The 57,671-nt window shown below is 71.4% G+C and carries 50 protein-coding genes and 1 tRNA gene (2 of these 51 running past the window's edge); 28 read left to right on the top strand and 23 right to left on the bottom strand.

What is annotated here, in order from left to right; all coding sequences use genetic code 11:
* Positions 1-563: the end of an ABC transporter permease gene (locus ACWD3I_RS02015; RefSeq protein ID WP_365394338.1), read on the top strand. Its footprint begins 859 nt before the window's first position; the window shows 563 of its 1,422 coding nt (coding positions 860-1,422); the start codon falls outside the window, past its left edge; the stop codon is at positions 561-563.
* Positions 564-650: 87 nt separating this feature from the next.
* Here the strand turns inward: ACWD3I_RS02015 and ACWD3I_RS02010 are convergent, their stop codons facing one another.
* A complete protein-coding gene (locus tag ACWD3I_RS02010) occupies positions 651-1,187 on the bottom strand; it encodes an HNH endonuclease (RefSeq protein ID WP_266892303.1) in 537 nt (178 codons plus the stop codon).
* Between the two features lie 291 nt (positions 1,188-1,478).
* Here ACWD3I_RS02010 and ACWD3I_RS02005 point away from each other — a divergent pair, with 291 nt between their 5' ends.
* Positions 1,479-2,573, top strand: coding sequence for a mechanosensitive ion channel family protein (locus ACWD3I_RS02005; protein ID WP_365394337.1), 1,095 nt, complete (start codon positions 1,479-1,481; stop codon positions 2,571-2,573).
* A 99-nt stretch (positions 2,574-2,672) separates the two neighbouring features.
* Here ACWD3I_RS02005 and ACWD3I_RS02000 read toward each other — a convergent pair whose 3' ends face one another.
* From ACWD3I_RS02000 to ACWD3I_RS01990, 3 genes are read right to left on the bottom strand one after another with little or no spacing between them, the layout of a single operon-like run.
* Positions 2,673-3,017 (bottom strand): hypothetical protein, encoded by a 345-nt coding sequence (locus ACWD3I_RS02000; protein ID WP_365394336.1) that lies wholly within the window; start codon positions 3,015-3,017, stop codon positions 2,673-2,675.
* Positions 3,004-3,585, bottom strand: coding sequence for a hypothetical protein (locus tag ACWD3I_RS01995; protein ID WP_365394335.1), 582 nt, complete (start codon positions 3,583-3,585; stop codon positions 3,004-3,006). Before ACWD3I_RS01995 ends, ACWD3I_RS02000 begins: the two co-directional genes overlap by 14 nt.
* Positions 3,582-4,175, bottom strand: a complete 594-nt coding sequence (locus ACWD3I_RS01990) for a hypothetical protein (protein ID WP_365394334.1) — start codon at positions 4,173-4,175, stop codon at positions 3,582-3,584. Before ACWD3I_RS01990 ends, ACWD3I_RS01995 begins: the two co-directional genes overlap by 4 nt.
* A 239-nt stretch (positions 4,176-4,414) precedes the next feature.
* Between ACWD3I_RS01990 and ACWD3I_RS01985 the strand changes: the two genes are divergently transcribed.
* The 14 genes from ACWD3I_RS01985 to ACWD3I_RS01920 all read left to right on the top strand — a co-directional run bounded on the left by ACWD3I_RS01985 (position 4,415) and on the right by ACWD3I_RS01920 (position 23,363).
* Entirely contained in the window at positions 4,415-5,248 is an 834-nt protein-coding gene (locus ACWD3I_RS01985) for a hypothetical protein (RefSeq protein WP_365394333.1), read from the top strand.
* A gap of 185 nt (positions 5,249-5,433) precedes the next feature.
* A complete protein-coding gene (locus ACWD3I_RS01980) occupies positions 5,434-6,627 on the top strand; it encodes an ROK family transcriptional regulator (protein WP_365394332.1) in 1,194 nt (397 codons plus the stop codon).
* A 71-nt stretch (positions 6,628-6,698) separates the two neighbouring features.
* Positions 6,699-8,033, top strand: coding sequence for an ABC transporter substrate-binding protein (locus ACWD3I_RS01975; RefSeq protein ID WP_365394331.1), 1,335 nt, complete (start codon positions 6,699-6,701; stop codon positions 8,031-8,033).
* 2 nt (positions 8,034-8,035) lie between these two features.
* Positions 8,036-8,977 carry a carbohydrate ABC transporter permease gene (locus ACWD3I_RS01970; protein ID WP_365394330.1) on the top strand — a complete coding sequence of 314 codons (942 nt, stop codon included), beginning with the start codon at positions 8,036-8,038 and terminating at the stop codon, positions 8,975-8,977.
* Between the two features lie 3 nt (positions 8,978-8,980).
* Positions 8,981-9,874 (top strand): carbohydrate ABC transporter permease, encoded by an 894-nt coding sequence (locus ACWD3I_RS01965; protein ID WP_365394329.1) that lies wholly within the window; start codon positions 8,981-8,983, stop codon positions 9,872-9,874.
* Positions 9,875-9,879: 5 nt separating this feature from the next.
* Positions 9,880-11,145, top strand: coding sequence for a 6-phospho-beta-glucosidase (locus tag ACWD3I_RS01960; RefSeq protein WP_365394328.1), 1,266 nt, complete (start codon positions 9,880-9,882; stop codon positions 11,143-11,145).
* On the top strand, positions 11,136-12,107 hold the full coding sequence (locus tag ACWD3I_RS01955) for an N-acetylglucosamine kinase (RefSeq protein ID WP_365394327.1): 972 nt from the start codon (positions 11,136-11,138) through the stop codon (positions 12,105-12,107). Before ACWD3I_RS01960 ends, ACWD3I_RS01955 begins: the two co-directional genes overlap by 10 nt.
* Positions 12,108-12,363: 256 nt before the next feature.
* Entirely contained in the window at positions 12,364-13,773 is a 1,410-nt protein-coding gene (locus ACWD3I_RS01950; protein WP_365394399.1) for a hypothetical protein, read from the top strand.
* Between the two features lie 65 nt (positions 13,774-13,838).
* Positions 13,839-14,894, top strand: a complete 1,056-nt coding sequence (locus ACWD3I_RS01945; protein ID WP_451084022.1) for a glutamate ABC transporter substrate-binding protein — start codon at positions 13,839-13,841, stop codon at positions 14,892-14,894.
* Positions 14,895-14,956: 62 nt separating this feature from the next.
* Positions 14,957-16,291 carry a hypothetical protein gene (locus ACWD3I_RS01940; RefSeq protein WP_365394326.1) on the top strand — a complete coding sequence of 445 codons (1,335 nt, stop codon included), beginning with the start codon at positions 14,957-14,959 and terminating at the stop codon, positions 16,289-16,291.
* Positions 16,288-18,816 carry a serine/threonine-protein kinase gene (locus tag ACWD3I_RS01935; protein ID WP_365394325.1) on the top strand — a complete coding sequence of 843 codons (2,529 nt, stop codon included), beginning with the start codon at positions 16,288-16,290 and terminating at the stop codon, positions 18,814-18,816. The genes ACWD3I_RS01940 and ACWD3I_RS01935 overlap by 4 nt, the downstream gene beginning before the upstream one ends.
* Positions 18,817-20,169 carry a PP2C family serine/threonine-protein phosphatase gene (locus ACWD3I_RS01930; protein ID WP_365394324.1) on the top strand — a complete coding sequence of 451 codons (1,353 nt, stop codon included), beginning with the start codon at positions 18,817-18,819 and terminating at the stop codon, positions 20,167-20,169.
* Between the two features lie 100 nt (positions 20,170-20,269).
* A complete protein-coding gene (locus tag ACWD3I_RS01925) occupies positions 20,270-21,616 on the top strand; it encodes a vWA domain-containing protein (RefSeq protein WP_365394323.1) in 1,347 nt (448 codons plus the stop codon).
* Between the two features lie 58 nt (positions 21,617-21,674).
* Complete coding sequence (locus ACWD3I_RS01920; RefSeq protein ID WP_365394322.1) at positions 21,675-23,363, top strand: FHA domain-containing protein; 1,689 nt, start codon at positions 21,675-21,677, stop codon at positions 23,361-23,363.
* Between the two features lie 182 nt (positions 23,364-23,545).
* On the opposite strand, the gene ACWD3I_RS01915 is transcribed toward ACWD3I_RS01920, so the two are convergent.
* A complete protein-coding gene (locus ACWD3I_RS01915; RefSeq protein ID WP_365394321.1) occupies positions 23,546-24,532 on the bottom strand; it encodes a methyltransferase domain-containing protein in 987 nt (328 codons plus the stop codon).
* A gap of 138 nt (positions 24,533-24,670) precedes the next feature.
* On the opposite strand from ACWD3I_RS01915, the gene ACWD3I_RS01910 reads away from it, so the two are divergent.
* The 4 genes from ACWD3I_RS01910 to ACWD3I_RS01895 all read left to right on the top strand — a co-directional run bounded on the left by ACWD3I_RS01910 (position 24,671) and on the right by ACWD3I_RS01895 (position 32,261).
* Complete coding sequence (locus ACWD3I_RS01910; RefSeq protein WP_365394320.1) at positions 24,671-25,075, top strand: globin; 405 nt, start codon at positions 24,671-24,673, stop codon at positions 25,073-25,075.
* A gap of 146 nt (positions 25,076-25,221) precedes the next feature.
* On the top strand, positions 25,222-28,449 hold the full coding sequence (locus tag ACWD3I_RS01905) for an ABC transporter permease (RefSeq protein WP_365394319.1): 3,228 nt from the start codon (positions 25,222-25,224) through the stop codon (positions 28,447-28,449).
* Between the two features lies 1 nt (position 28,450).
* Positions 28,451-31,147: an FtsX-like permease family protein gene (locus tag ACWD3I_RS01900; protein ID WP_365394318.1), complete on the top strand. Its 2,697-nt coding sequence runs from the start codon at positions 28,451-28,453 to the stop codon at positions 31,145-31,147.
* A 151-nt stretch (positions 31,148-31,298) separates the two neighbouring features.
* A complete protein-coding gene (locus ACWD3I_RS01895; RefSeq protein ID WP_365394317.1) occupies positions 31,299-32,261 on the top strand; it encodes an ABC transporter ATP-binding protein in 963 nt (320 codons plus the stop codon).
* A 58-nt stretch (positions 32,262-32,319) separates the two neighbouring features.
* Here the strand turns inward: ACWD3I_RS01895 and ACWD3I_RS01890 are convergent, their stop codons facing one another.
* From ACWD3I_RS01890 to ACWD3I_RS01860, 7 genes are all read right to left on the bottom strand, one after another.
* Positions 32,320-32,988, bottom strand: a complete 669-nt coding sequence (locus tag ACWD3I_RS01890; RefSeq protein ID WP_365394316.1) for a hypothetical protein — start codon at positions 32,986-32,988, stop codon at positions 32,320-32,322.
* Positions 32,985-33,398, bottom strand: a complete 414-nt coding sequence (locus ACWD3I_RS01885; protein ID WP_365394315.1) for an acyl-CoA thioesterase — start codon at positions 33,396-33,398, stop codon at positions 32,985-32,987. Before ACWD3I_RS01885 ends, ACWD3I_RS01890 begins: the two co-directional genes overlap by 4 nt.
* Positions 33,399-33,404: 6 nt before the next feature.
* A complete protein-coding gene (gene ettA, locus ACWD3I_RS01880) occupies positions 33,405-35,069 on the bottom strand; it encodes an energy-dependent translational throttle protein EttA (RefSeq protein WP_365394314.1) in 1,665 nt (554 codons plus the stop codon).
* A gap of 178 nt (positions 35,070-35,247) precedes the next feature.
* Positions 35,248-36,639 (bottom strand): Cys-Gln thioester bond-forming surface protein, encoded by a 1,392-nt coding sequence (locus ACWD3I_RS01875; protein WP_365394313.1) that lies wholly within the window; start codon positions 36,637-36,639, stop codon positions 35,248-35,250.
* Between the two features lie 262 nt (positions 36,640-36,901).
* Positions 36,902-37,360 carry a single-stranded DNA-binding protein gene (locus ACWD3I_RS01870; RefSeq protein ID WP_365394312.1) on the bottom strand — a complete coding sequence of 153 codons (459 nt, stop codon included), beginning with the start codon at positions 37,358-37,360 and terminating at the stop codon, positions 36,902-36,904.
* Positions 37,361-37,564: 204 nt separating this feature from the next.
* Positions 37,565-39,448, bottom strand: coding sequence for a YfjP family GTPase (locus ACWD3I_RS01865; protein WP_365394311.1), 1,884 nt, complete (start codon positions 39,446-39,448; stop codon positions 37,565-37,567).
* 3 nt (positions 39,449-39,451) lie between these two features.
* Positions 39,452-41,059 (bottom strand): dynamin family protein, encoded by a 1,608-nt coding sequence (locus ACWD3I_RS01860; protein WP_365394310.1) that lies wholly within the window; start codon positions 41,057-41,059, stop codon positions 39,452-39,454.
* Positions 41,060-41,380: 321 nt separating this feature from the next.
* Between ACWD3I_RS01860 and ACWD3I_RS01855 the strand changes: the two genes are divergently transcribed.
* Positions 41,381-41,453 (top strand) — tRNA-Arg (locus ACWD3I_RS01855).
* A 241-nt stretch (positions 41,454-41,694) separates the two neighbouring features.
* Here ACWD3I_RS01855 and ACWD3I_RS01850 read toward each other — a convergent pair.
* Together ACWD3I_RS01850 and ACWD3I_RS01845 are read right to left on the bottom strand one after the other, a co-directional pair.
* Positions 41,695-42,093 (bottom strand): hypothetical protein, encoded by a 399-nt coding sequence (locus ACWD3I_RS01850; protein ID WP_365394309.1) that lies wholly within the window; start codon positions 42,091-42,093, stop codon positions 41,695-41,697.
* Positions 42,094-42,156: 63 nt separating this feature from the next.
* Positions 42,157-43,059, bottom strand: coding sequence for a hypothetical protein (locus tag ACWD3I_RS01845; protein WP_365394308.1), 903 nt, complete (start codon positions 43,057-43,059; stop codon positions 42,157-42,159).
* 372 nt (positions 43,060-43,431) lie between these two features.
* On the opposite strand from ACWD3I_RS01845, the gene ACWD3I_RS01840 reads away from it, so the two are divergent.
* On the top strand, positions 43,432-44,391 hold the full coding sequence (locus tag ACWD3I_RS01840; RefSeq protein ID WP_365394307.1) for a D-2-hydroxyacid dehydrogenase family protein: 960 nt from the start codon (positions 43,432-43,434) through the stop codon (positions 44,389-44,391).
* A gap of 4 nt (positions 44,392-44,395) precedes the next feature.
* Here ACWD3I_RS01840 and ACWD3I_RS01835 read toward each other — a convergent pair whose 3' ends face one another.
* Positions 44,396-44,926 carry a DUF2087 domain-containing protein gene (locus ACWD3I_RS01835; protein ID WP_365394306.1) on the bottom strand — a complete coding sequence of 177 codons (531 nt, stop codon included), beginning with the start codon at positions 44,924-44,926 and terminating at the stop codon, positions 44,396-44,398.
* Positions 44,927-45,119: 193 nt separating this feature from the next.
* Here ACWD3I_RS01835 and ACWD3I_RS01830 point away from each other — a divergent pair, with 193 nt between their 5' ends.
* Complete coding sequence (locus ACWD3I_RS01830) at positions 45,120-45,401, top strand: chaplin (protein ID WP_365394305.1); 282 nt, start codon at positions 45,120-45,122, stop codon at positions 45,399-45,401.
* 79 nt (positions 45,402-45,480) lie between these two features.
* On the opposite strand, the gene ACWD3I_RS01825 is transcribed toward ACWD3I_RS01830, so the two are convergent.
* From ACWD3I_RS01825 to ACWD3I_RS01790, 8 genes are all read right to left on the bottom strand, one after another.
* Positions 45,481-46,347, bottom strand: a complete 867-nt coding sequence (locus ACWD3I_RS01825) for a tyrosinase family protein (RefSeq protein WP_365394304.1) — start codon at positions 46,345-46,347, stop codon at positions 45,481-45,483.
* Complete coding sequence (locus tag ACWD3I_RS01820; RefSeq protein WP_365394303.1) at positions 46,331-46,792, bottom strand: tyrosinase family oxidase copper chaperone; 462 nt, start codon at positions 46,790-46,792, stop codon at positions 46,331-46,333. Before ACWD3I_RS01820 ends, ACWD3I_RS01825 begins: the two co-directional genes overlap by 17 nt.
* Positions 46,793-46,896: 104 nt before the next feature.
* Complete coding sequence (locus ACWD3I_RS01815) at positions 46,897-47,412, bottom strand: hypothetical protein (protein WP_365394302.1); 516 nt, start codon at positions 47,410-47,412, stop codon at positions 46,897-46,899.
* Between the two features lie 117 nt (positions 47,413-47,529).
* Positions 47,530-48,114 (bottom strand): vitamin K epoxide reductase family protein, encoded by a 585-nt coding sequence (locus ACWD3I_RS01810; RefSeq protein ID WP_365394301.1) that lies wholly within the window; start codon positions 48,112-48,114, stop codon positions 47,530-47,532.
* On the bottom strand, positions 48,114-48,611 hold the full coding sequence (locus tag ACWD3I_RS01805) for a DUF5949 family protein (RefSeq protein ID WP_266892215.1): 498 nt from the start codon (positions 48,609-48,611) through the stop codon (positions 48,114-48,116). The genes ACWD3I_RS01810 and ACWD3I_RS01805 overlap by 1 nt, the downstream gene beginning before the upstream one ends.
* A 161-nt stretch (positions 48,612-48,772) precedes the next feature.
* Complete coding sequence (locus ACWD3I_RS01800; protein WP_046263029.1) at positions 48,773-49,060, bottom strand: hypothetical protein; 288 nt, start codon at positions 49,058-49,060, stop codon at positions 48,773-48,775.
* A gap of 251 nt (positions 49,061-49,311) precedes the next feature.
* Positions 49,312-50,073, bottom strand: coding sequence for a hypothetical protein (locus ACWD3I_RS01795; protein ID WP_365394300.1), 762 nt, complete (start codon positions 50,071-50,073; stop codon positions 49,312-49,314).
* A gap of 241 nt (positions 50,074-50,314) precedes the next feature.
* Complete coding sequence (locus ACWD3I_RS01790; RefSeq protein ID WP_046263027.1) at positions 50,315-50,554, bottom strand: chaplin; 240 nt, start codon at positions 50,552-50,554, stop codon at positions 50,315-50,317.
* Positions 50,555-50,849: 295 nt separating this feature from the next.
* Between ACWD3I_RS01790 and ACWD3I_RS01785 the strand changes: the two genes are divergently transcribed.
* From ACWD3I_RS01785 to murJ, 5 genes are all read left to right on the top strand, one after another.
* Complete coding sequence (locus tag ACWD3I_RS01785; protein ID WP_365394299.1) at positions 50,850-51,938, top strand: DUF3344 domain-containing protein; 1,089 nt, start codon at positions 50,850-50,852, stop codon at positions 51,936-51,938.
* 51 nt (positions 51,939-51,989) lie between these two features.
* Positions 51,990-53,159 carry a glycosyltransferase gene (locus ACWD3I_RS01780; protein ID WP_365394298.1) on the top strand — a complete coding sequence of 390 codons (1,170 nt, stop codon included), beginning with the start codon at positions 51,990-51,992 and terminating at the stop codon, positions 53,157-53,159.
* Positions 53,156-54,580, top strand: coding sequence for an exopolysaccharide biosynthesis polyprenyl glycosylphosphotransferase (locus ACWD3I_RS01775; protein ID WP_365394297.1), 1,425 nt, complete (start codon positions 53,156-53,158; stop codon positions 54,578-54,580). Before ACWD3I_RS01780 ends, ACWD3I_RS01775 begins: the two co-directional genes overlap by 4 nt.
* Positions 54,581-54,582: 2 nt before the next feature.
* On the top strand, positions 54,583-55,914 hold the full coding sequence (locus ACWD3I_RS01770) for an O-antigen ligase family protein (RefSeq protein WP_365394296.1): 1,332 nt from the start codon (positions 54,583-54,585) through the stop codon (positions 55,912-55,914).
* A 590-nt stretch (positions 55,915-56,504) separates the two neighbouring features.
* A protein-coding gene (gene murJ / locus ACWD3I_RS01765; RefSeq protein ID WP_451084008.1) for a murein biosynthesis integral membrane protein MurJ crosses the window boundary here: on the top strand, positions 56,505-57,671 show its 5' portion. 915 nt of this gene lie beyond the right edge of the window; only the first 1,167 of its 2,082 coding nucleotides appear in the window; its start codon is at positions 56,505-56,507; its stop codon lies beyond the right edge, outside the window.

The raw sequence follows: 57,671 nt of genomic DNA, 5'->3' as shown, positions 1-57,671 counted from the left end.
TGATCGCGGCGGAACGGCTGCGCGACGACCCCTGGGCCGCGGCCCGCACCCACGCGGCGGTACTGCTGGTGACGGTCGTCGGGACGGGTTTCGTGGGCGTGCGGCAGGTGCTGCTCGCCGAGCTGGACAGCAGGAGGAACGCCGACCAGCTCGCGGCGAGCATGTCGTACTACACCACCGGCGTGAACCTGGTCGCCGCCGCGATCGTCGCCACCCTCGTGATCACCCTCTCCGGCCTCGCCGTCGGCACCGCCGAGTCGCTGGCCACCCGCCGCCGCGGCCTGGCCGCGCAGACCGCCGCCGGGGTGCCGCACCAGGTGCTCGGCCGGGCGCTGCTCCTGGAGACCGCGCTGCCGCTCGCGCCCGCCCTGCTGCTGGGCGGCGCCGGGGGCATGGCGATCGGGGTCGGATACTCCCGGCTGGTCGGGGACGGGCCCGCCGTCACGCCGTACGCCGCGCTCCTGGTCCCCTTCGCGGTGTACGCCTGCTGTCTGCTCGCCGCCGCCACCTCGCTCCCGCTGCTGCGCCGCTCCCTGAACCCTGCGGAGCTGCGCTACGCGTGAGCGCGTGAACGACCGGCCCCGGGGGCACGGGGGACCCCCGGGGCCGGTGCGCAACCGTCCGCGGCAACACGAAGGCCCGGATCGTCGTCAGGCTGAGATGCCGTCGATCCGGGCCATGGCGTCCTCCGCGCCGTACGGCTGCAAGTACGGCAGCCAGCGCGGGTCCCTGTGTCCGGTCCCGATGATGCGCCAGGCCAGACCCGTGGGCGGGGCGGGTTTGTGGCGCAGCCGCCATCCGATCTCGAACAGGTGTCGGTCGGCCTTCACGTGGTTACAGCGGCGGCACGACGCCACCACGTTGTCCCAGACGTGCTTGCCCCCGCGGCTGCGCGGGATGACGTGGTCGACGCTGGTTGCGACGCCACCGCAGTACATGCACCGGCCCCCGTCGCGCGCGAAGAGCGCCCTGCGGGTCAGAGGAACGGGCCCCCGATAGGGAACCCGGACGAATCGCTTGAGCCGGACCACGCTTGGTGCGGGGACTGTGACGGTTGCGCTGTGCAGGAAGGCGCCGGATTCCTCGAGGGAGACCGCTTTGTTCTCCAGGACGAGGACGAGCGCGCGGCGGAGCGGTACGACGCCCAGTGGCTCGTACGACGCGTTGAGGACCAGGACATGCGGCACGGATGCCTCCTTGGGCGTCGGCGGCGCGTGGCTCGCGCCGGGACGATCTGTAGTCAGTCTCCCCTCATGCCTGGTGGAAACGCCACCATCTCCCGGTAACGGGCTGAGAGTGTTTTCGACCACACCTTTCTTCATCCCCAGGTGAGGAGGGTCTCTCCCCCGAACATTGCAACGATCCACACACGATGCACCGTTAGTGTGGTGGGTCTGCCGCCCGGTGACCTTTCCGTGACCTTCACGATCTTTGACCGCCGTACCGGGAGGCAGGGGCTGCACCTGGAGGTACCTGCCGTGTCGTTGTCCGCCGTCCTACTGGCCGCCTCGGCGTCGCCGTCCCCGTCCCCTTCGGACTCGTCGACGCCCGCCGTCCCCTCGCTCCAGGACGCCCAGGAGAGCGCGACGAACGCCGCCAGCTGGGTCGAGCAGAACTGGTCGACCTGGCTGGCGATCGGTCTGCGCGTCCTGCTGATCCTGGTGATCGCGGCGGTGCTGAGAGTGGTGGTGCGGCGGGCGATCACCAAGCTCATAGATCGCATGAACCGCACGGTCCAGGCGGTCGACGGCACGGCCCTCGGCGGTCTCCTGGTCAATGTCGAGCGCCGCCGTCAGCGCTCCCAGGCGATCGGCTCGGTGCTCCGCTCGGTGGCGAGCTTCATCATCATGGGCACCGCGGCCCTGATGATCCTCGGCACCTTCGAGATCAACCTGGCCCCGCTCCTCGCCTCGGCGGGTGTGGCGGGCGTGGCGATCGGTTTCGGCGCCCGGAACCTGGTCACCGACTTCCTCTCCGGTGTCTTCATGATCCTGGAGGACCAGTACGGGGTCGGGGACACCGTCGACGCTGGTGTGGCCTCCGGCGAGGTCATCGAGGTCGGCCTGCGCGTGACGAAGCTCCGCGGTGACAACGGCGAGATCTGGTACGTCCGCAACGGCGAGGTCAAGCGCATCGGCAACCTCTCCCAGGGCTGGGCGACGGCCGGCGTGGACGTCACGGTCCGTGCGGACGAGGACCTGGACAAGGTGAAGGGGACCATCGACGACGTCGCCGAGCGGATGAGCAAGGACGAGCCCTGGAACGAGCTCCTCTGGGGCCCGATCGAGGTCCTGGGCCTCGACAACGTCCTGCTGGACTCGATGGTCGTCCGCGTCTCGGCGAAGACCATGCCGGGCAAGGCCCTGACGGTCGAGCGTGAACTCCGCTGGCGCATCAAGCGAGCCTTCGACGCGGCCCAGATCCCCATCGTGGGCGGCCCGGTCGTCCTCACGGACACCACCCCGGACGCCGACCCGACGGCAGGCATGTCGGCCCCGTCGGCCTACGCGAACACCTCCTCCCCCCAGGCCCAGGCGGCGACACCGATAACGCCACCGAACGTGACGAAGTAGGACGCCTGAGCGGAAACGGCGCCCCGTCAGGGGCGCGGGGAACTGCGTGACCAGACCCCACCGGCCCGCGGGCTTGTCACCACCTGGCCGACGGAGCCCTCAGCGCCGCCCGAGATGGAAGTGCGGGAGCCGCCGCGGGCCAGGGGTCGAGCACTCAGCGCCCGCGCAGCCCAGCGGGCCCTTGCGGCTCGGCGTCCACCAGGCGAGCCGTGCCGCCATCGCGCCCAGGATCATCAGCGTCAGGTTCGCCGTACCGCCGAGATCCAGCTGAGGCAGATGCCCGAGCCCGATCAGCCCGTAACACAGCTCCCACGCACCCGTCATCCGCGGCCGTACGACCGACGTGACCGGCAGAAACACGATCCGCCCCGTCACGACGGTGAACGTCCCCGTCAGCAGCAGCCCGCACCCCAGCGCCACCAAGCTCGCGTCATACCAGCCCATCACGGCTCTCCTTGGCCCCCACCAGCCCCAGCGTCCGCGCGATCTGGCACACCGCGAGGAAGGCCGTGCCCTTGCTCAGCCCCGCCACCCCCTTGTGTCCGTCGCCGCCCTTCACGTCGACCAGGACCGTCCCCGCGACCGCGTCGAAGGTCAGCGACGCCCGCACCGAATGGTCTTTGTCGCGGCCCGGACGCCAGCGGAAGGTGATCTCGTCCGCGGCCGGTTCGAGGACGAGGAACGCCCGCTCGCAGTCCGCCAGCCGCTCACGGACCTGGTCCTGTCGGCCCTCGTCCGCCCGCCGCGACCAGAGCAGATGCGTCTGACGCTCCTCGAAGGCCGCCGCGTCGAGCCGGACCCCCGCCGCCCGCGCCCGTCGCTTCAGCAGCAGCCAGGCCACCGCCGCCCAGACAAGACTGACGACGCCCCAGGCCACGGCCATGCCCACCAGGTCCAGTCCCATGGCGGACCAGGAGTGGTGGTCGTCCCAGAGCGAGGAGAGCACGGGGAGGATCATCAGAGGGCTGAAGAAGGTCGCGCTGGCCCGCCAGCACGCCGCCGCCGGACTCATGAGCCGCACGCCAACTCGTAGGCCTCCGCGATCCACCGCTCGTCCCCGCCCTCCCCGGCCGGATCCACACCGCACGCAAGCGATGCCCCGAAGCCGCCGTGCCACGTCGAGACGCTGCCGTAGACCGGCGTACCGGCGCAGTCCGCGGTGAAGCCCGCCTCGACGGACCGCACGGCCCGGGCGACGACAAACGCTCCCGAGCCGTCGATGTCTCCGAAGTCATCGCGTTCCGCGGCGGCGGAGGACCTGCCCAGCCGGGCCAAGGTGTCCGTGTCCAGCCCCAGGTGCCGGCCGAGCGAGCCGAACAGCCGCTCCGCCGAAGGCCCGTGACCGCTCCTCTCCACCCGCGGCTCCAACTCCCGCACCCGAACCGGAGAAAACCGGACTTCCCCGTCCTTCTCGCCGACCTCGACCGGCCGCGAGACCGCGATCAGCCTGCGCTCCTGGCTCACCCCGGCCCACCGGATCTCCCCGTCCGCGCACGCCGAAGCGGCGGCGGTACGCGTGACCGCCGCGGAGTCGTTCCCGCCCACCCGGCACCCGGCCACGAGGAACACGGCCGCGTACAGCAACACCGCAGAGGTCTTCACACCCCGCCCCCTCCACTTTCACGTTCGCAGGCGGATGAAAGTACAGGAACCTGTGAGGGCGACCGCGTTCACCAGCGGAAAGCGGGATCGTGATGAAGGTGTGACACCCCCGGAATTAATCTTGTTCACAGCTTCTTCGCATTCCCAAAGCCCTCTCCCCCCACTTAGGTTCAAGCCATCAGCGGGCCCTTGTTCTGGAGCGCAACGCCCAGGGGCCCGCCCTGAATGTGGGGAAACGCATGAGAAAGCTCGCCATAGGCACCGTCGTCTCCGGTGCCCTGGCCCTGTCCGCGCTGGCCGTGCCCGCCGCCCAGGCCGCCACGCCGGACCTCGTCTTCGCGGACGTCGTCGTGAACAACGGCAAGACGATCGTCGTGGGCACCACCAACGCGGTGACGGTCCCGGTGACGTACACCCTGACCCGTCCCGCCGACCTGACGATCGACTACGAGAACAACGCGGCGGGCGTCCTGCTCTACCGCGGCTCGCTCGCAACCTTCGAGAACGAGATCGAGAGCGACGCCTCGCCGGCCTGCACCACCACGGCGACGACGGACACCACGGTGACGGAGTCCTGCTCCGACACCCTCACCGTCGACCCGTCGTACGACCTCTTCGAGGCCGCGGACGCCACCACCTGGAAGGTCGGCGGCTTCTACGGCCAGGTCGCCTCCGACCTGGACGACTCGGACGACAAGGTCAGCTTCGAGTACGGCTTCGCGGCCTGGGGCAACAAGGGCACCGCCAAGGTCCAGCGCGCCGCCAAGCTCACCGCCAACGCCTCGCCGGAGCCGGTGCAGAAGGGCAAGACCATCACGGTCACCGGCAAGCTGACCCGCGCCAACTGGGAGACCGGCAGCTACAGCGGCTATGTCTCCCAGAAGGCCACCCTGCAGTTCCGCGCCAAGGGCTCGGACACCTACGGCACCGTCAGGACGGTGACCTCCTCGACCGGCGGCTCCCTCAAGTCGACCGTGACGGCGTCGAAGGACGGCTACTACCGCTACGTGTTCGTGGGCACCGCCACGACCGCCGCGGCGAAGGCCACCGGCGACTACATCGACGTCCGGTAGTCACCCCCGCACCACCCCTGACCGCCCCCGCAGGTAACGACTCCGTTTCCTGCGGGGGCGGTTTGTTCGACCCCCCTTGACTCCCCCACGACCGGGACCTATGTTCCCTGCATCCGATAGGAAACCTTCCTAACAGTTACCGTCCGTAAAGTCTGCTGCGGAACAGTCCCGGGAGAGGGGTACACATGGCCGGCACCCCGAGCACGCTGCGCGCCATGAACGACCGCGCCGCACTGGACCTCCTCCTGGAGCACGGCCCGCTGTCCCGCACCCGGATCGGCAAGCTCACCGGCCTCTCCAAGCCGACCGCCTCCCAGCTCCTGGCCCGCCTCGAAGCCGCGGGCCTCGTGCTCGCCGGCGGCACCACCGAAGGCCGTCCGGGCCCCAACGCCCAGCTGTACGAGGTCAATCCGGCCGCCGGACACGCCGCCGGACTAGACGTCACCCCCGAACGCATCCTCGCCGCCGTCGCCGACATCACCGGCCGCACGGTGGGGTCGTACGAACTGCCCACCCCCGGCAGACGCCCCGCGCAGCCCGTCGTCCAGCAGGTCACCGACGCCCTCGACGGCGCCGTGAAGGCGGCCGGGCTGGCCCGCGCCGACGTCCACCGCCTCGTCATCGGCACCCCCGGCGCCTTCGACCCCAACACCGGCCGGCTGCGCTACGCCTCCCACCTCCCGGGCTGGCACACCCCGACCCTGCTCGACGAACTCGCCGCCGCGCTGCCGATGCCGGTGGAGTACGAGAACGACGTCAACCTCGTCGCCGTGGCCGAGCAGCGGCTCGGTGCCGCCCGCGGCCACGAGGACTTCGTGCTGCTGTGGAACGAGGGCGGCCTCGGCGCGGCCCTCGTCCTCGGCGGCCGGCTGCACCGCGGCTGGACCGGCGGCGCCGGCGAGGTCGGCTTCCTGCCCGTGCCCGGCACCCCCCTGGTCCGGCAGGTCACCAAGGCCAACAGCGGCGGCTACCAGGAACTCGCCGGCTCGCAGGCCATCCCGAAGCTCGCCCGCGAACTGGGGGTCGAGGACATCCCGACCGGCCCCTACGCCGATGTCGCCGCCGCCCTCGTACAGCGGGCCGCGGAGTCCGAAGACCCGCGCCACCAGCGCCTGTTGGAGACCTACGCGACCCACCTCGCCACCGGTCTCGCCTCTCTCGTCTCCGTTCTCGACCCCGAACTCGTGGTCCTGAGCGGCGCCTCGCTCGCCTCCGGCGGCGAAGTGCTGCGTTCCCTCGTCCAGTCCGAGCTGGAGGAGCTGGCCGCGGCCAGGCCCAAGCTCGTCCTCGGCGACGTACCCGAACACCCCGTGCTGCGCGGCGCGCTGGAGAGCGCGCTGGCGGCCACCCGCGACGAGGTCTTCGACACCTCGCGCTGAGCCCCCGCCCCCGGTAACCCCCCTCTCGTCAGAGCCCTCTCACCCATTCCCCGCCCCAGGGAGACCTCGCCATGCCCAAGCGCGCCCGAATAACGGCTTTTGCCCTGATCGCCTCCGTGGCCCTTCTCACCACCTCCGCCTGTACCGGCCAGTCGAGCTCCGGCGCCGACGACGACGCCTCGAAGCAGACGACCCTCAACTTCTGGCACGCCTGGAGCGCGCCCGCCGAGGTCAAGGCGGTCAAGTCCCTGATCGCCGGCTTCGAGAAGGCGCACCCCAACATCCACGTCAACGTCGTCGGCAACATGACGGACGACAAGATCAACCAGGCGCTGCGCGCGGGCGGTTCCAAGGCGCCCGACGTGATGTCGTCCTTCACCACCAACGCCGTCGGCAAGTTCTGCTCCTCCGGTGCCCTGGTCGACCTCAACCCGTTCTTCGAGAAGTCCGGCATCGACCCGGCCAAGACGTTCCCGTCGGCGATGAACGAGTACACCCAGTTCGAGGGCAACCGCTGCACGGCCCCCCTGCTCGGTGACGCGTACGGCCTCTACTACAACAAGACCGCGTTCGAGAAGGCGGGCATCAGCAGTCCGCCCAAGACGTGGTCCGAGTTCGAGGCCGACGCCAAGAAGCTGACGATCGCTCAGGGCGACAGCTACAAGCAGCTCGGCTTCATGCCGAACTACCACGGCTGGGAGACCACGACCGAGCACTACATGGGCCAGTTCTCCCCCACGTACTTCGACAAGAGCGGCAAGTCGACGGTCGCGACGGACCCGGCCGTGTCCTCCGCCTTCACCCTCCAGAAGAAGCTGGTCGACGACCTCGGCGGCTACCAGAAGCTGGAGAAGTACCGCTCCAAGCTCGGCGACGAATGGGGCCCCAAGCACCCCTTCCACACCGGCCAGGTGGCCATGCAGCTGGACGGTGAATGGCGCCTCGGCATGGCCCTGGAGGCCAAGCCCGACTTCGAGATCGGCGTCGCCCCGCTGCCCGTCCCCGACGACCAGGCCGACCAGTACGGCAAGGGCTACATCACCGGCACGATCACCGGTATCGCCGCCACCAGCAAGAAGCAGAACGCGGCCTGGGAACTGGTCAAGTACATCACCACGGACACGGACGCGGTGGTGAACTTCTCCAACGCCATCCACAACGTGCCCTCCACGCTGGCCGCCCTGAAGTCCCCCAAGCTGAAGTACGACCCGCGCTTCAAGACGTTCCTGGAGATCGCGGCGAACCCGGACTCCACGACGAGCCCCGCCTCCCTCAACGGCGGCGTGTACCTCACCACGATCCAGAACTTCGGCTACGAGTACGAGAGCGGCAGGACCAAGGACCTCAAGGCAGGTCTGGCCGCCGCGGCCAAGCAGATCGACACGGACATCGCGCAGGCGAAGTAGCGATGAGCACCAACACGTTGAGGTCGAAGCGCCGCCGTTCGGCGCTTCGCACCGCCGCCTTCATGTCGCCCTGGCTGATCGGTTTCACGGTCTTCTTCGCGTACCCGATGATCTCGACGCTCTACTTCTCCTTCATGCACTACGACGGCTTCAAGCCGCCGACCTGGAGCGGGACGAAGAACTGGACCTACGTCTTCGAGAGCTACCCCTACTTCTGGCCCGCCCTGCGCAACACCCTCTGGCTGGTGGTCATCACGGTGACCCTGCGGGTCCTCTTCGGACTCGGCATCGGACTCCTCATCACCAAGATCAAGACCGGTACGGGTGTCTTCCGCACCCTCTTCTACCTGCCCTACCTGGCCCCGCCGGTCGCGGCCACGATGGCCTTCGCCTTCCTTCTCAACCCCGGTACGGGCCCGGTCAACTCGATGCTGGAGAAGATCGGCATCCCGGCCCCGGGCTGGTTCAACGACCCGAGCTGGTCCAAGCCGGCCCTCACCCTGCTGTTCCTGTGGGGGGTGGGCGACCTGATGGTCATCTTCATGGCCGCGCTGCTCGACGTACCGAAGGAGCAGTACGAGGCGGCGGAGCTGGACGGGGCGTCGGCCTGGCAGCGCTTCCGGTTCGTCACGATCCCCAACATCTCGCCGATCATCATGTTCGCGGTGGTCACCGGGGTGATCGCGGCGATGCAGTGCTACACCCAGCCGCTGGTCGCCGGAAAGGTCGCCTCGGGTGTGATCCAGGGCGCGGGCACCATGTTCGAGCCCGGCTACCCGGACAAGTCGACCCTGACGCTCCCCCAACTCGTCTACAACCTGGGCTTCCAGCGCTTCGACTACGGCTCGGCCTGTGTCGTGGCCCTCGTCCTCTTCGCCCTCTCCATGGCCTTCACCGCGTTCCTGATGCGGCGCCGCGGCGGTCTCATCCAGGCAGGTGACTGACAGATGACCCAAGTACTGGACAGGCCGACGGAGTTGAAGGTTCCGGCCTCCCCCGCCGAACGCACGGCCCGCCGCAAGGCGCTCCTGGAATGGATCGCGATCCACTCCCTGGGCATCGCCGCGGCCCTGTTCTTCACGCTCCCCTTCGTGTTCGTCTTCCTGACCTCGCTCATGAGCGACGACCAGGCCCTGAGCCGGGACCTGATCCCGCACACCTGGGAGTGGGCCAACTACCGCAAGGTCTTCGACACCCCGGGCTTTCTGACCTGGTGGAAGAACACGCTCCTGTACGCCGGACTCGGCACCGTCCTCGTGGTCGTGTCGTCGATCCCGGTGGCGTACGCGCTCGCCAAGTTCCGCTTCCGGGGCCGCAACCTCTCCCTGATGCTGGTGATCTCGATGATGATGCTGCCGCCGCAGGTGGTCGTCATCCCGATGTACCTGTTCTGGGCGAAGCAGCTGGACCTCTCCGGCACCCTGTGGCCGATGATCATCCCGCTGGCCTTCGGGGACGCCTTCTCGATCTTCCTGCTGCGCCAGTTCCTGATGACGATCCCCAACGAGTATCTGGACGCGGCCAAGGTGGACGGCTGCGGAGACCTGCGCACCCTGCTGAGGGTCGTCCTCCCCATGGCCAAGCCGGGAATCGCCGCGGTGGCCCTCTTCCAGTTCTTCAACGCCTGGAACGACTACTTCGGCCCCCAGATCTACGCCTCGGAGAACCCGGGTGCCTGGACGCTGAGTTACGGCCTGGAGTCCTTCAAGGGCGCCCACCACACCGACTGGAACCTGACCATGGCCGCGACCGTACTGGTCATGGCCCCCGTGATCCTCGTGTTCTTCTTCGCTCAGAAGGCGTTCGTGGAGGGTGTCACGCTCACCGGAGTAAAGGGTTGATGACCATGAAACTCACCGTGGTCGGCGGAGGCTCGACCTACACACCCGAACTCATCGACGGCTTCGCCCGGTTGCGGGACACCCTCCCCATCGAGGAACTGGTCCTGGTCGACCCGTCGACGGACCGTCTGGAGCTGGTGGGCGCCCTGGCCCGCCGTATCTTCGCGCGGCAGGGCCACCCGGGCCGGATCGTGACGACGTCCGACCTCGACGCGGGCGTGGACGGCGCCGACGCGGTGCTCCTCCAGCTCCGCGTCGGCGGCCAGGCGGCCCGCCGACAGGACGAGACATGGCCGCTGGAGTGCGGCTGCGTGGGCCAGGAGACCACCGGCGCGGGCGGTCTCGCCAAGGCGCTGCGCACGGTCCCGGTGGTCCTGGACATCGCGGAACGGGTCCGCCGTACGAACCCGGACGCCTGGATCATCGACTTCACCAACCCGGTGGGCATCGTCACCCGGGCCCTCCTCCAGGCCGGCCACAAGGCGGTGGGTCTGTGCAACGTGGCGATCGGCTTCCAGCGCAAGTTCGCGGCCCTGCTCGACGTGGCGCCGCCGGAGATCTTCCTCGGCCACGTGGGCCTCAACCACCTCACCTGGGAGACGGGCGTACGCCTGGGCGGCCCCGAGGGCAAGGACGTACTGCCCGACCTGCTGACCGAGCACGGCGAGGCGATCGCGACCGATCTGCATCTGCCCCGCGCGCTCCTGGACCGCCTCGGCGTGGTCCCGTCGTACTACCTGCGCTACTTCTACGCACACGACGAGGTCGTACGAGAACTGCGGACCAAGCCCTCCCGGGCGGCCGAAGTGGCCGCGATGGAACAGGAGTTGCTCCGCCTGTACGCCGACCCCGCACTGGACGAGAAGCCGGAGCTGCTCTCCCGGCGGGGCGGCGCCTTCTACTCGGAGGCGGCGGTGGACCTGGCGGCAGGCCTGCTCACCGGCACCGGAAGCCCGTACCAGGTGGTGAACACCTACAACCACGGCACGCTGCCCTTCCTCCCCGACGACGCGGTGATCGAGGTGCAGGCGGCGGTGGGCCGGACGGGCCCGACCCCACTGCCGGTACAGACCGTGGACCCCCTCTTCGCGGGCCTGACGGCCGCGGTGACGGCCTACGAGGACCTGGCCCTGGAGGCGGCCCTGCACGGCGGCCGCGACCGTGTCTTCCGCGCCCTGCTCTCCCACCCCCTGATCGGCCAGTACGAGTACGCGGAAGACCTCACCGACCGACTGGTCGCACACAACCGGGAGCATCTCGCGTGGGCATGACCGCACGTGTCCTCGCCATAGACGCGGGCAACAGCAAGACCGACGTCGCGGTCGTGACGGCCGACGGAACCGTCCTGGCCACCGCGCGCGGCGGGGGCTTCCGGCCACCGGCGGTGGGGGTGCGGGCCGCGGTGGACGCACTCGCCGAAGCCGTGGCCGAGGCCTTCACGGCGGCCGGGATCACCTCGGTGGACCGTGTGTCGGCCTGTCTGGCGAACGCCGACTTCCCGGTCGAGGAGGAGCAGTTGGCCACGGCCCTGCACGCCCGTGCGTGGGGAACGACGGTGGAGGTCCGCAACGACACCTTCGCCATCCTGCGGGCAGGTGTCACCGAACCCCGCGGTGTGGCGGTCGTCTGCGGTGCCGGCATCAACTGCGTGGGCATGCGTCCCGACGGCCGCACCGCCCGTTTCCCGGCGCTGGGCCGTATCTCCGGCGACTGGGGCGGCGGCTGGGGCCTGGCCGAGGAGGCCCTGTGGCACGCGGCGAGGGCAGAGGACGGCCGAGGGGAGCCGACGGCCCTCTCCCGCACCCTGCCGTCCCACTTCGGCCACGACACCATGCTCGCCCTCGTCGAGGCCCTCCACCTGGAGCACATCGAACCGACCCGCCGCCACGAACTCACCCCGGTCCTGTTCACCACGGCGGCGGACGGCGACCCGGTGGCCCGCGCCCTGGTGGACCGCCTGGCAGAGGAGGTGGCGACGATGGCCGCGGTGGCCCTGACCCGCCTGGACCTGCTGGAGGAGGAGACCCCGGTACTGCTGGGCGGAGGCATCCTGGCGGCACGCCATCCCCAACTGGACGACGGCATACGGGACCTGCTGGCGTCCCGAGCCCCCAAGGCCGTACCGCAGGTGGTGACGGCGAGCCCGGTGCTGGGAGCGGCCCTGCTCGGCCTGGACGGGCTGGGGGCGACCGTGGCGGCACAGACCCGTGTACGGAGGTACTACGACGCCTGACATCGCCCCCGAAACCCGAACCTGGAACCGAACAGATTCCCCCCGCGTGTGAATGGGCAGGGGGTGGTGCGGGGCGCCGAGCAATGCCGGAAACCCGCGCACCGCGCTGCAATCCGATCAAGATCCAGTGAAGGCCGGTGCGGATGTCGGTCCCGGCAGCGATACTTGCGGCGACGGATGACCACGGGGGAGGTCAACAGTGACACACCCGCCCAAAAGCAGCGCGGCGCCACCACCGGTACCAGGCATGCCCACCATGCCGGCGGTACCACCACAGCAGACGCATTCCAACGGCTCACCCGGCGGCACCCCCACGCCCGCCCCACCGCCGGAGCCCCGTCGCACCGCGTTCGCCGAGGGCGTCGACCACCTGCGCGCCGCGGCCACCACCGAACCCGGCCGGCTGCGCATCATCGGCGCCTTCCTCGCCGCCCTCGTCGTGGCCTTCGGCGCGGTCACCGCCTGGCAGATGACGGACCGCGCGGCGGCCGCCGACGACGTCCTCAACAAGAGCCAGCCGCTCAGCAGCGCCGCCGCCGACATCTACCGCAGCCTCGCCGACGCCAACACCACCGCCTCCAGCAACTTCCTGGCGGGCGGCCAGGAGACGGCCGAGTCCCGCGACCGCTACGAGAAGGACATCGACCGGGCCGCGGCCGGCCTCGTCAAGGCCGCCGCGAACTCCGACCCCGGCTCCGCCGCCGCCGCGACCGTCTCCGAGCTCAACCGTCTGCTGCCGCAGTACAAGGGCTACGTGGAGCGCGCGCGGACCAACAACCGCCAGGGCTTCCCCGTCGGCGGCGCCTGGCTGCGCTTCGCCAACGAGACGATGCAGAACGACATGCTCCCGGCGGCCGAGGACCTGTACAAGAAGGAGAACCAGCGGCTGCGCGCCGACTACGCCGACGCGACGCCCTACCCCTGGGCCGCGATAGGCCTCGGCGTCCTCGCACTGGCCGCGCTCGGCTGGGCCCAGCACCGCAACTACCAGCGCACCAACCGACTCATGAACCACGGTCTGGTGGCCGCGACGGCCACCGCGACGGTCGTCATGCTGTGGCTCGTCGTAGGTCACAGCGTCGCACGCGCGGGCCTGAACGACTCCTACGACCACGGCGTCCGCTCGCTCAACGTGCTGCACGACGCCCGCATCGCCTCTCTCAAGGCGCGGGGCAACGAGAACCTGACCCTGGTGGCCCGCGGCGCCGAGACGAAGACGGTCAAGAACGCCAAGGGTGAAGAAGTCACCGTGGACGCCTACGACGACGACTTCCAGACCGACATGGACATCCTCGGCAAGGGCCTGACGGAGGCGGCGAAGCTCGCCGACGACGGCTCCGGCAAGCAGCCGGTCACCACCGCCGAGGGCAATATGAAGGTGTGGAAGGAGCGGCACGCCGCGGCCCGTGAACAGGACGAGTTCGGCAACTACGAACAGGCCCTGGACCTGGTCATCGGCGCCAAGGGCGCGACGGGCGAGTGCTTCGACAGCGTCGACGACAACCTCGCCAAGGCGCTCGCGCACGAGGAGGCCGAGTTCGAGCAGTCGGCCGGCGACGGCCTGGGCGCGATGACGGGGCTCCCGGTGGGCGCCGCGGTGCTCGCCGTCCTGGGCGCGGCCGGCGCGGTCCTCGGCATCGGCCGCAGGCTGTCGGAGTACCGGTGAGAGGGGGCAAGCCGATGCGGGCACCGCACGCACCGAAGGCACGACGTCCACGACGTGTGCGAGCACTGGGGACCGGTCTGAAGGGCTGGGGCGGGGTCGCCGCGATGGCGGTCGTCTGCGCCCTCGCGGTCGCCTTCGCCCTGCTGCTGCCGCTGACCCAGCCGTCCGGCGAGGGCGAGAGCACCGGCGGCCCGGGCGTGGCCCACGGCGTCCAGGCGAAGGCCGAGACCGAACCCTGCGACGACCCGCAGATCAAGAAGGCCCCGGAGAAGCAGACGCTGTCCCCGTCGGGCGCTGACGGCGACACCATCAAGAAGATCAAGGCCCGCGAGGGCGAGAAGCGCAAGCTGATCGTCGGCGTCGACCAGAACAGCTACCGCTGGGGCTACCGCGACCCCAACAACGACGAGGGCGGCAACACGCTGGAGGGCTTCGACATCGACCTGGTGCACCGGATCGCCCAGGAGATCCTCGGTGACCCGAACGCCGTGCAGTTCAAGGCGATCCCCACCAACCAGCGCATCCCGGCGATCCAGGAGGGCCGGGTCGACATGGTGGTCCGCACCATGACCATCAACTGTGACCGGCTGGACGATGTCGCCTTCTCCGCCCCGTACTTCAAGACGGGCCAGCAGGTCCTCGCCCCCAAGTCCTCACCGATCACCGGCCCCGACGACACCCTCGCCGACAAGAAGGTCTGCACGGCGGCGGGTTCGACGGCCAACTCCGAGCTGACCCAGCGCCAGAAGGCCGGAAAGCTCCCCAGGACCACCGACATCACCTCCACCGTCGTCCCCAACCAGCTCGACTGCCTGGTGCGGATCCAGCTCGGTGAGGTCGACGCCGTGGTCACCGACGGCGCACTCGCCGCGAGCCAGGCCGCGCAGGACCCGACGGTCGAGCTCAAGGGCGAAGCCCCCTTCACCACCGAGTACTACGGCGTGGCGATGAAGCTCGACGCCGACGATCTGGTACGCCGGGTCAACCAGATCCTGGTGGACTACCGCAAGGACACCGCGAACGGCTGGCAGGCGTCGTACGACAAGTGGCTGTCGGCGACACTGGGCACGGACTCGGCGAAGTCCGAGCCGCCGGCTCCGGAGTACCTGCGCAAGAGCTGACGCGGAGCGAACCACCCACAACACGAACCCAACCCCGACAACCCAGCAGCGAGAGGTGATCGATGGGCGTCACGGGACCCCCCGGGCCGGTGATGGACCGGGACGAGGTGGACCGTGCGCTGGCGCGGCTCGGCGCGGAGTACGAGGCGATCGAGACCTCACTCCTCGCCCTGCAGGACCACTCGGGCCGCAGACTGCTCGAGGGCGCCGCGCTCACGGGTGTCACCAAGGACCGCTGGACGTCCGCGGATGCGTCGATCACGCTGCTGTGGGCGTACTTCGACGCGTACACGGACGCGTTGCGCAGCGCCCGGGAGATCAGGTCCCGCCGCCGCTGGTCCAGCCAGGGCGACCTGGCGGAGCTGACGGAGCTGCTGCGCGGCGAGTCGGTCACGGTGGCCGGCAGCGCCACGGCGACGGCCAACGCACCGACCCTGCACGGCAATTCGGGGAAGCTGAGCGAGCAGTTCAGCCTGGTCGCACTCGTCGACCGGATGAACGAGCTGTACGCGACGAGCCTCGACATGGTCGTCGCCTCCGACGCGGTGTGGTCGGCGCTGCCCGCGCGCATAGATTTACTGGCCGCGGAGCTCCAGCGCACCCGCAGGCTCGCGCACTCCGTCGGCGTCCGCCCGGGCGAGCACCCGGCCGGCGACGACCTGGAGCGCATCACGCGCACGCTGACGCATCTGCGTGAGCAGGTGGTGTCGGACCCGCTGGCGTACTGGCTGCCGACGCAGGGGAGTTCGGCACCGGGCGGCGGCCGGCCCGACACCACGGTGTACGACCGTGAGGCGCGCGCCCTGGAGGACGTGCGCCGGGAGATCGACGCGGTCCTGACGGTCCGTCAGGACGCCGAGCAGCGCCTGGTCAAGCTGCGTGACGTGCTGTCCCGTGCGGACCGTACGCTCGCCGAGGCCCGCATCGCGCGCGGCGAGGTGCTGGCGAAGATCGCCGCCACGGAGGTGCCGGTCGTCAGCGGACCGCCGACCGTGCTGCAGGAGCAGCTGGCGACGGCCGCCGAGTACCGCAGACAGGCCCAGTGGCACCGCCTCTCGCCGCTTCTGGAGTCCCTGGAGCAGAAGGCGGAGGACGAACTGCTGCGTGCCCGCGAGTCGTTGACCGCGGTCACCCAGCCGCTGGCGGTCCGCGCGGAGCTGCGTGGCCGCCTCGACGCGTACAAGGCGAAGGTCGCCCGGCACGGCCTCGCCGAGGATCCGTTCCTCATCGAGCGGTACGACGCGGCGCGCCGCATGCTGTGGAGCGCGCCCTGCGATCTGCGCGTCGCCGAACAGGCCGTCCTGCGCTACCAGCAGGCGGCAGCCGACCTGTTCCGCACCCCGCGGGTGCCGGAGCAGAGCGGGCCCGAGGACCGTAGGGGGGAGGCCCAGTCATGAGTGAGGCACAGCAGACCTGTCAGCGGCCCGGCTGCGGCGGATCGTACGAGGACGTGGGCGGCGGCGAACTGTACTGCGACACCTGCGGTCTCGCACCGGTGGTGTCGTCGAAGGGCATGGTGGGTTCCCCGCCGACCGGCATCACCGGCGGCGGCAAGGGCTCCCGCGGTTCGGGCAGCAGCAGTTCGCGCGGCAGCAGCCGCACCAGTTCCCGTACGTCGTCGCAGTCGTCGAAGTCCCGGCGCTCGGTGTCGGGACGCCTCTCGCGCGCCCTGTCGGGGCGTACGACGGGCCGCTCGGTGTCGGTGCGCAGCTCCGGATCCAGCACCAACACCAGCGCCCGCGGCCGGCTCGGCGTGGGTCTGGTCCAGGTCCCGGACGTGCCGCGGCCCGACCCGCGCGCGATGGTCCTGGAGAACCCGGAGGTCCCCGAGCGCAAGCGGTTCTGCTCCCGCTCGGACTGCGGGGCGCAGGTGGGCCGCTCCCGCGGGGAGCGCCAGGGCCGCACCGAGGGCTTCTGCACGAAGTGCGGGAACCCGTACTCCTTCGTCCCGAAGCTCAACGCCGGTGACATCGTGCACGGCCAGTACGAAGTCGTGGGCTGTCTGGCGCACGGCGGTCTGGGCTGGGTCTATCTCGCGGTGGACCGCGCGGTGTCCGACCGCTGGGTGGTACTGAAGGGCCTGCTGGACACCGGTGACCAGGACGCGATGGCCGCCGCCATCTCCGAGCGGCGCTTCCTCGCGGAGATCGAGCACTCCAACATCGTGCGGATCTACAACTTCGTCGAGCACCTCGACCAGCGCACCGGCTCGCTCGACGGCTACATCGTCATGGAGTACGTCGGCGGCAAGTCGCTCAAGGAGATCGCCAACGACCGCCGCACCCCTGCCGGCAAGCGCGACCCGCTGCCGGTGGAGCAGGCCTGCGCATACGGCATCGAGGCCTTGGAGGCCCTCGGTCATCTGCACAGCCGCAACCTGCTGTACTGCGACTTCAAGGTCGACAACGCCATCCAGACCGAGGACCAGCTCAAGCTCATCGACATGGGCGCGGTGCGCAGGATGGACGACGACGAGTCGGCCATCTACGGCACGGTGGGCTACCAGGCTCCTGAGGTGGCGGAGGTCGGCCCGTCGGTGGCGTCCGACCTGTACACGGTGGCGCGGACGCTGGCGGTCCTGGCCTTCGACTTCCAGGGCTACACGAACGTCTTCGTGGACTCGCTGCCGGACCCCGACAACATCGAGGTCTTCCGCCAGTACGAGTCCTTCTACCGGCTGCTGGTCCGCGCGACCGACCCGGACCCGGCCCGCCGGTTCGCCTCCGCGCAGGAGATGGCCGAGCAGCTGACGGGCGTACTGCGGGAGGTCGTGTCCCTTCAGACGGGGCGCGCCCGGCCCGCGCTGTCGACGCTGTTCGGTCCCGAACTGCGGGTGACGGACGCGGAGTTGTTCCCGAAGCTGGACGGCGAGGTGTCCCGGTTGGGGGCGCGGGTGGTCGTCACCCGCCGTCGTGCCCCTGCTCCCCTTCCGCAGCTCTCGGCCGGCGGCGGGGTCATCCCGACGCTCGGCAGCACCGAGTCCCTCGTCAAGACGGTGGGGACACCGGCCGCGGCGCTGGCCCTGCCTGTTCCCCGGGTCGACCCCTCCGATCCCAACGCCGGGTTCCTCGCCGGGCTCATGGCCACCGCGGCCGCCGAGCTGCTGGGGGCGCTCGGTGCCGCGCCCGCGCCCTCCGTCGAGACGCGGCTGCGGCAGATCCGGGCGTGGCTGGAGAACGGGGACGCCCACACCGCGCTGGAGGCCCTGCGGCGGCTGGAGGAGGAGCGGCCGGACGACTGGCGGGTGGTCTGGTACCGCGGTGTCGCCTCGCTCGTCACCGGCGATCACGAGGCCGCCGCGCTCGCCTTCGACGCGATCTACGACGCCTTCCCGGGCGAGCCCGCGCCGAAGCTGGCGCTCGGCCTGTGCGCGGAGGTGCTGGGACAACTCGACAACGCGGCCGAGTACTACCGTCTCGTGTGGTCGACCGACCCCAGCTACGTCAGCACCGCCTTCGGTCTGGCCCGCGTCCAGCTCGCGAGCGGGGACCGCACCGGCGCCGTACGGACACTGGAGTCGGTGCCGGAGTCGTCCATCCATTACACGGCCGCCCGCGTGGCCGCCGTACGGGCGCGACTGCGCGGACGCACGGCGGCCGCCGGTGACGTACCGTTCCTGGACGACCTGACCGCGGCCGCGGGGCAGGTCGAGGCGCTGGACGCGTACGGGCTGGATCCGGCGCGCCGGGAGCAGTTGTCCGCGGAAGTCCTCGGCTCCGCACTGGACTGGATACTCTCCGGTGGCCAGGGCGCCGCACCGTCCGCACGCCGGGTACTGCTCGGCAGCGAACTGGACGAGCGGGGACTCCGCTTCGGCCTGGAGCGTTCGTACCGCACGCTGGCCCGGCTGGCCCGAGGCGGCGAGGAGAGGATCGACCTGGTGGAACGTGCCAATCGTTACCGCCCCCGGACGTGGGTGTAGTTGATGTCGCAGATGCCCCAGCCGATCGCCCTGTCCAGGTGCCCGATCTGCGAGGAACCCCTCGAGTCGGGTGACCGTTTCTGTGGTGCGTGCGGATACGACCTGTCCGCCGTACCCGCCCCGCCCGACGACGATCCGACGCTCGTCGTCAACGGCTCGGGTCCGGCCGAGGGGGTCCCCTGGCCGGTCGCCTCCGAGCCGGCCGGTTCCGACACCCCGCCGGCCACCCATCTGCCGACGGACCTGGCGGGCACCGACTCCGGCGGCCGTGAGCTGCCGGCCGTGCCCGCGGCGGGTGCCCATGAGCTCCCGCCCACCGGTTCCCCGGTCTCCCCCGTCACCGGCGTGCGCTTCGACCGCCCGCCGGAGCCGGACGAGTACCCGCTCCAGGCTCCCGACCCGCGCGTCGCCCAGGAGACGCCGACCCCTGCGGAAGGTGTCAAGGTGTGCGTCGCCTGCCGTGCGGGACGGGTCGACCACGACGGCTACTGCGAGAACTGCGGCCACGCCCAGCCGCGCGAACGCGACCACATGGAGCAGGAGTCCGGCCCGATCGCCGCCGTCAGCGACCGGGGCCTGCGCCACCACCGCAACGAGGACGCGTTCGCCATCGGCAACGCGACCCTGCCCGACGGCCGGCCCGCCGCCATGGCGATCGTCTGCGACGGCGTCTCCTCGGCGACCCGCCCCGACGACGCCTCCCTGGCCGCGTCCCGCGCGGCGAGCGAGTCGCTGCTCGCCGCCCTGCCACGCGGCACCCACCCGCAGCAGGCCATGCACGACGCGATCGTCGCCGCCTCGCGCGCGGTCAACTCGTTGGCCGCGGAACCGGCCACGGCCCGTGAGCACGCCCCGCACCAGAACGCCCCGGCCTGCACGATCGTCGGCGCGATCGTGACGTCCGGGCTGCTGGTCGTCGGCTGGGTCGGCGACAGCCGCGCCTACTGGGTCCCGGTCGACCGCAGCTCGCTGCCGGCCCGGCTCACCGAGGACGACTCATGGGCCGCGCAGATGGTCGCCGCGGGTCTGATGAACGAGGCGGAGGCCTACGCCGACGAGCGCGCCCACGCGATCACCGGCTGGCTCGGCGCGGACGCGTACGAACTGGAGCCGCACACCGCTTCCTTCAAGCCGGACCGTGCGGGTGTAGTGGTGGTGTGCACCGACGGACTGTGGAACTACGCCGAGGCGGCGCAGGAGATGGCCGAGGCCGTACCGCTCGACGCGGCGGTGCGCCCGCTGCACAGCGCACAGGTGCTCGTCGGTCACGCTCTGGACGGCGGGGGCCACGACAACGTAACAGTGGCCCTCGTCCCGTTCCCCGCCCCGTCGCAGGGGGCAGGATCGGCCTGAGGCCGATTTCGGGGACGTCTCAGCGGATCGGAGGGGACCGGTCCGCACACAGTCATCACCTCACGACAACCGTGGGGTCTGCGAGGGGGATTCAGCAGGCATGGCCAATTTCTCGAAGTCCAACGTGCCGCAGTTCTCGATGGACGTGTACCAGAACGAGTACCTGCCGGAAGGCGCCCGCGAGGTCAACGGCATCGTCACGGTGACCGCGACCGGTGGCGGCACGATCGGCAGCGCCGTCGCGGCACCGCATCTGTTCACACCGGGGCAGGGGCCGGACGCGGCCGTGGCGATCATGGTCGACTGTTCGGGGTCGATGGACTATCCGCCGACCAAGATGCGCAACGCCCGGGACGCCACCGCCGCCGCCATCGACACCCTGCGCGACGGGGTGCACTTCGCGGTGATCGGCGGCACGCACGTGGCCAAGGAGGTGTATCCGGGCGGGGGCCGGCTCGCGGTCGCCGACAGCACCACCCGTGACCAGGCCAAGCAGGCCCTGCGCAAGCTCAGCGCGGGCGGCGGCACCGCCATCGGTACCTGGCTGCGGCTCGCCGACCGGCTGCTGTCCTCGGCGGACGTCACCATCCGTCACGGCATCCTGCTCACCGACGGCCGCAACGAACACGAGTCGGCGCAGGACCTCAAGGCCTCCCTCGACGCCTGCGCCGGACGCTTCACCTGTGACGCCCGTGGCGTGGGCACCGACTGGGAAGTGAGTGAAGTCACAGGTATCGCCTCGGCCCTGCTCGGCACCGCGGACATCGTTGCCGACCCGGCCGGTCTCGCCGCCGACTTCACACAGATGATGGAGACGGCCATGGGCAAGGAGGTCGCGGACGTCTCCCTGCGGGTGTGGACACCGGTCGGCACCACCATCAAGTTCGTCAAGCAGGTCGCTCCCACGGTCGTGGAGCTGACCGACCGGCGCACCGAGGCCGGCCCGCGCGCCGGGGACTACCCCACCGGTTCCTGGGGAGACGAGTCCCGTGACTACCACCTCTGCGTGGAGGTCCCGGCCGCCGCCCTCGGCCAGGAGATGCTGGCCGCCCGGGTCTCCCTGGTCGTCCCCCAACCCGACGGCACCGCGCAGAACTTGGGCGCGCAGGGTCTCGTACGGGCCGTGTGGACCGACGACATGGTCGCCTCCACGTCGATCAACCCTCAGGTCGCCCACTACACCGGCCAGGCCGAACTGGCACAAGTCATCCAACAAGGCCTCGATCTTCGCAAAGCGGGCGATATGGATGGAGCAACGGCCAAACTGGGCCGGGCCGTTCAGCTCGCGAGCGCCTCGGGGAACGCCGATACTGCGAAACTGCTTGCGAAGGTGGTGGACGTGGTCGATGCCGCGACAGGTACTGTGCGGTTGAAGGCGAAGGTCGCGGAAGCGGACGAGATGACTCTCGAGACGCGGTCCACAAAGACTGTTCGTGTAAAGAAGTGACCAGAAGTGACCTAGCAGGACCCTGGTAGGACAGAGAAGGAGAGGGGGACGCGCCGACATGCCGACCTGCCCGAACGGACACCAGTCGGGTTCCGACGACTGGTGCGAGGTCTGCGGTCACCGCATGGCTGGTGCCGTACCTCCGCCCCCGCCGCCGCCCGGTGGCGGTTACGGCTTCCCGCCGCCGGGTCAGCCCGGTGGGCGCCCGCCGCATCTGTCCGCCGTCCCGGACCACGAGCCGGAGCTCTGCCCGCAGTGCCGTACGCCCCGTGAGGGCGGTGCGCCGTTCTGCGAGGAGTGCCGGTGGAACTTCCTGACGAACACGGCCACCTCGTACACCCCGGCCGCCCCGCGCCCGCAGGCCCCCGGCCCGGGCGTCCGCTTCCAGGGACCGCCGCAGGGTTCGTCGTACGGCGCCGGTGACTCGTACGAGTACCAGGGCTCCCGCCCGTCCCAGATGAACCGTCCCGCCGAACCGATCCCGCCCTTCGGCAACGACCCCTCCGGCCCGGCCGGAGGCCCGCCCCCGCCGCCCGGCCCGAACGGCCCCGGAGGATTCGGCGGACCCGGCGGCCCGGGCAACCAGGGCGGCTTCGGCGGCCCCGGTGGCACCAGCGCGCCCGGCGGTCCGGGCGGCTTCGGCGGCCCCGGTGGCCCCGGTGGCCCCGGCAACCAGGGTGGCTTCGACGGCCCCGGCGGACCCGGCAGCACCAACGCTCCTGGCGGACCCGGCGGTTTCAACGGTCCCGGCGGAACCGGTGGCCCCGGTCGCCCTGGTGGCTACGACGGTCCCGGCGGACCTGGTGGCCAGGGAGGCTTCGACGGCCCCAACTCTCCCGGCGGCCCTGGCGGCTTCGGTGGACCTGGTGGCCCCGGTGGCCCCGGTGGCCCCGGCGGCTACGACGGTCCCGGTGGACCCGGCGCTCCTGGCGGCCCCGGTCGCCCCGGCGGTTACGACGGTCCCGGTCGGCCCGGCGGACCCGGCGGCTACGACGGCCCTGGTGGACCTGGCGGCCCCGGCCGTCCCGGCGGCTACGACGGTCCCGGCGGACCCGGTGCCCCCGGTGCCCCCTCCGCCTTCGGCGGCGACCCCTCGCGACCGGTGCCTCCGCCTCCCGGACCGACGCCGCCCGCCGGCCCCGGTGCGACCGGTGGCGCCCCCTCGGCCTTCCAGCCGTCCGGTCCCGGCGGTCCCGGTGGCTTCGGCGGCGGTGACGACGACTGGGTGATCTCCCCGCCGTCCTCCACCGCACCCGGCGGTCCCGGTGGCGGCTACGGCTACCCGCAGCCCGGCTCCACCCAGCCCCCGCCCGGCCCCGGTCCCGGCTACCCGCAGCAGCCCGCGACATGGTCGGCGACGATCGGTCCGGACCGCGAGTACTTCATGGCGATGATGCAGCGCTCCGGTCCCGAGGCCGCGGGGCTCAACCTGCCCGCGTACTCGCCCGAGCAGCAGCGCGCCCTCACGGGCAACCAGATCACCATCGGCCGCCGCCGGCACTCCACCGGCGACACCCCCGACATCGATCTGTCGGTGCCGCCGGAGGACCCGGGCGTCTCGCACCAGCACGCCGTGCTGGTCCAGCAGCCCGACGGCACCTGGGCGGTCGTCGACCAGAACTCGACGAACGGCACGACGGTCAACGGCGCGGAGGAGCCCATCCAGCCCTTCGTCCCGGTACCGCTCCAGGACGGCGACCGCGTACACGTGGGCGCCTGGACGACGATCACGGTCCGCCGCGGCTAGTCACGACGACGAAGGGGCCCGGCGCATTTCGCGCCGGGCCCCTTCGCCATGTCAGCCACCGAGCGGCCACGCGTACAGCCCCTCCCGATCGTCCGGCCACACCCACTCTCGCCCACCACCCGCACCGAGCCGCCGCTTCCGCCCCGCCGGCCACTCTCACCGCGCCGGCTTCCCTCGCCATGTCAGCCACCGAGCGGCCACGCGTACGGTCCCTCCGGATCGTCCAGCCACGCCCACTCGCGTCCGCCGCTCACCGTGATCCCGTACCGCTCCCGCAGCGGCCACCCCTCGCGCTCCCACAGCTGGTAGGCCTCCTGCGGATCGAGGCTGCCCTGGCTCAGCTCCAGCAGGAAGCGGAACAGCTCGTTCTCCCGGGCCCGGCGCGGCACCCCGCCGAGCCGGGCGGGCTCCGGCTCCGGGCGCCCCTCGCCCCGCAGCGGCACGAAGTAGGCGGGTGTGTGCAGGAAGCGGCCCTCGGCGTGCCCCGTGTCCCGGACGGTCAGCGCGACCAGGCCGGTGGCGAGGGGGGCGAGGATCCGGGCGCCGGGGGCGCACTGGGCGAGCCAGGCCTGCGGGATCGAGGTCAGGGTGCAGGTCGCGATGATCCGGTCGAAGGGGGCCCGCTCGGGCACCCCGCGCGCGCCGTCGCCGGTGACGACGAGCGGGCGGTACCCGGCGGCGGCCAGGTGCTGCCGGGCCGCCTCGGTGATCTCCGGCTCCAGGTCGATGGTCGTGACGAGGCCGTCGTCGCCGAGCCGGTGCGCGAGCAGGGCCGCGTTGTATCCGGTACCCGCACCGATCTCCAGGACCCGGGCTCCGTCCTCGACCTCCAGTGCCGCCAGCATCATCGCCATCAGCGAGGGCTGGCTGCTGGAGGAGACCAGCTCGCCGTCGCGCATCCGGGTGGCCAGCGGGGCGTCGGCGTAGGCGCCGCGCACCCAGCGCTCGCGCGTGCGCGGGTCGGGGCTCTCGCCCCACCGGCGCTCGTGGCCGCCCATGACGCCGACGTAGTAGTACGGCACGAACACATGCCGCGGCACCGCCTCGAAGGCCCCCCGCCACACCGGGTCGTCCGCCCACGCCCCGCTCGCGTCGATCCGGTTCACCAGCGCGGCCCGCGCCTCGGCGGCGACGACGTCCAGGTCCTTGTGGAGAGCATGCGCACCCATATGTCCACTGTCCTGCGGGACGGGTCCCGAAGCGAGCACCACAACCGACCGATCCGGAATTCCCGCTTCCCGCGGGGGAGGTCCGGGGAGGGGTCCTAGGCCTCAAGTCCTGGGCCACCCGTCTGAGACCATGGACCGGTGAAAGAGATTCCGCGCGGCACGCTTCAGGAGCAGACCTTCTACGAGCAGGTCGGCGGGGAGGAGACCTTCCGCCGCCTCGTCCACCGTTTCTACGAGGGTGTGGCCGAGGACCCGATCCTGAAGCCCATGTACCCCGAGGAGGACCTGGGCCCGGCCGAGGACCGCCTGGCGCTGTTCCTCATGCAGTACTGGGGCGGTCCGACGACGTACAGCGAGAACCGCGGCCACCCCCGGCTGCGGATGCGGCACGCCCCGTTCCAGGTGGACCGCGCGGCGCACGACGCCTGGCTGAAGCACATGCGGGTCGCCGTCGACGAGCTCGGTCTGTCCGAGGAGCACGAGCACACGCTGTGGAACTACCTGACGTACGCCGCGGCCTCGATGGTGAACACCGCGAGCTGACCGGCTGAGTCCCGGATTCCGGTCGTTCGACGCCGGATTCCGATCACGATCCGGTCAAGCCCGGTCCACAACCGCTTACCCGCCCCCACTGTCCTCTGACAACATCGCCGGGAGGTCTGGACAACACGGCGGGGGGCCGGGTCGGGGTGACGGGGTTCGGGGGATTCGCGCGGTTCGTCCTCCTGCGTGCGCGGGCGCACCGTCCACTGCTCGCCGCCGCGCTACTGGCGGTCCTGCTGACCACGGCGGTCCTGGCGACCCTCACCGCCTACTCGGGCGCGATCGGCGACGCGGCCCTGCGCCACTCCCTGACCGACACCCGCAACGCCGCCGACACCGCGCTGGTCGTCAAGGCCGACGTACCGGCCGAGGAGCGTACGGCCGCCGACACCGCCGTACGCGAAGGGGCGCGGAAGACCTTCGACGGACTGCCGGTGACCGTGCACAAGCTCCTGCGGTCGGGCCCGTACGCACTGCCCCGCTCGCTCCAACCCGCCGCCGAGCCGTCCGAGGACCCGGATCTGACGCACTTCGCGGCACTGGACACATCACAGGTACGGATCACCGCGGGCCGGATGCCCTCCGCCGTGGACGAGGTCGCCTTCCCGCAGAGCGCCGCCCGGCTGCTGAAGCTGAAGCCCGGCACCCGTCTCACCCTCGTCGACCGCCTGGACGGCCCGGACGTGCGGATCACGGTCGTCGGCCTGTACCGGCCGGCCCGCACGGACGCCCCGTACTGGCAGCTCCTGGACGATCTGCACGGCCGCGGAGTCAACAAGCTCGACTTCACGACGTACGGCCCCCTGCTCGCCGCCCCCGAAGCGCTGACCGACGGCCGGGTGAGCGCCGGGGCGTCGGCGTGGCTGGCGACGGCCGACTTCTCGACGCTGACGACCGGGCGCATCGACGCGCTGCGCGAGGCGGCCCTCGGCGGCAGCGCGGCGATGCGCGGCGAGTCCGCGCTGAGCGGCACGACGGCCGCGAACACCCAACTGCCCGCCGTCCTCGACCGCATCGACCGCTCCCTGCTCGTCTCGCGCTCCACCCTGCTGATCGTCGCGCTCCAACTGGGGCTGCTCGCGGGCTGTGCGCTGCTCCTGGTGGCCCGGCTGCTCAGCTCCCAGCGCACGGGTGAGACCCGGCTGCTCAGAGCCCGCGGCGCCTCCCGGCCCCGGGTCGCGGGCCTGGCCGCCACCGAGGCGCTGCTGCTCGCGGTGCCCGCGGTGACCTTGGCGCCCCTGCTGGCCGGACCGCTGACCCGGCTGCTCGCCGGACAGGGCGCCCTGGCCCGGATCGGGCTGCGTCTCGACGTGCCGGCCGGCGGACGGATCGGGGTGTGGCTGGTGGCGGCCGGTGTGGCGCTGGGCTGCGCCCTGGCGGTGACCCTGCCCGCGTTGACGTCCTCCTTCGCGACCGGCCGGGCCCGCGCGCTGCCGGGCGCGCTGCGCTCGGGCGCGGACATCGGGCTGCTGGTGATCGCCGGGGTCGCGTACTGGCAGCTCAGCGGACAGACCACCGGTGCCGTCACCGGAGACAGCTCCGGCGCCCTCGGTGTGGACCCGCTGCTGGTCGCCGCCCCCGCCCTGGCGCTCCTCGCCGGTACGGTCCTCACCCTGCGTCTGCTGCCGCCGCTGGCCCGTCTCGCCGAACGCCGGGCGGCCGCCGGGCGGGGCCTGGCCGCGGCCCTCGCGGGCTGGCAGATCGGCCGGCGCCCGGGCCGCGGCGCGGGCCCGGTGCTGCTGCTGGTCCTCGCCGTCGCGCTCGGCATGCTGGCGATCGCCCAGGGCGCCTCCTGGGACCGCTCGCAGGACGACCAGGCCGACTTCCGGGCGGGGGTGCCGGTGCGGGTGCTGGCCAACGGGCAGGACGACCTCGGCCGCACCGACGAGTACGCGGCCGTCGACCACGTACGACAGGCGGCTCCCGCCGTCCGCACGGATCTGCCGCTGTCCGGCAACCGCACGGCGGCGGTGCTGGCCCTGGACACCGCGCACGCCGCGGACACCGTGCTGATGCGCCAGGACCTGGCCTCCGAGCCGGTACGCCCGCTGCTCACCGGGCTCGGCCCGAAGGGCGCGACGGCGGGTGCGAGGATACCGGCGGGCACCTCCCGGCTGCGGCTGACGGCGACCCTGCGCGGCGCCTCCGCGGACACGACCGCCGATGTGACGGTGACACTGGAGGACCGCTACGGCACCCCCTACCGGGTTCCGGCGGGCACCCTCACCGGGGACGGCCGGCCCCACACTCTCGAACTGGCGGTCCCCTCAGGCCCGTTGACACTGACGGACGTGCAACTGGTCCAGCCCCTCCCCATCGGCCGAGCACAGCAACAGCGGCTGATCCTGGGCGGGTTGTCGGCCGTACGGTCCGACAGGTCCGTACGACGGCTCCAGTTGCCCGCCGACTGGACGGTGAGCTCCCTCGCCGACGGGATCGTCGAGAACGCGGACGGCAGCAATCTCCCCACCAAGCCGCGCGTGACCGGCTCGAAGCCGCCGACGGCCGCGTACGGCACCGGCTACATTCCGGCCGACAACCCCTATGTCATCGCCTCGTTGACCGTCCGCCTCCAGGTCGCCCAGCCCGCGCAGCCGCAGATCACGGCCGTCGCCACCGAGCGCTACCTCGCCTCGGCGGGCGCCGCGAAGGGGCAGCGTGTCGATGTGACGTTCGGCGGGCGGACCCTGCCCGTGCGGATCGTGGCGTCCGTGGAGGCGCTGCCGACGACGGTGAACGACGGCGGGGCCCTGCTGGTCGATCTGCGGTCCGTGAACCGGGTGTTGGAGGCGCGGTACGGCGAGAGCGTCACACCGACGGAGTGGTGGCTCCGGACGGACCGGCCCGCGGAGGTGGCGTCCACGTTGCGGGCCCGTCCGGACATGGACCCCGCGCAGGTCGTCGTACGGGACGAGATCGCCGAGGAGCTGCGCGACGACCCGTTCGGGGCCGGTCCGGAGGCGGCGTTCACGGCGGCGGCCGGGGTGGCGGCGGCGCTGGCCGCGCTCGGGTTCGCGGTGAGCGCCGCGGGGTCCCTGCGGGAGCGGGACCCGGAGTTCGCGGTGCTGCGCGCGCTGGGCGCCCCGCGCCGCAGGCTGGCCCGCACGATCGCCCTGGAGCAGGGCGTCCTGGTGACGCTGGCCCTGTCGGTGGGGGCCGTGCTGGGGACGGTGCTGGCGCGGGCGGTGATCCCTCTGGTCGTCCTGACGACCGAGGCGACGCGGCCGGTGCCGGGGGTGCTGGTCGAGGTGCCCGTCCCGCAGGTCGTGGTGCTGCTGGGGGCGGTGGCGGTGATGCCGCTGGTGGTGACGGGGGTGTTGGCGTTGCGGCGGGCGAATCCGGTGGTGGCACTGAGGGAACAGGGCGGTGAGTGAGATGAGGTCCAGGCCTGTCGTGGCCCCGTGGATCCGGACCCGGCTGCGCGCCGCCCCCGGTGCGGCACTCGCCCTCGCCGTCATGGTGGCGCTCACCGCGTGTCTCGCCGCGGCCATCCCGCGCGCGGTCGACCGGTACGAGGACGCGGGCCTGCACGGCGCCGTGGAACAGGCGGGCCCCGACCGGACGACCGTGCAGCTGTACGCGCAGCCCGAGTACGGCATCATCTCGGAGCACGACGTCCTCCCGGCGACGCTCGCCGACCAGTACGCGAAGATCCTCGACACGGTCCAACGGCCCCTCGTCGCCGACCGCGGCCAGTCGACGTACGGCGTGCGCACCGCCAACAGCGTGGAGGTGCCGGACCCCTGGATCCCGCAGCCCACCGGTACGCCCGCGCAGGTCACCCTGGTCGCCCAGCACGGCCTCGCCGACCACGTCCGCTCGGTCACCGGCCGGCTGCCGCGCGCGCCGGACCCGGTGACCGCGTCGACGCCCGAGGTGGAGGGGGCGGTCAGCGCGGCGACGGCCAGGAGCCTGCACATCGAGGTGGGTTCGCGGATCCACGTACCCGGCGAGGGCCGCGACCCGCTGGTCGTCCGCATCACCGGCATCGTCACCCCGAGCGACCCCGCGGGCGCCTACTGGTCGACCCATCCCGTCCTGCACCGCCCCTCCCTGGTCCCCCTCCCCGGGGCGAACGCGGAGAAGTACTGGCTCGGCGCCCTGCTGCTCGCCCCGGAGGCGGCCCCCGCGCTGCTGGGCACGCCCGGAACGCCTTGGCGGTACTGGCAGTTGGCGCCCGTCACGAACGCCCTGCACGCCTACGACGCCGAGCGTCTGAAGTCCGCGGTGGCGTCCCTGGAGTCCGGGCCGGCCCTCCAGAAGGTCCGTGAGGTGACCGGCCCGCTCACGGACGCGGACACCGACCTCGACGAGATCCTGACCGCCTACGACCGGCTGCGTGAGGGCGTCACCCCGCTGGTCGCCGTCGCCGCGGTCGGCGCGGGCACGGTGGCCGCCGTCGTCCTGCTGATGGCGGGCGGCCTGGCGGCCGACCGCCGCCGCACCGAACTCGCCCTGCTGCGCGCCCGCGGCGCGTCCCTGCGCGGTCTGGCGGGCCGGCTGTTCGCGGAGACGGCGACGGTGGCCGTCCCGGCCGGCGCCCTGGGCCTGACCGCGGCCCTGCTGCTGCTCCCCGAGGGCCGCCGGACGTACGCGCTCGCGGCGGCCGCCGCGGTCACGGCCGCCGCCTGCGCCGCGCTGCCGCTGCGCGCGGTGGTCGCCCATCGGGTCGTACGGATCCACACCGGCCGCGAGGACGTGGCGACGGCCCGGCCGTCCCGCCGCCGCACGGTCGCCGAACTCACCCTGCTCGTGCTGGCCCTGGCCGCGGTGGAGACCCTGCGCCGACGCGGCTCACAGGGCGATGAACTGTCGTACGTCGCCCCGGTGTTGACGGGGGTGATCGCGGCCCTGGCCCTGGTCCGCCTCTACCCGCTCCCGCTGCGCCGTCTGGCCCGCCCCGCCGGCCGCCTGCGCGGGGTGGTCGCCCATCTGTCCCTGGCCCGCGCGGGCCGTACGTCCGCCTCCGCGGTCCTGCCCCTGCTCGCCCTGCTCACCGCCCTGACGACGGCGGCCTTCGGCGGCTCGGTCCTCACCGGCGTGAGCGAGGCCCGTGACCACGCGGCGCTCCTCGCCATCGGCGCGGACGCCCGCGTGGACGCGAACGAGCCCCTGCCCGCCGCCCTGCCCGACCGGGTCCGCCGTACGCCGGGCGTGCGGGACGTGACGGCGGTGAGCATCGCGTACGACGCCCAGCTCGCCAACGGCCGGCAGTCGGCGCCGCTGGTGGGCGTGGACCCGGCCGAATACGCGGCACTGGCCGCCCGGACGGGCCTGGGCCCCTTCGGGAAGGGCGAGTTGACGAAGACGCGGGAGGTGCTGACCGCGGTGGCCTCCCCGACGGTGGCCGCCACCTACGGCACCCGCCCGATCCCCGTGCGGCTCCAGGACGGCACCACCTTCACCGTCCGCATCACGACGGTCCGGGACCGCACTCCGGCGGTGTCCGGCACGGAGTTCCTGGTCGTGAACCGGGCGGAGCTGCCCGAGTCGGCGGCCCGCCCGACGGCACTGCTCCTGACCGGCGCGCAGCTGGACGCGACGGCCCTGCGCAAGGCGACGGGCGGGGCAGGCCACGTACAGCTGAGGTCGGAGGAGCGTGCCCGTTACGTCGACTCCCCCCTCCAGTCGGGTGCCGAGGACATCTACACGGCCGCGGTCGCGGCGGGCGCGGGCTACGCGGTCCTGGCCCTGCTGCTCTCCCTCCTCCGTGCGGCGCCCGAACGCACCGCGCTCCTGGCCCGCCTTCGCACGATGGGCCTCACCCGCGCCCAGGGCCGCCGCCTGCTGATCCTGGAGTCCCTGCCCCAGGCGGTACTGGCCGCGGCGGGCGGCGCGTTGACGGGCTGGGCGACGGTGGCCCTGCTCTCCCCGGGTATCGACCTGACGACGATCGCCCTGGCTTCCGCCCCGTCGTCGGCGGGCCGCGCCGAGTTGAGCACGTCCGCCCTGTCCCTGACGATCCCGGCGGCCTCGGTGGTGCTGGTGACGGTCGGGGTGGCGGGGATACAGGCGTGGTGGTCGGGGAGACGGGGGTCGGTGGGGGAGCTGAGGGCGGGGGATGCGAGATGACCGTGTATCCGGATCCGCTCAGCCTGCGGGGGGCAGTCGTGCCGCTTGGGGCGGCTCCCTACCCGAGGAAAGGCGGCACCCCGTCGGCGCGGGCAGGCGAAACGCCCCCTACAGCAACCCCCACTCAGGCCGCCGAACCCAGGAGCGCCCAGTGACCACCAACCCCACCCTCGCGGACCTGACCACGCGCGCCACCACGGCCCGCAACGCCCCGACCTACGGTCACGACGCCCTCATCACCTGCGACCGCCTGGTCCGCATCTTCACCACGGACGGCATAGAGGTCCAGGCCCTCCAAGGCCTCGACCTCCTCGTCCGCGACGGCGAACTCATGGCCCTGGTAGGGGCGTCCGGCAGCGGCAAGTCCACCCTCATGAACATCCTCGCCGGCCTCGACACCCCCACCGCCGGCGCGGCGCGCGTGGCCGACCACGACCTCCTGGCGATGACCCCGAAGGACCGTCTCGCCTACCGCCGCAGGACCGTCGGCTTCGTGTGGCAGCAGACGGCCCGCAACCTACTCCCCTACCTGACCGCCGCCCAGAACATCACCCTCCCGATGCAACTGGCCACCAGGACCACCCGCAAGGCCCGCAAGGCACAGACCGAACGCGCCCTGGAACTCCTGGAGTTGCTGGACATAGCCGACTGCCGGGACCGCCACCCGAACCAGATGTCCGGAGGCCAGCAGCAACGCGTGGCGATAGCCGTGGCCCTCGCCAACTCCCCCGCCGTCCTGCTCGCCGACGAACCCACCGGCGAACTCGACTCCCACACCGCGGAACAGATCTTCGCCGCGTTCCGCACCGCCAACGAACACCTCGGCACGACGATCGTCATCGTCACCCACGACCAGGCGGTGGCGAGCGAGGTCCGCCGCACGGTGGCCATCCGTGACGGCCGCACCTCCACGGAGGTCCTGCGCCGCAGCGAGGTGGACGCGACGACAGGCCACGAGACGGTCGTGGCGCGCGAGTACGCCATGCTCGACCGGGCCGGCCGCCTCCAGCTCCCCGCCGAGTACACGGAGACCCTGGGCATGCGCGACCGAGTGGCGCTGGAACTGGAACCGGACCACATCGGCGTATGGCCGGACGACAGCGACCGCGCCTGAGGGGCAGGAGGCCGAGGACCAGGACACCGAGGGTCACGACGTCCGAAGGTTACGACGCTCAGCGCACGCTGACGTCCAGCGCCCCAAGTCCCGCCCGCCGTACGGCGATGGACCCGTAGGGCGTACGAAGTCGCAGCCACGCTCCGGAGGAGAGCAACGCCAAATCCCCGGTGGCGCGCAGGAACCCGAGGGACTGCGCCGCGTGCACGGCCCGCACCGGAAGATGCGTGTCCCCGACGGTCCGGGACCAGATCTCCCGCCCGATCCGGTCGAGTTCGGCGCGCGTACGCCCCTCGTCCGCCAACTCCCCCGTACGGGCCCTGAATTCGGCGACGCCCGCACCGACCATCGCCTGCAGCGCCTCGGGCGCGGGCAACCCCGGCACCGGCCGCCACCCGCCACGGGGCGGCAGCACCCCGGCCCACGGCGGTCCGGTGACCGCCCCCGGCACGACTGCCGTCGCGCCCGTCTCATCGACGGACTCCAGCAACTCCCCGGCGGACACGGTCGCGTCGAGCGTGGCGTCCAGCCCGTTCTCGTACGGCTTCGCCAGCCGCGCCGCGCGGATCGCCAGTACCTCGAAGGACGGCGGCCGCCCGAAGACGGCGAGCGCGGTACCGGCCGCCTGCAGACGCACCGCGGCCCCACGGTCGTAGTGGAGCAGCCTGGAGAGGAAGGCCGCGAGATCCGCCGCCTCCCCCTCGTCGGCGAGGTGGAGCACCGTCATGCGGCGACGGCCTCCTCCTCGTCGTCATCCCGGTATTCCTCCAGGAACTCCCGCTCCTCGGAGGTGATCCGACGCGGCCGCTGCGTCTTGAAGTCGAACGGCACTATGACCGTCGAGGCGCGAACGTAGATCTCGGCGCCGTCCTTCACCTCGTAGGAAAGGGTGAAGGACGCCGCCCTTATCTCGGTCACCCACAGCTCGATGTCCACGGGCGTGTGCCGGTGGACGAGCTGCCGCTTGTAGTCGATCTCATGGCGCGCCACCACGGACCCCTGCTTGAAGTCCTTCTCCGGGCGGAACAGGAAGTCGATACGGGCTTCCTCCAGGTAGCGGAGGAAGACCACGTTGTTCACGTGGCCGTACGCGTCCATGTCCGCCCAGCGCAGCGGGCAGTGGTAGATGTGCCGCAAGATCGATCAGCCCCGGGTCAGCTTCTTGTAGGTGGCGCGGTGCGGACGCGCGGCCTCGGCGCCCAGCCGCTCGATCTTGTTCTTCTCGTACGACTCGAAGTTGCCCTCGAACCAGTACCACTTGGACTCACCCTCGTACGCGAGGATGTGGGTCGCGACCCGGTCCAGGAACCAGCGGTCGTGGGAGATGACCACAGCCGCGCCCGGGAACTCGAGCAGAGCGTTCTCGAGCGAGGACAGGGTCTCGACGTCGAGGTCGTTGGTGGGCTCGTCGAGGAGCAGCAGGTTGCCGCCCTCCTTGAGCGTGAGCGCCAGGTTCAGACGGTTGCGCTCACCACCGGACAGGACGCCGGCCGGCTTCTGCTGGTCCGGACCCTTGAAGCCGAAGGCGGAGACATAGGCCCGCGACGGCATCTCGACCTGGCCCACGTTGATGTAGTCCAGCTCGTCCGAGACCACGGCCCACAGGGTCTTCTTGGGGTCGATGTTGGCACGGCTCTGATCGACGTAGCTGATCTTGACCGTGTCGCCGATCTTGACCGAACCGGAGTCCGCGGGCTCAAGACCCTGGATCATCTTGAACAGCGTGGTCTTGCCCGCGCCGTTCGGGCCGATGATGCCGACGATGCCGTTGCGCGGCAGCGTGAACGAGAGGTCGTCGACCAGGACCTTGTCGCCGAACGCCTTCGAGAGGTTGTTGACCTCGACGACGATGGAGCCCAGACGCGGGCCCGGCGGGATCTGGATCTCCTCGAAGTCCAGCTTCCGCATCTTCTCGGCCTCGGCCGCCATTTCCTCGTAACGGGCGAGGCGGGCCTTGGACTTGGTCTGGCGGCCCTTGGCGTTGGAGCGGACCCACTCCAGCTCTTCCTTGAGGCGCTTGGCGCGCTTCTCGTCCTTGCGGCCCTCGACCTTGAGACGAGTGGCCTTCTTCTCCAGGTACGTGGAGTAGTTGCCCTCGTAGGGGATCGCGCGACCGCGGTCGAGCTCGAGGATCCACTCGGCGACGTTGTTCAGGAAGTACCGGTCGTGAGTGACGGCGACGACAGCGCCCGCGTACTTCGAGAGGTGCTGCTCCAGCCAGTTCACCGACTCGGCGTCGAGGTGGTTGGTGGGCTCGTCGAGGAGGAGCAGGTCCGGGGCCTCGATCAGCAGCTTGCAGAGCGCGACACGGCGCTTCTCGCCACCGGAGAGGTTGGTGACGGGCCAGTCGCCGGGCGGGCAGCCCAGCGCCTCCATGGCCTGCTCCAGCTGTGCGTCCAGGTCCCAGGCGTTGGCGTGGTCCAGGTCCTCCTGGAGCTTGCCCATCTCGTCCATGAGCGCGTCCGAGTAGTCGGTCGCCATGAGCTCGGCGACCTCGTTGAAGCGCGTGAGCTTGCCCATGATCTCGGCGGCGCCGTCCTGGACGTTCTCCAGGACCGTCTTGGACTCGTCGAGCTTCGGCTCCTGCATGAGGATGCCGACGCTGAAGCCGGGCGACAGGAACGCGTCACCGTTGGAAGGCTGCTCGAGCCCCGCCATGATCTTCAGAACGGTGGACTTACCGGCACCGTTCGGCCCGACCACACCGATCTTCGCGCCGGGCAGGAAGCTCAGCGTCACGTCGTCAAGGATGACCTTGTCGCCGTGCGCTTTGCGCGTCTTGCGCATGGTGTAGATGTACTCAGCCAAGAGAAACCGTCCGGCAGCTTGAAATCTGGCAGTGGGCAGATACACCCCATCTTGCCTGACGTCCACCCTCGGGTGGTAACCCGTATGGGCGGGCGGCCATGACCTGGGGCTTCATGACCGGCCTCGGTGACTCGACCGTGACTGCACGTGACGGCCACCGTCGCACCGGCACCGCGGCTCAGTCCTGCGTCGGCGTCTTCTTCCGGCGGACGAGCACCAGTGCCGCCCCGCCGATCACCACCAGAGCGATGGCCACCCCCGCGATCACCGGCGTCGCGCCGGAGCTGCCGGTCTCGGCCAGGTTCGTGCCGGCGGCACCGCCCACCGTCATCGGGCTCGGCTCGCTGAGGGTCTGGACCGCGTCCCCGGTCTCGGCGCCCTGCGTCTGGCAGTCGAGGACGCCGGTGAAGCGCTTGTCGAGGCCGCCGGGGCCCGTGATGGTGAAGTCGTACGCCTGGTCCTCCTGGAGCGGGATCGTCACCGTCTGCGACTCGCCCGCCGGGATGCTGTGCTCGACGCCCAGCAGCTCGAAGGTGAAGGCCGCGTCGCCCTCGTTGGTCGCGGTGATGTCCACGCCGCCCCCGGCGCAGTTCTTCACCGCGGACAGCGCGGTTATCGCGCCCTGGTCCGCCCACGTCGCGCTCGCCGTCGCCGAGACGGTCGACTCGCTGGAGCCGGCCAGGATCTGCGTCTGGCTCCGGCTCTCGGAGGCGAAGGCACGGCCCACCGGCACGGTGGTGGAGGCCTGCACGGTCAGTTCGGCCGAGCCGGCCGCCGCGTCCTCGGGCACGTCGAAGAACAGCTCGGCGCCACTCTTCGCCGACGTCAGCGGCTTGCCGTCCTTGCCCACGACCCGCACCCCGCTCGTCTCGGCGTCCGCCGGCGGCGTCACCGTCACGCTGTCCGCGTCGGTACGCACCGTCACCGGACCAAGCAGACCGCCGGGGCGGCCGGAGACCGCGGCGGGGTCGAGGGTCAGCGACGCCCTGGGCTCCGCCAGGTCACGGGCGCTCTTCTGGAGGTAGTCCGCGAGCTTCTCGGCCTGCGGGTCGACGGCGTCGACGTCCGCGGCGTCCGAGTAGCGCCAGATGGCGACCTGCGTACCGGCCGCCGCGTCCTGCTCGGTGAGGCCGCCGCCGACACCCGCCTTGGCGGCGAGCGCCGCGAGGTCGTTCACCTGCGGGTAGGAGTTCTGCAGGATCCAGCGGATCCTGCCCGCGTCCTTGTTGACGCCCAGCGAGGTCCCGCTCCAGGGCGTCTCGTGGTACTCGGCGTCCTGCTGCGTGGGGTTGTGGAGGTCGACGCAGTACGTCTGCAGGGTGCCGCCGCCGTCGACGGACATCTCGAACAGGCCCGCCGACACCTCCAGGTCCCCGGAGTCGTCGTGGATGACGGCCGCGCCGTACGTCTTCAGACCACCCATGGTGGCGGTCGCTCCACCCTGGTTCTGCGCCGTCGCGTCAGCGGCGGCGGCCGTGCCGGCACCGGCCGTCAGCACGCCGGCCGCGACAAGCCCGGACACCAGCGTCGCGGCGGCGCCGCGGACCGCCCCTCGCCTGCACGCGGACAACAACGCAGAAAACACAGAATTCCCCTTCGAGCAGGACCCGTTGACGTGGGGGAACGGTCCCACCAGCAGAATCAGCAGCCCCTGGAGCTATGCCCGGCATCCTAGGTACGTGCTCGCACCACGGTTCCCGGTGATGCACTCGGGCGACCGATCCGACTCGGAATCGTTATCGCCAAGATCGCCTGCGAGCAGGGCTTATCGACAAATCCACCGGGTCGTTCGGTGCGCATTCGCCGATAAGCCGCAGTTCGGTCGGCTGACGTCAGGTCACCGCGGCGATCTCCGGCTCGCGTCGAGCCTCACTGTCGTCGACGGGCGTCTCCCAGCTGGGCTCGGGCCGGGACGGCACACCGGTCGTCTCGGGTTTCGGCTCGCGCCGGAACATGGACGTGCCCCGCGCCATGTCGTGCCCGATCGCCACGGCGTCGATGTCCGCCGAGGTCCAGTTCTTCCCGTCGTGCACATCCGTACGGATCTTCAGCCGGCCGTGCACGATGACGGGCTCCCCCACCGAGAGACAGGCCGCCACGTTCGCGGCGAGCTGCCGATTGGCCCACACCGTGAAGAAGTTGGTGTGACCGTCCTTCCACTCGTTCTTCTCACGGTCCAGATAGCGTGCGGTCACCGCCATCCGGAACCGCGCCGACGAACCGTTCTCCGTCTCCCGGAACACCGGTTGCGTCGCCACGTTCCCCACTACACCGACGATCGTCTCGTTCATCTCGAACCCCTCCCGGATACGCCGAACGGGCCCGTCCCGTACGGCTGCGTCTGCTGTGCCGACCGCATCCGTCGCGATCGCCGTGAAGCCAGACTGCCTCCGCCGGCCCGAGCCCGCCGAGCGCTGTGGACCACCGGCCCATCTGTGGAGAACTCCGCCACCCGAACGAGCGACGCCCCCGCGAGAAGGCCCCCGAGGGGCACGTCACCGCACCCCGGCCTCCGCCCCCAGCACCCTCCCGTACTGCTCCCGAACCTCCCGGTACCGCAACAACTCCGCCGCCACCGGATCCAGCACCCGAGCCCGCCCGCACCCGGCCGCCGCCTCCCTGAGCCGCCGCTCCGCCTCCATCCCGTACCGCCGCGCGGGCCCCCGCGCGGCCATCCGGCAGCTCCATTCCACGAGCGGCCCACCGATGATCCCGACCACCATCAACAGCACCGGCACACCGAGGTTCGGCGCCATGAACCCGGCGATCTGACCCACCAGCCACAGCCCGCCGACGATTTGAAGAAGCGTCATGCACGCCTGCGCGAACACGGCCGCCGGCCACCAGCCCGGCCGGGGCGGCCGGCCCGGCGGCAGCCCCGCGCGCGCGGCCAGCTCGTCCAGTGCCTCGGGCAGCCCCTGCGAGCCCCGTGCGGCCGCCTCCCGCACCGCCTGCGCCCATGGCGGCGCGAGCCCGGCCGAGGCCCGGTCGGCCACCATCCGCACCGCCTGCTCGACACGCTGCCGAGCCGTGGCCTCCTCATCGGCCTGAGCACGCAACGGGAGGCGCCCGGTGGCCGGTTCGAGCCGGTCCTGGTGCCACCGCCACAGCCGTAGCCACGGTGTCCCGCAGGCGCGGTTGGCGTTGCGCAGCCACGCCCGCTCGGCCGCCTCGCCGGCCGCCGTCGCACCGACCGCGTCCGCGAGCCGCACGGCGAACTCGTCCCGCGCCTCCTCGCTCAGCCCGGTCCGCCGCCCGGTGGCGTACACGGACCGCAGCCGCCACGCGGCGGCGTCCACGTCGGCGGAGATCCGGCGCCCCGGCGCTCCCCGCTCGGTCACGAACTGGCCGAGCGTCTCGCGCAGTTCCCCCACGCCGTCCCCGGTGAGCGCGGACAGCGCGAGCACGGTCGCGCCCGGTTCGCCGTACTCGCCCAGCGCGATCCCGTCCTCGTCGAGCAGCCGCCGCAGGTCGTCGAGGACCTGCTCGGTGGCCTCCCCGGGCAGCCGGTCGGTCTGGTTGAGGACGACGAACATGACCTCCGCGTGTCCCGCCATGGGCCGCAGATACCGCTCGTGCAGCACGGCGTCGGCGTACTTCTCGGGGTCGACGACCCAGATGACCGCGTCGACGAGGTCGAGGATGCGGTCCACGTGCTCGCGGTGCTGTACGGCCGCGGAGTCGTGGTCGGGCAGGTCCACCAGGACGAGCCCGCGCAACTGCGCCTCCATCTCGGCGTTCTGCACCGGGCGGCGCCTGAGCCGCGGCGGGATGCCGAGCCGCTCGATGAGGCTCGCCGCGCCGTCGCTCCAGCTGCACGCGATGGGCGCGGCGGTGGTCGGGCGTCGTACGCCCGTCTCCGAGATGGTCACCCCGGCCAGCGCGTTGAACAGCTGCGACTTGCCGCTGCCCGTGGCGCCCGCGATGGCGACGACGGTGTGCTGCCCGGACAGCCTGCGCCGCGCCGCCGCCTCGTCGAGCACCCGGCCCGCCTCGGCGAGCGTCCGGCTGTCGAGCCGGGTCCGGGAGAGCCCCACGAGTTCGCGCAGCGCGTCGAGCCGCGACCGGAGCGGTCCGTCGTACGCGAGCGGCGCGGCGATCTGCGCACCGGAACCCCGGGTCTCGACCACGGCGACGGGCTCCGCCGCGGCGGCCTCGTTGACCCGCCGCGCGATCAGCCCGTCGTCCCACGCGTCCGAGGAGTCCGTACGGTCCTCCCCGCGCGCGTGCTCGTCGCCCGGCTCCTCGGGCTCGTCCTCCACAAGGTCCACGGCATCCCCGCTCTCCACGGCCTCGTCCTCCGCCGGCCTGCCGTCCTCGTCCTCGGAGACGGCGTCCTGCGTGTGATCGGTCTGGTCCTCGTCAGTGACGGCGGTCACCGGTCACCTCTCCTTCTGCAGTACGGACAGCGCGGCGATGAGTTCGGCCTGGGGCTCGGGGTGTACGTCGAGGGCGTCGAGCGGCGCGAGCCGGCGCTCGCGTTCCGTCTGGACCACCCGGTCCAGGTGCTCGGTGAGCAGCCGCCCGCCCCGGTCGCGCAGCCTGAGCGCGCCGTGCGCCCCGATCCGCTCGGCGAGCCCCTCGCCCGCGGAACGCGCCCGGCGGCCGCCCAGCAGCGCGGTGGCGACGAGCGCGGCGATCGCCTCGGGGTCGGGCGCGATGCTCCGGTCGAGGTCGCGCACCTCCTCCTCGGCGAACTCCTCGAGCTCGCGCCGCCACCGTCGTACGGCCATCCCGATCCGGTGTTCGGCGCTCTCCAGCGCCGGGTCCCGGCCGGTCAGCTCGGGGGCGTCCGCCGCCGGTTCGCGCCGCCAGGCCTCGTCGACGCGCTCGTCGGCGGCGCTGACGGCGCACAGCAGGAGCGCGGCGAGGCTCTCCGTGAGCGCGTCGAGAAGCTCTGCGGCGGAGCAGTCGAGCGGGAACGCGCGCCAGCGCTTGAGCGCGTCCCCGGCGAGCACGGCGCCCGCCTGCAGCCGTCCTCGCACGCGCGTGTGCTCGCTGTCGTACGCCCCGTCGACGGCGGCGGTGAGCCGCAGCGCGGCCGCGTACTGGGCGGCGGCGGCGCTGGCCAGCTCGGGCATGCGGGCCTTGAGCGAGTCGAGGACCCCGTGGGCGGTACGGCCCAGGGTGTGCTGCCGGGCGGCCGGGTCCTGGGCCTGGTGGACGAGCCAGGCCCTGAGCGGTGCGACGGCGGTGGCCGGCAGCAGTCCGCCGCCCCATGCCGACTCGGGGAGCTCGGGCACGGTGAATCGCGGTACCTCGCCGAGTCCGGCCTTGGTGAGCAGCGCCCCGTACTGGCGGGAGACCTCGGAGACGACCTGGTGCGGCACCCGGTCGAGGACGGTCACGAGGGCGGCGTTGTACTCCTTGGCGGTACGCAGCAGATGCCAGGGGACGGCGTCGGCGTACCGGGCCGCCGTGGTGACCATGACCCAGATGTCGGCCGCGCAGATGAGTTCGGCGGCCAGGGTGCGGTTGTCGGCGACGAGGGAGTCGACGTCGGGTGCGTCGAGGAGGGCGAGGCCGGGCGGGAGGGTGTCGGCGGTCTCGACGCGCAGCACGCGCGCGGGATTCTCGCCGGGCAGCAGGAGTTCGTCGCTCACGTCCTGGTGCGGCACCCAGACGCGCGTGAGGTCGGGCAGTACGCGCATTCCGCTGAACCAGTGATGGTCCTCCGGATGGCACACCAGCACGGGTGTCCGCGTGGTCGGCCGCAGTACGCCCGCCTCGCTGACCCGTCTGCCCACAAGGGAGTTGACGAGGGTCGACTTGCCGGCGCCCGTCGAACCCCCCACGACGGCCAGCAAGGGCGCTTCGGGTTCCCTCAACCGGGGCACCAAGTAGTCGTCGAGCTGGGCGAGGAGTTCGTCGCGGTTGGCACGCGCGCGTGGAGCCCCCGCAAGGGGCAGCGGGAAGCGTGCGGCGGCGACACGGTCGCGCAGGGCGGAGAGTGCGTCGAGCAGCTGAGGCCGTACGTCCAAGGTCACCACATGTGAAGAATGCCCAATTTTAGGTGATTTCTGAAGCATATGACCATGTCTGCGCGCCGATAGAACACAAGGGGACGGAAGGGGCGACTGGGACAACGGCACAGTCCAGGCATAACGAGTGCACAACACCCGGGGCGTGAGACGCCAAAAGCGATGCACGATTCGTACCTGCCTGCGATTATCAGGACCGCTTCACTGAACCTCCACATTGAGCCACGGAGGCGAAGCAGCAGGGACAAGGATCCGGGAGCCCTATCCTTGTCCCCGGCAACGTCACGGATCAGCCCACACCCGGGCACCAGGTACGAGGCCACCACACCGGCCCCCGTAGCTCAGTGGATAGAGCAGGCGCCTTCTAAGCGCTTGGCCGCAGGTTCGAGTCCTGCCGGGGGCGCCTCTTCTTCTGCTCTCCTCCGGGAGGGCTTTTTTGCTGGTCAGAGCCTGTCCGGCCGCACACGGACGAGCGCCGACCCCTCCCCCGGTGATCGCGGGGAGAAACCGGCACAGTCAGGATGCGCTGTTCAGGGTCCGGAAGTTGCCCGGAAATACACCGTGCGCGGGCCGCCGGCAGCACGAGGCGCTCCGGGGCGAGCAGGTATCCGAGCCTCAGGAGCGTGACCCCTCGAGCGGGACGCCTAGTAGTAGTACCCGGACGCGTTGTTGTTCTTCAGGGAAGAATTCAGATCTACCCGCACGAGCGAGGGTATGGACTGGCAGGCGACCGAGCAGTTGTAGAAGACGCCGAAACGGTGGTCGCTACGATTCCACACCGCGGCGGCGTTGTTCTTCACAGGCTGGGTGGCCCCCTCTCCACCGTAGTTGGAGATCTGAAAGGCCAGAGCCTGTCCGGTCGCGGAGTATCTGTAGTCCGCAATGTCCCCGTGCTGCTTAAATATTCCGTTCAGGCCGTTCTCGATCGAGTTGTAGTACAGGCACGCCTCGCCCGTCTCACAACTGTAGGGCGGGCAATTGACCCCCACCGTGCAGGCTGTAGGCACCTGGGCTTGCGCCGCACCCATCGATGCGGCATTCACCCCAAAGATGCTCAGGGATACCGCAGCGATACTCAGAAATTTTCTGTTCACTTCGCCGGCCTTTCACTCGTTCTTCGACTTCTTGAGGATCCGCTCGGCCGCTCGCACCTGATGAGTCAGCTGCTTCTTCACTGCCAGGAGCGTGTCCTGATTGGCTCTCACTGCCAGCTCCTGATGCTCGAAGTCAGCGGCGAACCAGACACCTACGACATTGTGTCGACTTCGGCACTCCTGATCAGCCACGGCCGTCCGGATTTCTGTGCCGGTCGGCTTCTTCGACTTTGCCCACCGCGCATCACCCAAAGCATCCAGCGGGCTCCGATAGGAGTACTCGTACTCTTTCATACAGCGTGACCAGAGCTCGAACACGTCAAGCGTTCGGGCATCCTTCTGGCCCTCCACGAGGGTCCTGAATTTGAGGTCGGTCGCGGCTTCGGCATCCCCGATGACTCCGTCGCGAGCTCCCGTGATCTCCAGCAAAGCGTCGCCGACACAGCCGTGGCCGCGCACCTGAAGACCATCTCGTGCGGTTCCGCCAGGACCGGAATCCTCACTCAGGTCGCGCGTGCCGGTCAGAGCGAACCATTTCTCGGCATCCGGCTGGGAACCGGTCGACTGCTGATTGCTGTCGGGAAAACCCCCGTCGGGGTGATAGCCCCATTTCTTCGCGTGAGTCATGCTCTGAAACCCGAAGCGACCGTCCACGCGAGTCTTCGGCGCATCCGCCCCGATGCCGGAGCAGGAAGAACTGGACATGCGATAGGTGAATCCGTACTCGCGCATACAGCTCGCCACACTCGTCGAGTAGGCCGAGAAAACCGACTCCGTCTGCGCAGGGTTCAAGAGATATTCATCCAGCGGCATTTCCCGGCTATTAGCGTTGGTCAATCGTGGAACATGCGTCTCGGCGCGCTTCGGTACGGCTTCTCCGTCGCTCCCGGCGCCACAGCCGACCAGCATGACCATGGCCGCGAAGAGCAATGCACCCGACCCGAGCCCCAGAACGCGAGAACGCCGACGCGTACGCGGCATCCGGCCTCCAGTGGAAATCCTCGTCATGCGGACGCTGCGAAATCCCAACAGCAGCCCGCCGGAGGCGTTTTATGGTGTTCTGCGTCGTGCAATCATCATGCTCATGACCTTGTGGCCAGCATGTGCCCGACGCGTAAAGGCCAACGCAGGCAGCGGACGAACCATTTGTGCGCCTTCGGACAACTAGAGCGCTTTTATCCCGGGCCCCGGAATCACGCGCTCTCTTCCCTGAGCAAGCCGAATCCCATTGCCGTATGCGGCGTACAGTCGACCTCCTGAGCCATGAGGGACAGAAAGAGGACCGACGTGCGACTGCGTTGTGCTGTGCTCGACGACTTCCAGCGGGTGGCGACCGAGATCGCCGACTGGTCACCGGTCACGGACGACGTCGAGGTCGTCGGCTTCGACACCCACTTCGCCGACGAGGACGCGCTCGCGGAGGCGCTCGCCGGGTTCGACATCGTGGTCACCCTGCGCGAGCGGGTGCCCTTCCCCGGGTCCCTCATCGCCCGTCTGCCCCGGCTGAAGCTGCTGGTCGCCTCCGGGATGCGCAACAGCGTCATCGACTACGCCGCCGCCGAGGCGCACGGCGTCACCGTGTGCGGCACGGCCAGCTCCTCCACCCCGCCCGTCGAACTCACCTGGGCGCTGCTGCTCGGCCTGGCCCGCGGGATCGTCGAGGAGAGCAACGCCCTGCGCGCAGGCGGCCCCTGGCAGTCCACGGTCGGCGCCGACCTGCACGGCCGCCGGCTCGGCCTCCTCGGACTCGGCAAGATCGGCAGCCGGGTGGCGCAGATCGGCCTCGCGTTCGGCATGCGCGTCAGCGCGTGGAGCCAGAACCTCACCAAGGAGTACGCCGACGAGGTGGGCGTCGAACTCGCCCCCTCCAAGGAGGACCTCCTGCGCGACAGCGACTTCGTCTCCGTCCACCTCGCCCTGAGCGACCGCACCCGCGGTCTGCTCGGCCCCGCCGAACTCGCCCTCCTCAAGCCGACGGCGTACCTCGTCAACACCTCACGCGCGGCGATCGTCGACCAGGACGCCCTCCTCGCCACGCTCCACGCGGGCCGTATCGCCGGAGCCGGCGTCGACGTCTTCGACCTCGAGCCCCTGCCCGCCGACCACCCGATGCGCACGGCTCCGCGCCTGCTCGCCACACCCCATCTGGGCTATGTGTCGCAGGCCAACTACCGGACGTACTACGGCCAGGCGGTCGAGGACATCCAGGCGTACCTCGCGGGCTCACCCGTACGGCTGCTGCCCTGAGGGCTCAGGCCGCCCGCCGGTAGATCCCCTCGCTCCGGTCCAGATGATGCAGGTCCACCAGATGGCGCCGGAGCGTCACATGGTCGACGTCGCCGTCCTCGCACCATTCCTGGAGCTTCTCGTTGACGGTCCGTTCGGGGTACTCGACGCCCGGCTCGAAGGTGTGTTCGGCGATGTACTGCAGCACGACCTTCTTACGGGTCCACTGCGCGGGCAGCCGGACCAGCCGCCCTTCACGGACGAACGTCTGCAAGGTGCGCTCGTCCCGGGAGCCGGTGTGCTCGGGAGCCGCCTCCGCGCGCTCCACACGCGCGGCCTCCCGGAAGACCTCGTGGACAACGCGCAGTTCACCGCCGTCCCCGGCGGTCACCACGCCCTGCTCCCGCAGTTTCAGCAGCGCCAGGGCCGCGTCCTTGGCGGACACACCGGCCGCCCGCGCAACCTCCTCCGGGGTCTCCGCGCCCAGGGCCACCGCCGCGAAGGCGCGTACCCGGGTCTCGTCGGTGAACAGACGCATGAGTCGGTCGGTAGCCATGCCGGGAGGCTAGTTGAGGCCCCTCCCGGGAGCTGAGGATTTTTCCGCCCCCTCGATGCCGGGCGGCGCGTCCGCTCTTCAAAAAGGGTGATCCGCACATGATCGCCGTTACCAGCCGTCAGCGGCGGCGTTGAACGGGAAGTGCGGCGGCGAGTCCAGCTGCCGCGCTCATCGATTCACTAAGGAGAACGTGATGTCTCGCATCGCGAAGGCTGCCGGTGTCGCCCTCGGCGCCGGTGCCGTGGCGCTCGGCAGCGCCGGTATGGCCATGGCGGACGCGGGCGCCCATGGTGAGGCCGCCCACTCGCCCGGCGTCGGGTCCGGCAACGTCGTCCAGGTCCCGGTCCACGTCCCGGTCAACGTGTGCGGCAACACCGTCAACGTCATCGCCCTGCTGAACCCGGCGTTCGGCAACACCTGCGCCAACGTCAGCGACGGCCACGACGACCACGACCGCGGTGGCTACGGCGGCTGACGCCTCGTCAACCCGGAAGGGCCCCGGCACTCCGAGCGCCGGGGCCCTTCCGCGTATCCGCCTCGTCGGCCACGCCGCGTCAGGCGTACCGATAGATCGCGCTGACGTCCTCCAGCGAATCCGGCGTCACATCCCACGGCGGCATCTTCTCGTGCCGCGCGACGATCCGCCGGTACTGTGCGCTCCCGGCGGCCGGCGGCTTCGCCGGCAGGTAGCGGGCGCCCGGGTGCCGCCGCTGCCAGCGGTACCACTGCAGGTCGACGAAGGCATGGTGCATCCAGAACACCGGGTCGTTGACGGACGCGCCACCGACCATGGCGCCGCCGACCCAGCGGTGCACACGGTTGTGGTTGCGCCAGGCGGCCTGGCCCCGCCCGCTCCCCCACCCCTCCAGCCGGTTGCGGAACCCCTTCGTGGCCGTCGAGTCCCAGGGCGAGACGTCGTAGACCGGGTCGTCGAGGGCCGACGCCAGATCGCCCTTGGTAGGCAGCGCGATCGGGTCGCGGACGCGCCCGAGGTCCCGGGTGAGGTACTCCTCGTCGGTCACGCCCTCCTTGATGGTCCAGTTGCCGCCCGTGTAGGCGAACGGCCCGGTCATCACCTGCCGGTCCGACGACCGCCCGGTGCCGCCCAGCAGGTCCTTGGTCCAGGGCGCCGACCCCGCCCCGCGGTCCTTGGTCCAGTCCCAGTACGGCACGGTCACCGACGAGTCCACCCGGCGCAGCGCCCGCTCCAGGTCCAGCAGGAAGCGCCGGTGCCAGGGCAGGAAGGACGGCGTCATGTGGGCCGTACGCAGTCCGCCCTCGCCGTCGCCGACGTAGAAGTCGATGTGCATCCGTACGAACTCGTCGTACTCGCCCCGCCGTTTGACCTCCAGCATCGCCTTCACGAACCGCCGCTTCTCGGCGCTGGTGAGGGTGCTCGCGTCCTTACGGATGTACGCCATGGTGTCCCCCCATGTGTGTATCGCGCAGTTGCTGCCCCGGCCCCAGCTCGTCGACGGCGGCGCGGGCCGCGTCGAGGGGTGTGTCGTAGGACCGGTAGTGGTCGACCATGCTCAGCCAGGTGCCGTCGGCCCGGCGCATCAGATGCAGGGTCCGGCCGTCGACGGTGACGTGCCACTGGGCGGCGCCCGAGGTGCGGCCCTCGGAGGTCTTGATGCCGCGGATACGACGGCCTCGATACGTCTCCTCGAAGCCGACCTCACCGGGGTCGTTCCCCTTCTGCGGCGGCCGGGAGGCCGCGACGACCGGGGCGAGCGCGAGGGCGCCGACCGCTGCGAGCAGGCCTCGCATCACGTCCCGCCGCCCGCTGCGGGCCGAGCCCGGTCTGGCCTGGCTTTTCGCCCCGGGCTCCGCCCCTACCGCCACTCCGCCGACACTGACGACCATCCTGTGCTCCTCGTCCGGTTCGGTTGATCCGTAGCGGTAACCGCGAAGGAGCCCGCCCGGTCACCATCCGATGGTCCGAGCGGGCTCCTGGGAGCGGGAGGCCCTTACAGTCCGGGGCCCATCACCAGGTTCGCGGCCGGCACGGTCTGCAGGACCGGCGTGAGGACGCCCACCTGCGGCAGCTTCGGCTCCGGCAGGCCGAAGTTGTCGGCGTTCGGCGCGGTCAGCGGGGCGTCCAGGGACAGGCCTGGGGCCAGCGTGCGCAGGTCGGAGGCCTGGGTGCCGACGCCGAGGTGGTCGAAGTCGTCGCCGAGGAGCTGCGGCAGGGGCGCGCGCAGACCCGCGCCGGGCAGCCCGCCGCTGACCGGCAGCTGCGGGATCACCCGCTCAGGAAGGAGCCGCCCCTCGACGTACTGCGGGCCCTCGGGCGCGCCCGGCATCGGCAGCGGGATCTCGCCGCCGACCTTGGGCAGCTCCACGTTGAGGGACTTCTCGATCCCGTCCAGCGGCACCGGGACGGGGACCGTGTCCACCGCCGCGGCGGGGGTCGCGGCGGCACCCATCGCGGCCGCGACCCCCGTGATGACGGCGGCAATGGTTCCTCGGGTGGTCGACTTCATCTCAGGTACGGTCCCTTTCCGAATTCAGTGGCTCAACGTCCGTACCGCGTAACGATCCCGGAACAGGCACCAGTGCAAGATTCGCCCGACTGCCGCAGTAGTACGACCGCTGAATTGTCAGCTCGTCCAGAAGTCCCACCAACGGGTCAGGATCAGCATTCCGACGATCCCGAGGTGCAACACCGCCACGACCCAGGTGAATTCACCGAGGAAGGACCTCAACCAGCTTGGCGCGGGCAGGAATCGGTTCCGTACGGCGAACGAGGTCACGTACCAGAACAGGAAAATGGTCGCGACCCACGCCAGACAGCACCACAGGCACAGGGCGTTGATCCGGTACAGCGACTCGAACTGCAGCCACGACACGAATCCGACGCCGAAGAGACAGCCCGCGTCGAAGGCGAGCCAGTACCAGCCGGGGAAGCGCGCACCGGCCAGCAGGCTCATGCCGACACCGATGACGATGCCGTAGGCGACCAGGCCCAGCATCGGGTTGGGGAACCCGAAGGCCGAGGCCTGGTCGCTCTGCATGACGCTGCCGCAGGACACCACGGGGTTCAGGCTGCAGCCCGGGGTGAAGTCCGGGTCCTCGAGCAGCTTGAACTTGTCGATGGTGATGACCCAGGAGGCCAGCAGTCCGGCGGCTCCCGTGATCACCAGCAGTACGGCGAACGCGCGACTGCCGCCCGCGGTCCGCGACATCAGCCGCGCAGGCTGCGGGCCGGGAGGACGATGTGCGCGGCCGCGTTCAGGGTGTCGTCGGCGCCCGCGAAGTCGGCCAGCGCCTCGGGCTCGATGGGCCGGCCCGGCTTGGCCTCGGGCCACGGGCGGGTGGTGAACACGAAGTAGGCGAAGCCGCGCTCGGCCACCGCCTCCAGCCACTCGGCCGGCGGGGTGCACTGGGCGTTGAAGCCGGGCATGTTGACGACGGCCGTACCGGCCTCGACGAGCAGGCTGACCGGCAGGCTCGACCGGGCGTTGCCGTCGACGAGGTCGCCGCCGACGGGCAGGCCGTTGTTCTCCAGCAGCGCTTCGACGGCGGCCGTGGAGGCCTCCGGTCCGGCCGCGGCGTCCCCGAGGGTGTAGGCGAGGAGGTAGGGCATGTGGCCGTCGGGGGCATCGCCGCTCCAGGCCATGACGACGAGCGTGCCCAGGTCGGCGGCGTTGAAGGGGCGGGTTTCGCTTTGGGTTGAGGTCACCGCGCGACCATATCGACGGGCCGGAACCCCGCCGGGCCCGTTCTCACCCGACCGGGCGATGCCCCGCACACGGTCCACACGAACGAGGGACGCGCCCTCGAACAGCGCGAAGGGCCGATCCCATGCGCCACGGAACCGGCCCTTTCGGCAAGAGCGATACGTCAGCCACCCAGCGGAAGGCCGCCGATCAGACCGCTGTTGTTCAGCGTGGCGGTCGCACCCTTCACGGTGTTGAGCACGGAGTCCTTGTTCTCGGTGTCGAGCGCGTTCGACTGGTGCTGCAGCGGCATCACGTCGGCGGGAGCGAGCTGACCGCTGGTGAGCGTGTTCACGGCGCCGGTGAGGCTGGTGGGCGTGACGTCGGCGGCGCTGTGGGCGAACGCGGGCGCGGCAACGCCGGCGAGGGCCACGGTACCGGCAACAACAGCAGCAGCCTTCAGGGACTTCATCGTGTTCCTTTCTTCGGCAACTCACGTCACCAGAGCGAATTATGACGCTGTGCCTAACGATTCCCGACCGGCCCGGAAACTCCGTACGCAGAAAATTTCTGCAACCCACCCGTTGGGATTCCCGCGGGTTATTAAAAAGCAATAGGAAAACAGAACAGCCGTTGTGCCGGTCTGGTCGACCGGCACAACGGCTGGGGTGACGACTGCTTCGCCTCAGGCGCCGCCCTGGTCTCAGGAGGGCACCGGCGGAGTCAGGAGGCGGGCAGCGGCAGCGGGACCGGCAGGGGCGGTACCGGGACCGGCAGGGGCGGTACCGGCACCGGCAGGTCCGCCGGGAGCGGCAGCGGGAGTCCGCCGCCCAGCAGCAGCGCGAGGATGGCGTTGAGGAGACTGCTCACCACCTTCGTGGCGGCCGGGACCACCTTGGTGGGGTCGCCGGAGGTGGCCGCGGCGAGCAGGTCGCTGACCGCCGTCTGCAGGGCGGCGAGCGCGTCGCCGACCGCGTCGGCGGAGGGCGCCTTGGAATCCGCGGAGGCCGCCTTGGAGTCGACGCCGCTCTTGTCCACGGGCAGCGGGAGCGCCGGCACGGGCAGGGGCAGGGGCAGTGCGTCGGACGGCGTGGTCGTGGCCGGTGGAGTCGTCGGCGTGGTGGTGGCCGGCGGGTCGGCCGGCAGCGGCACCGGCACGGGGGCCGCGGCGGTGACCTTGGCGATGGCTGCCTTGACCGCGTCCAGGAGCTGCGTCGCCTGCTCGGGGGAGACCTGTCCGTCGTCGGCCTTGAGCACGGCGTTCAGCACATCGGTGACCGGGGCGAGCACGCTTCCGAGGTTGCCCAGGGTCTGGACCTGTGCGAGGAGCCCGTCCACGCCGGGGAGAGGCGCCTTCGCCGCCTCCTCGATGCGCTCGCTCTTCGACTCGTTGTCGACGGCAACCGCGGCTGGTGCGGTGATCCCGATCAGGAGGGTGGCGGTGACGGCGGCTGACGCGAGACGTCGTGCGGACTGAGCACGCATGGAGGATCCCTTTCGATGTGGGGAGGATCTTGTGCCCACCGTGAAAGCGCTCACCGCGCTCTGCAACCGAACGGACCCGCACCGTAATCACCGGTCCCGGGCGTCCTCCCTGGTGAGACGGCATGTCAAGCCCCGCTCACCCTGTCGCGCCCCCCACCCCCCATTCGGGGCAACGCAAACCGGCCGCCCTCCCGTGGGGGAACCACGGGAGGACGGCCGGCAAGGGTGATGCGCGCGGACGTCAGTCGTTGACGCAGGTGTTGCCGAAGGCGGGGTTCAGCAGACCGATGACGTTCACGGTGTTGCCGCAGACGTTGACCGGAATGTGGACCGGAACCTGGACGACGTTGCCCGACAGCACGCCCGGGGAGTGGGCGGCCACGCCGTTCGCGCCACTGTCGGCGGCGGCGATGCCGGCACCGCCGGCGACGGCCGCGACGGCGGCGGAGGTAAGGACCAGGCCCTTCGCGATACGCGACATGGAGAGGTGCTCCTTGGGGGTTGACACAAAACACCCGGGCGGGGATGCCCGGCGCTGTGTCAACGCATGGGGCGCGCGCGGGTTGCGCCGCCAATGGGGTGATCTCGCGAGAGCCCGACTTCACCAATCCGACACACTTGCCCGGTTTCGCCGGATTAATACGGATAGCGGCTAGAGTTGCGGACCTCTTGACGCACCCCTATAGCCAGCAAATCGCACTCATGACGCCCTGGCACCACGACCCGGGCGTGCCACCTCCCGACCCCGCACCTTTTCCCGGAAGGTCCACCCGGTCATGCGCCATTCCCTGCGCCCGTTGCTGCGCCGTGCGACGGTAGGAGCCCTCGCCCTCGCCACGATGTGGGCCCCCGGTGGCGCCCTCGCGGCCGCCCCACCCTCCCCCGAGGCCGGGCGGCTGCCGTTCGCCGAGCGGTTCCGCGCACTCCAGCACGGCGGGATGGTCCGGGCGGCCAACGCCTCCATCAGCTGCCGGGCGGGCACCGCCCAGCCCTCCTGCCCCGCCGTCCGGGACGGCAGGACGGCGGTCAACGGCGACCTTGACATGTTCTACGTCGACGTCGACACCGACCCGAACACCTACAACTCCTCCCGCGCGGAGGTCCGGTTGCCCGAGGGCGCCCGGGCCACGTACGCGCGGCTGTACTGGGGCGGCAACCTCCGCGTCGGCGAGCAGAAGCCGCCCAGGGACAACGGCCGGGTGCTGATCGCCGAGCCCGGCGGCCAGTACAAGGAGGTCCTCGCGGACACCCTGGTCGGTCATCGGGTGGCCCAGGGCGCGGACGCCTTCCAGGCCTCGGCGGACGTCACGAAGCTGGTCCGGGAGAGCGGTTCGGGCCTCTACACCGTCGCCCAGGTCAATGTGGCGATGGGGAGGTCGGCGGCCGGTTCGTGGGGCGGCTGGACGCTGGTGGTCGCGTACGAGAAGGCGGCGGAGCCGCTGCGTCATCTGGCCCTGTGGGACGGCTTCGAGACACTCGGAGCCGCCCAGGAGGTCCGGCTCCGGAAGCTGGACTTCCCGAAGGGCGCCTCCGGACGGGCCGGACTGGTCGCCTACGACGGCGACCGCGGCCGTACGGGTGACTCGCTCACCCTTTCGACCGGCGCGACGGACCGCGGGGCGCCCCTGGTACTGACCGACGCCGCCAACCCCCGTACAGATGTGCTGAATTCAACGATCTCCGAGCCCGGATCGACGCCGTCGCAGCGCGTCCCCTCGTATGCGAACACCCTCGGTTACGACTCCGACGTGTTCGATCTCGGCACGGCTCTGCGACCCGGTGGTGACCAGCTGGCCTTCCGGCTCGTTTCCCAGCGGGACGCGGCGTGGACCGGCGCACTTTTCGTCGCTGTCGACGCGCAGTGAGGCGCGTTCCCGCCCGTCCCGAGTGCCATCCGTGAGCGAGGAAACCGCGCAATGCACCAGTCAGCAACCGACCCTCGGCCACGGGTCCTTCACCTCACACAACCCGTGGAGGGCGGGGTCGCCCGGGTCGTGACGGACCTGGTGCGAGCCCAGCTCGCGGCCGGGCTGCAGGTCGCGGTGGCCTGTCCGGACGGCGCCTTCGCCGACGGTCTGCGGGAGCTGGGGGCCGACGTACGGCGGTGGCGGGCGACGCGGTCGCCGGGGCCGTCGCTCGTCGGGGAGGTACGACGCCTCGCTCGGGTGATCGAAGAGGTACGGCCCGAACTGGTGCACGCACACAGCGCGAAGGCCGGTCTGGCCGGGCGGCTCGCGGTGCGAGGACGGGTGCCGACGGTGTTCCAGCCGCACGCATGGTCGTTCGAGGCGGTCGGCGGAACCACCGCGGCACTCGCACTGAAATGGGAACGGTGGGGGGCGCGTTGGGCCTCCCGGGTGGTGTGCGTGAGCGGCGCGGAGCGCACGACCGGCGTACGCGCCGGGATCGCCGGGCGGTGGAGCGTCATCCCCAACGGCATCGACCCCGCCCGCTTCCACCCCGCCTCCGTGGGCACCGTACGCGCGTCACTGCTGCCGGACGTCGATCCGCAGGCCCCGCTCGTCGTGTGCGTGGGGCGGCTGTGCCGGCAGAAGGGGCAGGACGTCCTGCTCGACGCGTGGGACGCGGTGCGGGAGCGGGCGCCGCGGGCACGGCTCGTGTTCGTCGGCGACGGACCCGACCGCGCCCGACTCGCCGCGCGCGCCCCGGAGTCGGTGCTGTTCGCCGGGGCCGCCACCGACACCGCCCCCTGGTATCAGGCCGCCGACCTGGTCGTCCTGCCCTCGCGCTGGGAGGGCATGGCGCTCGCCCCGCTGGAGGCGATGGCCTGCGGACGGCCGGTCGTGATGTCCGACGTGGACGGCGCCCGGGAGAGCCTGCCGCCGCATCTCGCACCCCGCTGCCTCGTACCGCCGGGGGATCCGGCACTGCTCTCCGCCGCCGTCGCCGAGCTGCTTCTCGATCCGCTGCTGTGCGAGTCGCTCGGCCATCAGGGGCGCCATCACGTCCTGTCCACGCACGACGTGCGGCACACGACCGAGGCGGTGGCGGGTCTGTACCGCGAACTGCTCGGCGCCGTGGGACCGGTCGTGCCCACCGAGTACAGGGAGTCCATCCACTCGTGACCGCCGAAAGTACCGTTCCCTCGCCCGGCGGGCAGCCACGGGATCACGGATTCTCGCCCGTCTCGGTCATCCCGTCGCGCGGCGTCGCCGGCGGCTTCCGCTTCCCGCACCGCCGTCCGCAGCCCCGGCCCGCCTCGCCGGTGCCGCTGCTCGCCGCGGACCTGGCCGCCGCGCTGCTCGGCGCCCTCGCGCTCACCGGGACCGCACACCACCCGCTGCTCGCGGCCCTGCTGGTGTCCGCGTCGATGCTGCTGCGCCCGCACCTGCCCCGCGCGGTGCCGGGTGTCCTGGACGAACTGCCCGCCGTCTGCGGCCGGATCGCCGTGTCCTGGTCGGTGCTCGGCGCGCTGGTCGCCGCCTACGCCCCGCAGCACGCGCTGCCCGCCGACACGCTCGCCCTCGGATTCCTGCTCCAGTCGGCGGCGGCCTGCGCGGCCCGCGGCGCCGTGCACTGGCGGCGCCGCACGGTCCTGCTGAACCGCCCGCGCGCCGCCCTCGTCATCGGCCCCGCGACGACCGCGCAGCGCGTGGCCGCGGGCATCCTGCGCCACCCGCGCTGCGGAGTACGCCCGGTGGGCGTCGTCACCGAGACGCCGGACGGCAGCGAGGGCCTGCCCGTACTGACGACCGGCCAGGAGGTCGAGCGGGCGCTCATCCAGAACGGCGTACGGGACGTGCTGGTCGTGCATCCGTCCGTACGGTCCCAACAGGGGCCGCTGTTGCGGGCGTTGGCCGAGTCGGGCTGCGCGGTGTGGGAGGTCGACGCGGACTCCCCGTCGTACGCCACCCGCGACCAGCTCGCCGGATTCGCCTGCCGGCGTCTCGACATGGGGGGACGGCGGCGCGGCAGCTTCGGCAAGCGGGTGCTGGACGTGCTGGTGGCCGGGACCCTGCTGCTGCTGGTCAGCCCGCTGCTGCTGGTGTGCGCGGTGGTGCTGCGGCTGACCGACGGACGCGGCGTGGTGTTCCGCCAGGAACGCATCGGCAAGGACGGCCGCCCCTTCACGCTGCTGAAGTTCCGCACCCACCGCCCGGTCGACGAGCACGAGTCGGCGACCCGCTGGAGCGTGGCGGACGAACGCCAGATGTCGTGGTTCTGCCGCTTCCTGCGCACGACGTCCCTGGACGAGCTGCTGCAACTCTGGAACGTCCTGTGGGGCGACATGAGCCTGGTGGGACCGAGGCCCGAACGCCCGTACTTCGTCGCGAACTTCAGCCAGACGTACCCCGGGTACGCGGCCCGCCACCGTATGCAGACCGGCATCACCGGTCTCGCCCAGATCCACGGCCTGCGCGGCGACACCTCCATCGAGGACCGGGCTCGCTTCGACAACGCGTACATCGACAACTGGTCGCTGTGGCAGGACATCTGCATCCTGGCCCGCACCGCTGCCGCTCTCGTGCGTCCGACGGGGAGTTGAGCATGGACCACGTCCGCAGATGCGCGCCGGTGCTCCCGGTGGTGGCGGTGATCGCCCTGCTGGGGCTGCCGATCGGGCCGGGCGGCGAGGGGGGCGCGGGGCCCGCCGACGCGGTCTCGGCGCTGGTGGTGCTGTACTGCGGGATCCTCCTGGTACGGGATCGGCGGCGCCCCTTGTCGCGTACGGCGGCCGTGGTGCTGGGTCTGCCGGTGCTCGGGCTGGCGATCGCCGCCGCGGGAGCCTCCTCGCCGGGTGCCGGGATCACCGGCATGGGCCGCTATCTGCAGATCTTCGTCCTCGTCCCGGCCGCGGTGCTGCTGCTGATCCGGGGCCGGGGCGACTTCCGCGTCCTGGCCTGGTCCTTCGTGGGGCTCGCCCTGTGGCAGGGGGCGATCGGGGTGCACCAGTTCCTGACCGGGACCGGTGCCTCGTACCAGGGCCAGGAGATCCGTGCCGTCGGCACCTTCGGGGCGCAGGACGTGATGGGCATGGCGACGGTCGTGTGCTTCGGGCTGGTGTGCGCGGTGGGGCTGGCGCTGGGGCGGACCCCCGTACGGCACCGGGCGATCGCCGCCTGCTGCGCGCTGGCCCTGCTGGTGCCGCTCGCCCTGTCCTTCAGCCGCGGGGCGTGGATCGCCACGGCGGTGACGTGCACGGTGCAGCTGATGCTGGCCGGGATGCGGCGGGCGCTGAGGGTGGGGGCCGTGATGATGGCCCTGGGCGTGATCCTGGTGGGCGGTTTCGGGGTCGGTTCGGCGATGCTCCAGGAGCGGATCAGCAGCATCACGCAGGTCACCGACGCGCCCGACCAGTCCGTCACCGACCGGTACACCATGTGGGCGGCGGCGGTCGGCATGTGGCGTGAACAGCCTTTGACCGGCGTGGGGTTGAAGGGTTTCCCCGAACACCGGGACGCGCACGCCTCGCTGGCGCTGTCCGCCGGCAGCGACACCGAGGGCGCGGGCGCGGCCTTCCGCAAGCAGCCGCTGCTCTCCCCGCACAACATGTACCTCCTGATCCTCTCCGAGCAGGGCCTCATCGGCCTCCTCGCCCTCGCGGGCGGCTGGCTGGCCCTGCTGGTGTGCGGGCTGCGGAGGCTGGCGCTGGTACGCCGGTCCGGTCCGGGGCTCGACTGCGGCCTCGTCGCCTGCGGCTTCCTGGTCTGGCAGCTCACCGACTTCGCGTACGCCGACATCGGCGGACCCTCGACGGTACTGACAGCGGTGTGCTTCGGCCTGGCGGCCTGGTGGGCCCTGATCGGCAACACCCCGAAGCAGCCCACGGCAACCCCGACCCCGGCACCCGACCGCGCCGAGGAGGCGGCAACCCGATGACGGTGACGCCGCCCCGGTCTCCCGGGGACGCGGCGGGCTTCCCGAGCGGCAGAAGCGCGAGGCCCACCGGCGCATCCGCGGTCTCGCCGAGCACCCCGGGCGGACAGCACGCGGAGCCCACCGAGACATCCGGACGGACCCTGGCCTCGCAGAGCCAGCGGGCTTCCGCGGTTTCGCCGGGCACACCGACCGAACGGGGCACAGGACCTGACGAGGCTTCGGCGCGGGCCATGGTTACCCGGAACACCCGGACATCCGGGGCTTCGCCGGGCACCCCGGGCGGCCAGAACGCAGGAGCCGGCGAGGCTTCGGGGCAGGCCGTGATCGCTCGGAGCACCCGGGCTTCCGCGGTCTCGCCGAGCACCCCGGGCGGACAGCACGCGGAGTCCACCGAGACATCCGGACGGGCCCTGGCCTCGCAGAGCCAGCGGGCTTCCGGGGTTTCGCCGGGCACACCGACCGAACGGGGCACAGGACCTGACGAGGCTTCGGCGCGGGCCATGGTTACCCGGAACACCCGGACATCCGGGGCTTCGCCGGGCACCCCGGGCGGCCAGAACGCAGGAGCCGGCGAGGCTTCGGGGCGGGCCGTGATCGCTCGGAGCACCCGGGCTTCCGCGGTCTCGCCGAGCACCCCGGGCGAACAGCACGCGGAGTCCACCGAGACATCCGGACGGGCCCTGGCCTCGCAGAGCCAGCGGGCTTCCGGGGTTTCCTCGGGGGTGCCGAACGGACGGGGCGCCGAGTCGGCCGAGGCTTCCGGGGGGCCGCTGGAGTCCACTGTTTCCGGGAGGGGCGAGTGGCTCGTAGGGCCCGGGGTCTCCGAGGAGTTCCGCAACGGCGGCGGTTCCGGGGCCGGGGAGGCTCCGGCGGATCCCCGCGTCGCCGGCGCCTCCCCGGCTCACCCGCGATCCCGTACGTCGGCCGCTCCCCCGGCCCCGGACGCTTCCGCGCACTCCCGGCACCCCCGTGCCGTCCGCACGCCCCGTCCGTCCTCCCGCACCGCGAGACGCGCCCCCGCAGCCGCCCCTGCCCTCCCGTCGGCCCGCCCCGCGGGTCCAGCCACCGCGTCCCCCGCCAATCCTCCCGAGGGCAACCCCGACCTCGCCCCCGTCTCCCGCGGTTTCCTGGCCAAGGCCACCCTCGTCACCGCGGTCCTCTCCGTCGCCGGGGCGCTGCTCGGGCTGGCGCGGGATCAGGCGCTGGCGCGGCTCTTCGGGGCCGGGAGCGAGACCGACGCCTTCCTGGTGGCGTGGACGATCCCGGAGTTCGCGTCGACGCTGCTCATCGAGGACGGGCTGGCCTTCGCGCTGGTCCCGGCGTTCAGTCTGGCGTTGGCTCGGCGGGCGCAGGGCGCTCCCGGGGATCCGGTGCGCTCCCTGATCGCCGCCACGCTGCCCCGCCTCTCCCTGGCCTTCGTCGCCGTGTCCGCGCTGATCGTCGGCACCGCCCCCTACCTCGTCGAGGCGCTGGCACCGGGCCTGCCCGACCCCGCTCTCGCCGTCGACTGCACCCGGCTCGCCGCGGTCTGTGTGCTGGGCTTCGGGCTCGCCGGGTACTGCAGCGCCGCACTCCGCGCCCACCGCAGGTTCCTCGCGCCGGCCGCGATCTACGTGGCGTACAACACCGGCATCATCACGGCGATGTTCGTCCTGGGCGGGCAGTGGGGCGTGCGGTCGGCGGCGATCGGGGTCGCGATCGGCGGCGGGTTGATGGTCCTCGTACAACTGCCCTCCTTTGTACGGCAGTTGTTCCGC

Source organism: Streptomyces sp. NPDC002817, from assembly GCF_053592055.1.
This window is presented reverse-complemented; position numbering and strand designations above follow the sequence as displayed.

Coding starts and splice junctions, on each gene's coding strand:
- ACWD3I_RS01835 (WP_365394306.1), bottom strand. CDS start 44,926: ATGGCTACCGACCGACTCATGCGTCTGTTCACCGACGAGACCCGGGTA.
- ACWD3I_RS01870 (WP_365394312.1), bottom strand. CDS start 37,360: ATGAACGAGACGATCGTCGGTGTAGTGGGGAACGTGGCGACGCAACCG.
- ACWD3I_RS01780 (WP_365394298.1), top strand. CDS start 51,990: ATGCACCAGTCAGCAACCGACCCTCGGCCACGGGTCCTTCACCTCACA.
- ACWD3I_RS01785 (WP_365394299.1), top strand. CDS start 50,850: ATGCGCCATTCCCTGCGCCCGTTGCTGCGCCGTGCGACGGTAGGAGCC.
- ACWD3I_RS01950 (WP_365394399.1), top strand. CDS start 12,364: ATGCCGGCGGTACCACCACAGCAGACGCATTCCAACGGCTCACCCGGC.
- ACWD3I_RS01925 (WP_365394323.1), top strand. CDS start 20,270: ATGGCCAATTTCTCGAAGTCCAACGTGCCGCAGTTCTCGATGGACGTG.
- ACWD3I_RS01820 (WP_365394303.1), bottom strand. CDS start 46,792: ATGGTCGTCAGTGTCGGCGGAGTGGCGGTAGGGGCGGAGCCCGGGGCG.
- ACWD3I_RS01915 (WP_365394321.1), bottom strand. CDS start 24,532: ATGGGTGCGCATGCTCTCCACAAGGACCTGGACGTCGTCGCCGCCGAG.
- ACWD3I_RS01935 (WP_365394325.1), top strand. CDS start 16,288: ATGAGTGAGGCACAGCAGACCTGTCAGCGGCCCGGCTGCGGCGGATCG.
- ACWD3I_RS01800 (WP_046263029.1), bottom strand. CDS start 49,060: ATGAAGTCCCTGAAGGCTGCTGCTGTTGTTGCCGGTACCGTGGCCCTC.
- ACWD3I_RS01940 (WP_365394326.1), top strand. CDS start 14,957: ATGGGCGTCACGGGACCCCCCGGGCCGGTGATGGACCGGGACGAGGTG.
- ACWD3I_RS02000 (WP_365394336.1), bottom strand. CDS start 3,017: ATGGGCTGGTATGACGCGAGCTTGGTGGCGCTGGGGTGCGGGCTGCTG.
- ACWD3I_RS01995 (WP_365394335.1), bottom strand. CDS start 3,585: ATGAGTCCGGCGGCGGCGTGCTGGCGGGCCAGCGCGACCTTCTTCAGC.
- ACWD3I_RS01810 (WP_365394301.1), bottom strand. CDS start 48,114: ATGTCGCGGACCGCGGGCGGCAGTCGCGCGTTCGCCGTACTGCTGGTG.
- ACWD3I_RS01980 (WP_365394332.1), top strand. CDS start 5,434: ATGGCCGGCACCCCGAGCACGCTGCGCGCCATGAACGACCGCGCCGCA.
- ACWD3I_RS01845 (WP_365394308.1), bottom strand. CDS start 43,059: ATGGTCATGCTGGTCGGCTGTGGCGCCGGGAGCGACGGAGAAGCCGTA.
- ACWD3I_RS01965 (WP_365394329.1), top strand. CDS start 8,981: ATGACCCAAGTACTGGACAGGCCGACGGAGTTGAAGGTTCCGGCCTCC.
- ACWD3I_RS01825 (WP_365394304.1), bottom strand. CDS start 46,347: ATGGCGTACATCCGTAAGGACGCGAGCACCCTCACCAGCGCCGAGAAG.
- ACWD3I_RS01985 (WP_365394333.1), top strand. CDS start 4,415: ATGAGAAAGCTCGCCATAGGCACCGTCGTCTCCGGTGCCCTGGCCCTG.
- ACWD3I_RS01770 (WP_365394296.1), top strand. CDS start 54,583: ATGGACCACGTCCGCAGATGCGCGCCGGTGCTCCCGGTGGTGGCGGTG.
- ACWD3I_RS01790 (WP_046263027.1), bottom strand. CDS start 50,554: ATGTCGCGTATCGCGAAGGGCCTGGTCCTTACCTCCGCCGCCGTCGCG.
- ACWD3I_RS01830 (WP_365394305.1), top strand. CDS start 45,120: ATGTCTCGCATCGCGAAGGCTGCCGGTGTCGCCCTCGGCGCCGGTGCC.
- ACWD3I_RS01960 (WP_365394328.1), top strand. CDS start 9,880: ATGAAACTCACCGTGGTCGGCGGAGGCTCGACCTACACACCCGAACTC.
- ACWD3I_RS01890 (WP_365394316.1), bottom strand. CDS start 32,988: ATGACGGTGCTCCACCTCGCCGACGAGGGGGAGGCGGCGGATCTCGCG.
- ACWD3I_RS01975 (WP_365394331.1), top strand. CDS start 6,699: ATGCCCAAGCGCGCCCGAATAACGGCTTTTGCCCTGATCGCCTCCGTG.
- ACWD3I_RS01900 (WP_365394318.1), top strand. CDS start 28,451: ATGAGGTCCAGGCCTGTCGTGGCCCCGTGGATCCGGACCCGGCTGCGC.
- ACWD3I_RS01970 (WP_365394330.1), top strand. CDS start 8,036: ATGAGCACCAACACGTTGAGGTCGAAGCGCCGCCGTTCGGCGCTTCGC.
- ACWD3I_RS01815 (WP_365394302.1), bottom strand. CDS start 47,412: ATGAAGTCGACCACCCGAGGAACCATTGCCGCCGTCATCACGGGGGTC.
- ACWD3I_RS01795 (WP_365394300.1), bottom strand. CDS start 50,073: ATGCGTGCTCAGTCCGCACGACGTCTCGCGTCAGCCGCCGTCACCGCC.
- ACWD3I_RS01920 (WP_365394322.1), top strand. CDS start 21,675: ATGCCGACCTGCCCGAACGGACACCAGTCGGGTTCCGACGACTGGTGC.